This window comes from Candidatus Hydrogenedentota bacterium, from assembly GCA_012730045.1.
Classification (GTDB): domain Bacteria; phylum Hydrogenedentota; class Hydrogenedentia; order Hydrogenedentales; family CAITNO01; genus JAAYBR01.
The window spans coordinates 1-45,760 of the sequence record JAAYBR010000069.1 but is presented as its reverse complement, the minus strand read 5'-3'; the positions used below and the strand labels follow the sequence as shown (position 1 = coordinate 45,760).

The 45,760-nt window shown below is 69.2% G+C and carries 38 protein-coding genes; 19 read left to right on the top strand and 19 right to left on the bottom strand.

Features of this window, described 5'->3' with window-relative positions; translation table 11 throughout:
- The 3 genes from GXY15_07150 to GXY15_07140 form a co-directional block, all read left to right on the top strand.
- The coding region (locus GXY15_07150; protein ID NLV40989.1) for a hypothetical protein at positions 1-524 on the top strand (524 nt) is incomplete at its 5' end.
- Complete coding sequence (locus GXY15_07145; protein ID NLV40988.1) at positions 517-831, top strand: helix-turn-helix domain-containing protein; 315 nt, start codon at positions 517-519, stop codon at positions 829-831. The genes GXY15_07150 and GXY15_07145, both read left to right, overlap by 8 nt.
- A gap of 33 nt (positions 832-864) precedes the next feature.
- Positions 865-1,875, top strand: coding sequence for a hypothetical protein (locus GXY15_07140; protein NLV40987.1), 1,011 nt, complete (start codon positions 865-867; stop codon positions 1,873-1,875).
- A 3-nt stretch (positions 1,876-1,878) separates the two neighbouring features.
- Here the strand turns inward: GXY15_07140 and GXY15_07135 are convergent, their stop codons facing one another.
- Positions 1,879-3,687, bottom strand: a complete 1,809-nt coding sequence (locus GXY15_07135; protein ID NLV40986.1) for an alpha-galactosidase — start codon at positions 3,685-3,687, stop codon at positions 1,879-1,881.
- Positions 3,688-3,931: 244 nt separating this feature from the next.
- Between GXY15_07135 and GXY15_07130 the strand changes: the two genes are divergently transcribed.
- A complete protein-coding gene (locus tag GXY15_07130; protein ID NLV40985.1) occupies positions 3,932-5,719 on the top strand; it encodes a hypothetical protein in 1,788 nt (595 codons plus the stop codon).
- A gap of 78 nt (positions 5,720-5,797) precedes the next feature.
- Here the strand turns inward: GXY15_07130 and GXY15_07125 are convergent, their stop codons facing one another.
- From GXY15_07125 to GXY15_07060, 14 genes are all read right to left on the bottom strand, one after another.
- On the bottom strand, positions 5,798-6,085 hold the full coding sequence (locus GXY15_07125) for a GIY-YIG nuclease family protein (protein ID NLV40984.1): 288 nt from the start codon (positions 6,083-6,085) through the stop codon (positions 5,798-5,800).
- Positions 6,086-6,730: 645 nt separating this feature from the next.
- Complete coding sequence (locus GXY15_07120; protein NLV40983.1) at positions 6,731-8,128, bottom strand: UDP-N-acetylmuramate:L-alanyl-gamma-D-glutamyl-meso-diaminopimelate ligase; 1,398 nt, start codon at positions 8,126-8,128, stop codon at positions 6,731-6,733.
- Positions 8,125-9,096 carry an RluA family pseudouridine synthase gene (locus tag GXY15_07115; protein ID NLV40982.1) on the bottom strand — a complete coding sequence of 324 codons (972 nt, stop codon included), beginning with the start codon at positions 9,094-9,096 and terminating at the stop codon, positions 8,125-8,127. Before GXY15_07115 ends, GXY15_07120 begins: the two co-directional genes overlap by 4 nt.
- Positions 9,097-9,117: 21 nt before the next feature.
- Positions 9,118-9,591, bottom strand: a complete 474-nt coding sequence (locus tag GXY15_07110; protein ID NLV40981.1) for a hypothetical protein — start codon at positions 9,589-9,591, stop codon at positions 9,118-9,120.
- A gap of 5 nt (positions 9,592-9,596) precedes the next feature.
- Positions 9,597-11,120 carry a xylulokinase gene (xylB, locus tag GXY15_07105; protein NLV40980.1) on the bottom strand — a complete coding sequence of 508 codons (1,524 nt, stop codon included), beginning with the start codon at positions 11,118-11,120 and terminating at the stop codon, positions 9,597-9,599.
- A gap of 20 nt (positions 11,121-11,140) precedes the next feature.
- Positions 11,141-13,348: a right-handed parallel beta-helix repeat-containing protein gene (locus GXY15_07100; protein ID NLV40979.1), complete on the bottom strand. Its 2,208-nt coding sequence runs from the start codon at positions 13,346-13,348 to the stop codon at positions 11,141-11,143.
- A gap of 46 nt (positions 13,349-13,394) precedes the next feature.
- Positions 13,395-14,411 (bottom strand): hypothetical protein, encoded by a 1,017-nt coding sequence (locus GXY15_07095; protein NLV40978.1) that lies wholly within the window; start codon positions 14,409-14,411, stop codon positions 13,395-13,397.
- Between the two features lie 446 nt (positions 14,412-14,857).
- Positions 14,858-15,115: a hypothetical protein gene (locus tag GXY15_07090; GenBank protein ID NLV40977.1), complete on the bottom strand. Its 258-nt coding sequence runs from the start codon at positions 15,113-15,115 to the stop codon at positions 14,858-14,860.
- The gene (gene waaF, locus GXY15_07085) at positions 15,112-16,173 is read right to left on the bottom strand and encodes a lipopolysaccharide heptosyltransferase II (GenBank protein NLV40976.1); all 1,062 of its coding nucleotides are present in this window, start codon (positions 16,171-16,173) and stop codon (positions 15,112-15,114) included. Before waaF ends, GXY15_07090 begins: the two co-directional genes overlap by 4 nt.
- 9 nt (positions 16,174-16,182) lie before the next feature.
- On the bottom strand, positions 16,183-16,665 hold the full coding sequence (locus tag GXY15_07080; protein ID NLV40975.1) for a hypothetical protein: 483 nt from the start codon (positions 16,663-16,665) through the stop codon (positions 16,183-16,185).
- 119 nt (positions 16,666-16,784) lie between these two features.
- Positions 16,785-17,813: a DUF1559 domain-containing protein gene (locus tag GXY15_07075; protein ID NLV40974.1), complete on the bottom strand. Its 1,029-nt coding sequence runs from the start codon at positions 17,811-17,813 to the stop codon at positions 16,785-16,787.
- Between the two features lie 203 nt (positions 17,814-18,016).
- A complete protein-coding gene (locus tag GXY15_07070) occupies positions 18,017-18,907 on the bottom strand; it encodes an SMP-30/gluconolactonase/LRE family protein (protein NLV40973.1) in 891 nt (296 codons plus the stop codon).
- 31 nt (positions 18,908-18,938) lie between these two features.
- Positions 18,939-19,655: a hypothetical protein gene (locus tag GXY15_07065; protein ID NLV40972.1), complete on the bottom strand. Its 717-nt coding sequence runs from the start codon at positions 19,653-19,655 to the stop codon at positions 18,939-18,941.
- A complete protein-coding gene (locus GXY15_07060; GenBank protein ID NLV40971.1) occupies positions 19,639-20,715 on the bottom strand; it encodes a DUF4838 domain-containing protein in 1,077 nt (358 codons plus the stop codon). The genes GXY15_07065 and GXY15_07060 overlap by 17 nt, the downstream gene beginning before the upstream one ends.
- A gap of 223 nt (positions 20,716-20,938) precedes the next feature.
- Between GXY15_07060 and GXY15_07055 the strand changes: the two genes are divergently transcribed.
- The 14 genes from GXY15_07055 (at position 20,939) to murG (ending at position 36,532) form a co-directional block, all read left to right on the top strand.
- The gene (locus tag GXY15_07055; protein ID NLV40970.1) at positions 20,939-21,601 is read left to right on the top strand and encodes an ABC transporter ATP-binding protein; all 663 of its coding nucleotides are present in this window, start codon (positions 20,939-20,941) and stop codon (positions 21,599-21,601) included.
- The gene (locus tag GXY15_07050; protein NLV40969.1) at positions 21,598-22,872 is read left to right on the top strand and encodes an ABC transporter permease; all 1,275 of its coding nucleotides are present in this window, start codon (positions 21,598-21,600) and stop codon (positions 22,870-22,872) included. Before GXY15_07055 ends, GXY15_07050 begins: the two co-directional genes overlap by 4 nt.
- A gap of 30 nt (positions 22,873-22,902) precedes the next feature.
- On the top strand, positions 22,903-23,586 hold the full coding sequence (locus GXY15_07045) for a DUF3299 domain-containing protein (GenBank protein ID NLV40968.1): 684 nt from the start codon (positions 22,903-22,905) through the stop codon (positions 23,584-23,586).
- A gap of 289 nt (positions 23,587-23,875) precedes the next feature.
- Entirely contained in the window at positions 23,876-24,361 is a 486-nt protein-coding gene (locus tag GXY15_07040; protein NLV40967.1) for a hypothetical protein, read from the top strand.
- On the top strand, positions 24,355-24,708 hold the full coding sequence (locus GXY15_07035; GenBank protein ID NLV40966.1) for an STAS domain-containing protein: 354 nt from the start codon (positions 24,355-24,357) through the stop codon (positions 24,706-24,708). The genes GXY15_07040 and GXY15_07035 overlap by 7 nt, the downstream gene beginning before the upstream one ends.
- A 20-nt stretch (positions 24,709-24,728) precedes the next feature.
- Entirely contained in the window at positions 24,729-25,694 is a 966-nt protein-coding gene (gene rsmH, locus GXY15_07030) for a 16S rRNA (cytosine(1402)-N(4))-methyltransferase RsmH (GenBank protein NLV40965.1), read from the top strand.
- Positions 25,695-25,698: 4 nt separating this feature from the next.
- Entirely contained in the window at positions 25,699-26,244 is a 546-nt protein-coding gene (locus GXY15_07025; protein ID NLV40964.1) for a hypothetical protein, read from the top strand.
- A gap of 28 nt (positions 26,245-26,272) precedes the next feature.
- A complete protein-coding gene (locus GXY15_07020) occupies positions 26,273-28,522 on the top strand; it encodes a transpeptidase family protein (GenBank protein NLV40963.1) in 2,250 nt (749 codons plus the stop codon).
- Entirely contained in the window at positions 28,500-29,987 is a 1,488-nt protein-coding gene (locus GXY15_07015; GenBank protein NLV40962.1) for a UDP-N-acetylmuramoyl-L-alanyl-D-glutamate--2,6-diaminopimelate ligase, read from the top strand. The genes GXY15_07020 and GXY15_07015 overlap by 23 nt, the downstream gene beginning before the upstream one ends.
- Entirely contained in the window at positions 29,980-31,335 is a 1,356-nt protein-coding gene (gene murF / locus GXY15_07010; protein NLV40961.1) for a UDP-N-acetylmuramoyl-tripeptide--D-alanyl-D-alanine ligase, read from the top strand. The genes GXY15_07015 and murF overlap by 8 nt, the downstream gene beginning before the upstream one ends.
- A 609-nt stretch (positions 31,336-31,944) precedes the next feature.
- Positions 31,945-32,850, top strand: coding sequence for a phospho-N-acetylmuramoyl-pentapeptide-transferase (gene mraY, locus GXY15_07005; GenBank protein ID NLV40960.1), 906 nt, complete (start codon positions 31,945-31,947; stop codon positions 32,848-32,850).
- A gap of 34 nt (positions 32,851-32,884) precedes the next feature.
- Positions 32,885-34,258 (top strand): UDP-N-acetylmuramoyl-L-alanine--D-glutamate ligase, encoded by a 1,374-nt coding sequence (gene murD, locus GXY15_07000; GenBank protein ID NLV40959.1) that lies wholly within the window; start codon positions 32,885-32,887, stop codon positions 34,256-34,258.
- Complete coding sequence (locus GXY15_06995; protein NLV40958.1) at positions 34,255-35,400, top strand: cell division protein FtsW; 1,146 nt, start codon at positions 34,255-34,257, stop codon at positions 35,398-35,400. The genes murD and GXY15_06995 overlap by 4 nt, the downstream gene beginning before the upstream one ends.
- Before the next feature lie 25 nt (positions 35,401-35,425).
- Positions 35,426-36,532 carry an undecaprenyldiphospho-muramoylpentapeptide beta-N-acetylglucosaminyltransferase gene (gene murG / locus GXY15_06990; protein NLV40957.1) on the top strand — a complete coding sequence of 369 codons (1,107 nt, stop codon included), beginning with the start codon at positions 35,426-35,428 and terminating at the stop codon, positions 36,530-36,532.
- Between the two features lie 184 nt (positions 36,533-36,716).
- Here the strand turns inward: murG and GXY15_06985 are convergent, their stop codons facing one another.
- Positions 36,717-39,230, bottom strand: coding sequence for a penicillin acylase family protein (locus GXY15_06985; GenBank protein NLV40956.1), 2,514 nt, complete (start codon positions 39,228-39,230; stop codon positions 36,717-36,719).
- Between the two features lie 472 nt (positions 39,231-39,702).
- Here GXY15_06985 and GXY15_06980 point away from each other — a divergent pair, with 472 nt between their 5' ends.
- The gene (locus GXY15_06980) at positions 39,703-40,707 is read left to right on the top strand and encodes a twin-arginine translocation signal domain-containing protein (protein NLV40955.1); all 1,005 of its coding nucleotides are present in this window, start codon (positions 39,703-39,705) and stop codon (positions 40,705-40,707) included.
- A 140-nt stretch (positions 40,708-40,847) separates the two neighbouring features.
- On the opposite strand, the gene GXY15_06975 is transcribed toward GXY15_06980, so the two are convergent.
- The 3 genes from GXY15_06975 to GXY15_06965 all read right to left on the bottom strand — a co-directional run bounded on the left by GXY15_06975 (position 40,848) and on the right by GXY15_06965 (position 45,520).
- Positions 40,848-42,917 carry a hypothetical protein gene (locus tag GXY15_06975; protein NLV40954.1) on the bottom strand — a complete coding sequence of 690 codons (2,070 nt, stop codon included), beginning with the start codon at positions 42,915-42,917 and terminating at the stop codon, positions 40,848-40,850.
- A 70-nt stretch (positions 42,918-42,987) separates the two neighbouring features.
- A complete protein-coding gene (thyX, locus tag GXY15_06970) occupies positions 42,988-43,770 on the bottom strand; it encodes an FAD-dependent thymidylate synthase (protein NLV40953.1) in 783 nt (260 codons plus the stop codon).
- Positions 43,771-44,440: 670 nt separating this feature from the next.
- Positions 44,441-45,520, bottom strand: coding sequence for a hypothetical protein (locus GXY15_06965; GenBank protein NLV40952.1), 1,080 nt, complete (start codon positions 45,518-45,520; stop codon positions 44,441-44,443).
- Between the last annotated feature and the right edge of the window lie 240 nt (positions 45,521-45,760).

Here is a 45,760-nt window from a genome sequence, read left to right as displayed (position 1 = left end):
TGTCCCGGTGGGGGGGCGAGTTCATCTGGAACGTGACCCAGTGGCTTTACGGCGGCGAGGGCTACGCCTCCTTTGACCCCGGGGCGGGGCGCGGCCTGCCGCGCTGGCTCACGGCGGCGGGCGGCGGGCTCGTGGTCTACCACCTCGTCATCGCCGTGCTCGTCAGTTTCGGGTATGTCTCCCTGCGCAACATGCAGCCCTTCTCGGCCCTGTACATGGCCCCCTACCTCTGCGCGCTGATCCTGTACCAGGGGCTGGGTGTCTGGGCCTGGGTCTGGCCGGGCCTCTACGCGGCCCACGCCGCGCTGCTGCTGTGCGGCGCGCCCATCCGGTTTCCCGGCCATTTTCCGCTGCTGGACATGATTGTGCCCGTCTTCGGCTACGGCCTCATCGCCATTCTCCTCGGCCACGCCTACAGCCGCTACGCCCTGTGGAACCTGAAAAAGCTCACGCGCTCCATTGCGTCGGACGTGCCCGAGGGGCAGGACGACCCGGACACGGAAGGGGGCGGCGCGAATGAGTGAACTGGACCGGCTCATCCACGAACCGGCGCGCCTGCGCATCCTGACCCTGCTTTCCGGGCTGGATGTGGCGGACTTCACTTTCCTGCTCAACACCGTGGGGCTGACCAAGGGCAACCTGTCCAGCCACATGGACAAGCTGGAGAAGGCCGGGTACGTGGAGGTGCTCAAGTCCTTCAACGGGCGCGTGCCCCACACGGACTTCCGCATCACGGCGGACGGCGCGCGGGCCCTGAAGGAGTACTGGGACGCCCTCGACACCATCCGCTCGCTGCGGGAGGCCCCGGAAACGGACCCGGACCGGAAATAGCGCGGCGCGCCGCCGCCAGGGAGGGTACGGCCAATGCGAAATGGAGGCTTCACCGGATGGGCCGCGGCGCTGCTGCTGGCCCTGCTGTCCGGGTTCCTGCTGATCCGGCTTCAGGAGCGGACCGGGGAATTGGCCAACCTGCGCGCCGAAATGGGCCGTCTCCAGGCCACCGCCCAGGAGACCGCCCAGTCCCTCGAATCCCTCCGCGCCGCCGTGGACCAGATCCAGAAACAGGCCGTCCCGCCGACGGGAGCCGCAGCCCCGGCTCCGGCCCCCGCGGAAGCCGCCACGGGCCCGGCAGACGCACCCGACCCGGATGACAAGCCGAGCATCGCCAAGCTCTTCTCCATGCTGGGGCAGGAGAAGGACGAAGGGGAAAAGAAAGAGGAGGGCTTCTCGCCCCTGTCCTTCATGAAGATGTTCGAGGGGGAAGGCGGCGAGGCGATGATTGCGGAAGTCGCCGAGATGACCATGGCGCAGATGTATGAGCCCTGGATGGATGAGATGGCATTTCCCCCGGAGGTGGAAGCGCAGGTGCGCGCGGTGTTCCTTGAGCACCAGAAGACCCTAATGCGGTCCGGGCAGCACTTTCTCGGCGGTGACTTCTCCGGCGTGACGGAGCTGCCGACGGACGACACCCTGCGGAACCAGCTTGCGGGAATGCTGACTCCGGAGGCGATGGCCGCCTATGACACGTACATGGCGGACCTTCCGGAACGCATGGCCGAGGAGGCCGTGGACATGCAACTGCTCACCCAGGCCCGCGGCCTGTCCCCCGAGGGGCGCGAGCTGTTCAAGGCCGTGTTGGTCGAGGAGCAGCTTGCATTCCAGCCGGGCAATCCGGCCGCCGCCCTCCAGGGGGGCGGGGATGCCGATGCGTTTATGGGGGACTACGCCGGGACCTACGGCCGCGCCCTGGAAAGGCTGCGGGAAGACTTGTCGGAAAGCGACCTGCGGATTCTCGAACGTTTCGTTGAGCGCAACCGCCGCATGCACGAAGTCTTCCAGGATGTTGCCATGCCTGACGCGCCCAAGCCGGAATAGGCGTCAGTTGCGCCCGTCGTTGCCGGGCGGGCACACGAGGACGCGCGCGGAGTGGGGGGGCATGTCGGGCAGCGTCACGGCGGCGTCCTTTACCTCCACTTCCTTTCCGGTCCAGAAGTCGGTGACCGGCCCCGGCGCCTCCAGGGTGACCTGCGCGGTCTTTGCCTCATCGGACCAGTTAAACACGCAGACCAGCGTCTTGTCGGGCAGCGCGATCCGGCCCGTGTCGAAGGCGCTTCCATCGAAGCGGGCGGCGACGCCCGACGGCGGCAGCAGTTTCTTGAGCATGGCGAGCCGTTCCGCCGAGAGGGCGGGCAGGTTGTCGCCCGAGAGCAGCATCCCGCCGGAGGCCAGGGCGACGGACGCATGGAAGAAGTACTCGTTCTCGGGCAGCTTTCCCGACAGGAGCACGCAGTCCGGGTCGTTCCACCAGAGCCGCCCGTTCTGCCAGTTCCGGTGGAAGTTCTCCCGCGCGATGCCCCGGTAGACGTCCCACGACCGCGTGATGTCGCCGGACGACCGCGCGCCGTGGACCACGCCGAGGGACGGCCACAGCGGGTGGTTGCACCCGAGGATGAAGGCGTCGCCCGCGCCGCGCAGCACGGCCTCCATGCCGCGCCGGTAGGCCTCCACTCGGGTGGCGGCGGGGTCGTGCAGTTTCCCGCCGTGCATGGCCCCCCAGAAGTTCGCGTCGAGCTTGAAGTAGGTGCAGCCCCACTCCTCGCGCAGGATGCGGAAAACGGACTCCAGATGCTCCCGCGCGCCGGGGTGCGTGCCGTCCAGGGCGTACCACGGGCCGTTGCGCCAGCCGCCGAAGGTGACCTTGTCCGAGCGCAGGGGCTGTCCCGTCTCGTCCTTCATGAACCATTCGGGATGCTCGCGGAAGACGCGGGAGTTCTCCTCGGCGATGAACGGGGCGACCCAGATGGCCGGCTCAAAGCCCGCCTTCCGGATTTCCGCCAGCAGGTCCTTGATCCCGCCCTTGAACGCCTTGCCCGTCTCCAGCCAGTCGCCCATGGCGGCCTGGTAGCCGTCGTCAATCTGGACGTAGCGGAGCTGGGGCAGCTCCGTCTTGATGAACTCCAGGTTGCGCATGACCTGCCGCGAGGTCACGCCCGGGCCGAAGCAGTACCACGAGCACCAGCCCGTGGGCGGCGCGGGGAAGGGAAGGCGCGGGTGGCTCTCCGACAGCTTTTCCGCGAAGGCCGCCAGCAGCGCCTCGCGGTCGGGGCCCGCGGCGAACCAGAAGCCCTCCAGGTCCAGCGCCGCGCCGGGGGCCAGCGGCAGCCCCTCCAAATCCAGCACCACCTCGAGCGAGTCAGGACGCAGCCGGAAACACCCCGCGAAGCGCCGGCACGAGGTGAAGCCCATCAGCAGATGCCCGCCCTCCGGCGGAGACAGCAGCAGCAGGTTGTACACCGTGGTCGCGTCGGCCGCCTGGGGGATGCGGTAATGGTCGCGGTCCGTGTAGCCGCCGATGTTCTCCGGCTTCCCCAGCGTGCCGCCGGTCTGGGAGAGCATGGAGAAGCCCTCGCCGTAGAGGCCCGTCTCCGGCGGCAGCGCGTGCGGCAGGCGGAACAGCACCGCCTCGCGCGGCGAGACCGGGGCATTGGAGACATTCTTCAGGCGGAGGGTGCAGGCGTTCCCCTGCCATTCGCGGGACAGCGCGATCTGCGCGGCGTCCACCCCCGGCACCTCCCACGCGGCGGACGAAAAGGCTTCCGCCGTGACGCCGAACCCGGCCTCCGCCCCGGCGGCGGAACAAACCAGGAACACGCACACAGCCAGGGACAACGTCGTCAAGCGGGTCATTCCTGAAATCTCCTCATGCAGGTTCAGCCGTCCGGCCCGTGCTCCCCGCATTGTACAGAATCGCCCGGGGGGAGGGCAGGACAACAGAATGGACGGAATGGACTGTATGGACGACATGGACAAGAAGGCCCGGACAAGCGTTTTGCCGGTGGGCTGGCTGTTTGCCCGTCCGTGTCGTCCATAAAGTCCATATCGTCCATCCCCCTGTATAATGCCCCCGCCCCCCCACGCAGGAGACCGTGCTATGAACCGAGCTCTTCTTGGCGCCTTCGCGCTGGCCGCTGCCGCCGCGTTTGCCGCCCCCCCCGACCTGCGAACGGGCGCGGCGTTCCATGCCTTTGACCATCTGAACGGTTTCGCGGAGCAGGCGGAGACCGCGGCGGCCTGCGGCGCGACGATTATCTACGCCACGGGCCTCGGCATGGACGGCTACACGGGCATTCCGGCGGCGGAGACGTGGGAGGCCCACCGGGCGCAGTGCCGCAATTACAACAAGAAGGCCCATGTCGCGGGCATCCAGGGGATTCTCGGCTACCTCTGCGCCACGTCCATCGTCGGCCTCGACACCTTCGACGCAAACTGGACCGACGACATGCGCGCGGAGTTCGGCTCGGCCCCCGCCGACTGGCTCCAGCAGGACGCGGAGGGGAAACCGCTGCCCTCGTGGTACGGCGGTGACTACCGCCCCGCCTGCATGAACCACCCCGGCTGGCGCGCCTACCAGCGCTTCATGGTCCGCAGCCAGATCGAGACGGGCCACGACGGCATCTTCTTCGACAATCCGACGGTCCACAACAAGGGCTGCTACTGCCCGCACTGCATGGAGAAGTTCGCGGCGTATCTGGAAGGGAAGCGGCAGCCCGGGGAGGACGGCAGCCTTGCCGGACTTCGCCGCGCCGCCCTCGCGCAAAAGGAGGACTTTCTCCGCTTTCGCTGCACCACGGCCCGCGACTTCCTCCTCGAGATGCGCATGGCGGCCCAGCTAATCCACCCCGACGCCCTCGTCACGGCGAACAACAGCCTCAACCAGCCCGACGCCCTCTTCGCCCAGTGCCACCTCTTCGCGTACAATATTTTCGAGATGAGCCCGGCGGAGGACTTCGTCGTCATCGAGGACATGGGCACCCAGCCCCGGCGGCTGGCCGACGGCACCACCCTGGAGGGCGGCCCGACCTACGCCCAGCTCCAAGCCGTCGCCCGCGGCAGGCCCGTCGTCGCCTCCACCATCGCCGAGACGGACTACCACACGCCGCCGTCCCTCGTCCGCCTCGCCATGACCGAGGCCGCCGCCCACAACACGGGCTACCTCCTCTGGGCCGCCTGGCCCGAAGACCAGCGCGCCCGCATGGCCGCCGCCGTGCGCCCCTGCGCCGACTGGCTGCGCGGCCACGCCGACCGGCTCGCCGTCTCGCAGCCGCGCCGCGACGTTGTGCTTTTTCTCCCCTTCCAGAACTGGGTGAACACGAAGGAGTGCCGCGCCACCTTTCTCGCGCGGGAACTGCGCAAACGCAACCTCCAGTTTGAGGTTGCGGAGGAGAGGGGAATCGGCTCGGTCCTGGCCGGCGCGCGCGTCCTCGTGGTGGAAGACGCGGAAGCCGTCCCGTCGCGCATGAAAGACACCCTTCGCATGTTAGCCCACCGCGGCGGCACCCTCATCCTCGGCGACAAAAGCGACTGGGCCGACCGCGTCCGCGCCGCCCTGAACCCGCCCGCCGTTGTCCTGGAGGCCCCCGACACCGTCCGCATCGTCCTCCGCGACACGCCCGCCGAAACCCTCGTCTTCCTCTACAACCTCCACATCGAGCGTCTCTCCTCCTTCGAGGACCGCGTCACCCCCGCCGAAAACCTCCGCGTGACCGTCACCGTTCCCTTCAACGCCGTTGGTGCCGTCACGGCATCCTCCCCCGACCCCGGCGCGTTCAACGGCACCCTCCCCCACACCGCAGAGCCCACCCCCGAAGGCGGAATGCGCGTGTCCTTCACCCTCCCCCGACTAGACACCGGCGCGCTGGTGGTCGTGGCGAAGGGGTGACAAGAAGAAGCAGTTGACCAAGCAGTGGAAGCGCGGAAGTGCCTCGAGATATCGTCGCCGTCCTTCCCAAGTCGGAAGCTACAACGGCCCCTCCGACAAGTCCTTCCAGTCTGGGTTGAGCGACTCAATAAGTTGGATTTTCCATACACGGCGCCATTTCTTGATTTGTTTCTCCCGCCGGATCGCGGCATACATGTCGTCATGCCATTCGTAATAGACGAGCATGTGCACTCCATACCGGCGGGTAAACCCCTCGACGAGGTCATTCCTGTGTTCCCACACCCGGCGCGGGAGGTTGCTTGTAACCCCCGTGTAAAGCGTTCCGTTCCTTCGGCTGGCCAGTATGTAGACGGCAGGTTGTCGCATTTCCACAGTCCCCACATTTTTTGAAAACGGGAGAGCAGCCCCCAGAAGGGGCGATACCCGCGCATGGCAGTGCTTATCATATTCATGGGGATGGATGCGTGCAATAATGGGGCTCCAGCCCAAGGAAAGAAGGGTGGGCAGTGCTATGGCCGCGTCGGCCGGGGGGCTTGGGGGAGCCCGCGTTTTGGGAAGAACACGGTGTCAAACAAAGACATCCAGCACCCCCGTCATTCCCGCGCACGCGGGAATCCATCTTGGGTCAGCGGGTTGCCCCGCGCGCCAGGGCATGGGCCCCCGCTTTCGCGGGGGTGACGGAGGGGGATCGGGATGACAGCGGGGGAGCTTGGGCGATGTGAGGGGCGCAGGGGAGAGGGATGGGGCGCAGCGTTAGCGAAGACACGCACCCTTGCCGTCATTCCCGCGCATGCGGGAATCCATCTTGGGTCAGCGGGTTGTCCCGCGCGCCTGGGCATGGGCCCCCGCTTTCGCGGGGGTGACGGAGGGGGATCGGGGTGACAGCGGGGGCGGCTGCGATGCGAACGGGGCGGAGGGATGCTCCACGGGATGCACTGCATGGAGAGTGACAAACAGGAAAGAGTCGGCATTGACGATCGAAGTGTCACCCTAAACGGGCAATTTCAATCCCTACCCCGCCATTTCCCCGAACATCCGGTAGATGCCGCCGAAGGCGCCGTTGCTCATGATGAGGACGACGTCGCCGTCGCGGGATTCTTCCCAGACGGCGCGGGCGAGGGCGGGGACGTCGTCGCAGGCGTCGGCGGGGACGCCTCGGGCGGCGAGGTCGGCGGTCATTTGGGCGCGGTCGAGGCGCTCGTTTTCGGGGAGACTTTCGGCGCGGTGGACGGGGCCGAGCCAGAGGCGGTCGGCGCCGGCGAAGGCGTCGGTGAGCTCGCCCTGGAAGCGGTTGGTGACGGTGGTGTTGGAGCGGGGCTCGAAGAGGGCGAGGATGCGGGCGCCGGGCCATTTCTCGCGGGTGGCGGCGATGGTCTCGCGGATGGCCGTGGGGTGGTGGGCGAAGTCGTTGACGAAGACCGCGCCGTGGTGCCGCAGGAAGACCTCCATGCGGCGCTTGACGCCGGGGAAGTCGGCGATCGCGGCGGCGATGCGCGCCGGGTCCGCGCCGAGGAGGGCGGCGGCGGCGACGGCGGCGAGGGCGTTCTGCCCGTTGTGGCGCCCGGCGAGGGCGGGCTCGGTTTCGAGGAAGGGCTCGCCGTTCCGCAGCACGGCGAGGAGGCGGCGCCCGCCGCGCTCGACGGGGACGCCCCGCCAGTCCGCGCCCTCGCTGAAGCCGTAGGTGGCGGTTTGGCAGTAGGCGTGGGGGACGAGGGACGCGGCACGGTTGTCCGCGCAGGCGATGAGCCAGCCCTCCTTCGGAATCTGGCGCAGCATGCGCTGGAAGGCCGTCTCGATCTCGGCGAGGTCGGCGTAGATGTCGCCATGGTCAAACTCGAGGGAGGTGACGACGGCGATCTCGGGGAGGTAGTGCAGGAACTTGGCGCGCTTGTCGAAGAAGGCGGTGTCGTACTCGTCGCCCTCGATGACAAAGGGCGCGCCGGGGGCGCCGAGTCGCGCGGGATGCTCGAAGCCGAGGGGCTGGCCGCCGATGAGGTAGCCGGGGGCGAGGCCGCAGCGTTCGAGGACGTGGGCCGCGAGCGCCGTGGTGGTGGTCTTGCCGTGGGTGCCCGCGATGACCACGGGCCGCCGGGGCCGCAGCACCTCCTCCTTGAGCCATTCGGGCAGGCTGAGGAAGCGCATGCGCCGCGAGAGGACGGCCTCCACCTCGGGGTTGCCCCGGCTCAGGGCGTTGCCGGGCAGCACGAGGTCGGGGTTCCAGTCGAGGTTGGCGGCGTCGTAGCCGGTGTAGACGGGCACGCCGAGGGCGGCGACCATGTCGGAGGTGGGCGGGTAGAGCGGGTTGTCGCTGCCGCGCACCTCCCAGCCCGCCTCGAGGGCGAGGCGCGCCCCGCCGACCATGGCGGTGCCGCCGATGCCGCTGAAGTGGATCTTGCCGCGGGGGGTCATTTTGTTCCTGCCAGGGCGCGCAGGGCGTTCAGCGCGCGGGTGAAGTCCTCCGGCGGGCCGGCCTCGAACTGGAGACGCTCGCCGGTGGCGGGGTGGGTGAAGCCGAGGAGTCCCGCGTGGAGGGCCTGGCCGCGCAGGCCGTTGAGGGCGGCCGTGGTGTCCTCCGGCAGGTCCATGCCCCGGAAGTCGGACACGCCATAGACGGGGTCGCCGAGGATGGGGCGGCCGGCGAAGCGCATGTGGACGCGGATCTGGTGGGTGCGGCCCGTCTCAAGCCGCAGCCGCACGAGGGAGGCCGCGCCGAAGCGCTCCAGCACCTCGACATGGGTGACCGCCTCGCGGGCGTAAAGCCCCGTGACGGCCATCTTCGACGGGTCGGCCAGGCTGCGGCCGAGGGGCGCGTCTATGCGCGCGCGGTCCTCGGGGAACTCGCCCCGCACAAGGGCGAGATAGCGCCGGTCGAAGGTGTGGGAGGCGGCCTGCTCCGCGAGGGAGGCGAAGGCCCGCCGTGTCTTCGCGGCGATCATGACGCCGGAGGTGTCGCGGTCGAGGCGGTGGACGATGCCGGGGCGGTTCTGGTCGGCCCCGGCGCGCTGGAACCCGGGGCAGTGGAAGAGCAGGGCGTTCACCAGCGTGCCGTGGTCGTGGCCGGGCGCGGGATGCACCACCAGCCCGGCGGGCTTGTTCACCACGACCACATCGTCGTCCTGGAACAGGATGTCGAGGGGGATGTCCTCGGGCTGGGGCTCCGCCGGGGGCGGGTCGGGCAGGTCCACGACCACCGTCTCGCCGGCGGCCATCATCCGCGAGGGCTTCTTGCAGACGTGGCTGTTGACCGTGACCCGCCCGTCCTGGACCACCTTCTTCAGGAAGGAGCGCGTGGCGTCCTCCACCATTCCCGCGAGGAAGACGTCCATGCGCAGGCCGGCCTGCGCCTCGTCCACCGTCATTTCAAAGGATTCCGACATGTTTTTCTCCGGGGTGCGGGGTTATTCGCGGAACATGCCGCGAAAATGCAGCACCGCGCCCATGAAGTCGTCTCCGAGCAGCGCCGGGAGCCAGCACTCCCCGGCATCTTCCTCCTGCATTTTCTCCGCGCGCGCGGTGATCTCGCCCAGCGCGCGCTCCAGCACCCCCGCCATGGCCGTCCACAGCTCGTGGCGCTCCAGCCAGAACCGGGAGTCCAGCTCCAGCACGGCGGTGAGCAGGTCGCCGGGATGCTCCGCCGCCTCCAGCAGGGGGTCGGCGTCGAGCAGCGCGACGGCGGGCGGCACGGTGTGCGCCGGGGCCACGCCCAGCCGCACGACGGCCAGCAGGTCCGCCGGGCTGTACTTGCGCAGGGGCCGATGCCCGACGCGCCGCGCGACGGCGGCGACGTCGTCGCTGGCGTCCGCGCCGTCGAAGCAGGCGGGGTCCAGTTCCGGCAGCGTGCGGCGCAGGTCCACGTCATGCTCGAAGGGCATGGCGGTCACCCGAGGATTTCGGCGGCGCGCCGGAAGCCGGGGGCGAGGGCGCGGTAGGCCGCCTGGTACTCGCGGAACCACCGGCCGTAGCCGGCCGCCGCCGCCGGGTCGGGGGACACGCGGTCCACCTCGCGGATGATGGCGTCGCAGGCCGCGTCCACGCGGGCGTGCATGCCCGTGGCGACGGAGGCGAGGATCGCCGCGCCGTAGGCCGGGCCCTCGTCCACGTTGATGGTGACCATGGGGGCGCTGTTGACGTCCGCCATGATCTGGCGCCACAGGGCGCTGCGCGCGCCGCCGCCGGAGCAGCGCACCTCGTCCACCGCGACGCCCATGCCGCGCATGATCTCCGTGCTGTCGTTCATGGCGTAGGCCACGCCCTCGAGGACGGCGCGGGCCATGTGCGCCCGCGTGTGCCGCAGGGACAGGCCGATGAACGCCGCGCGGGCGAAGGGGTCCTTGTGGGGCGTGCGCTCGCCCGTGAGATAGGGCAGGAAGAGGAGCCCCTCGCTGCCCGCCGGGGCCGTGCCCGCCGCCGCGGTGATGTCCTCGTAGACCTCGCGGCCCTCGGCCTTCGCGCGCACCCACTCCCCGGTCCAGAGCTGGTTGCGGAACCACTGGAGCGACCCCGCCGCGCTGAGGACAACGCCCATGGTGTGCCAGCAGCCCGGCACGGAGTGGCAGAAGGTGTGCACGCGGCCCTCCGGGTCCGTGCTGACGGTGTCCGCGAAGGCGAACAGGACGCCGCTCGTGCCGAGGGATGCGGAGACCACGCCCCGGCGCACGATGCCGCAGCCGACGCCGTTGGCGGCCTGGTCGCCGCCGCCCGCCACGACGGGGATGCCCGCGGGCAGGCCGGTCTGCGCGGCCGCACCGGCGGTGAGGGTGCCGGTGACCTCCGGCCCCTCGAAGGAGGCGGGCAGCAGCGCGGGGTCAATGTCCAGCAGGGACAGCAGCTCGCGGTGCCAGCACCGGTTTTTCACGTCGAAGAGCAGGGTGCCCGAGGCGTCGGCCACGTCGGTGGCGTACTCGCCCGTGAGAACCCAGCGGATGTAGTCCTTGGGCAGGAGCACCCGGCGCACCTTCTCGTACAGGTGCGGCTCGTTGTCCCGCAGCCAGAGAATCTTCGGGGCCGTGAAGCCCGTGAGCGCGGGGTTCGACACCATCTCGATGAGCCGCGCCGCGCCGACCTTCTCCGTGATGGCGTCGCACTGGGCGGCCGTGCGCTGGTCGCACCACAGCAGGGCGTTGCGCAGCACGTTGTTCTCCGCGTCGAGGAACACGGACCCGTGCATCTGGCCCGTGAGGCCGATGCCCTTCACGTCGGCGGGGTTCACCTGCGCGGCGAGCTGCGACAGCGCCGACAGCGCGGCGGCGCGCCAGTCCGCGGGGTCCTGCTCCGCCCAGCCCGGCTTGGGGCTGTGCAGGGGGTATTCCACGAGCGCGGACGCCATCAGGCGCCCGGTTTCATCCATGGCGACGGCCTTGGTCCCGCTGGTGCCGACGTCGAGTCCGATGACGATGCCCATTTTCCGCTCTCCCTCTTTGGTTACGGCTCCACAACCCACTCGCGGTGGTCGCCGCCGTCGCGCCGCTCCTGGGCGGGCGGCGGCCACGACGCGCGGAACTCGTCCTTGTACAGGCCGATCCGGTAGTCCGGAATGTCCTTGATCCCCATCTCGAAGGCCGGGGAATCGTGGCGCATCATGTAGTTGTCCTCCTCCGGCCGGAAGAACTTCGGGTCCGCGAGGCGGCTGTTCTTGTCATGCCCGCGCGCCTGCCACTCCGTCCACGGAACGTCCGCCGCGTCGTCCTTCTTGTAGGACCGCGCGGCCACCTGCGGGGTTGCGGTGTGGAAGATGAGGTTGTTGTCGAAGGTCGTGGTTTCGGGGTCGTAGGGGCTGAGAGTGTAGGCGACCGCCGTGGACGAGCCCGGCTTCGCCGTGCTGAGTCCGCGGTAGTCGTCTCGGGTGTAGGCCACCACATTGTTCGTGAAGGTGTTGTTCGCCGGTTTGCGCGGGTCGTCGCCCATCTTCAGCAGCTCGGGGTAGCGCGTGCTGAACGGCGGGTTCTTGTAGTCCATGGCCTCCAGCCGCTCCTGCATGATGTCCCAGCAGTAGGCGTCCCACCGGTCGTCAATGTGGAGCGCGGGCACGCAGTCCACGAAGACGTTGTTGTCCACGAGGTTGTCGCGCCCGCCGCCGATCATGACGCCGCACAGGGGCACGCGGTAGAAGATGTTCGCCTGCACCGTCACGCCGCTGGAGCAGTCGTCGAGGTACACGCCCCAGGCCTGGTGCGGGGCGTCGTAGTGGTACTTGCCGTCGGTGCCCGCAGCGAGCCCGGCCAGGCCGAAACCGTAAATGTCGTGGAACTTGTTGAACCGGAGCACGTTTCCGCGCTGGGTCCAGTCGCGGCCCATGTAGAACCCGCCGTTGTCGCTGCCCTCCAGGCACACGTGGTGGATGTCGTTGTACTCGATGATGTGGTCGTTGCCGTTGAGCAGGATGCCGATGTGCGGCGCGTCGTGGATGAGGTTGTTGGCGACGCGGCTGCCCACGCCCGCGACGGTCACGCCGGTCTGGTAGGTCTGGAAGATCGCGCCGAAATGGTGGATGTGGTTGTTCACCGCCTCGTGCGACGCCGGGGTGAGGGTCTTGCGGTCGCCGCCGTCGAGGGAGACGCCGCCGCGGCCCGTGGCGTAAATGTCGCAGCCCGCGACCTTGCACTGTTTGCCGCCGCTGACCACGGCGCCGTAGCCGCCCGTGTTGCGGATCACGCAGCGCGCGGCGAGCACGGACACGCAGTCCTCGATGCGGACCGCCTCGGCGGTGCAGGCCTCCATCGTGAAGCCCATCCACGCGACATGGGCGGCGCCCTTCATGCGCACGAGGGTCTCCACGGCGGGCACGATCACCTCGGCGGCCTCCATGGACGCCGGGGGCAGGAAGTACAGCGTGTTCGACGCGTCGTTCAGGCAGAACTCGCCGGGGGCGTCCAGCTCTTCCAGCACGTTTTGGAAGAAGAAGCGGCGGCCCGGCTCGATGGTGTAGGGCAGCTTCTCGCCCAGCTCCACCGTGCGCGTCGCCGCGTCGAAGGCCTTCAGCGGGGTGATGGTCTGCCACCAGTTGTAGTTCGGCCAGATCGAGACTTCGACGCCCGCGAGGCTCTTCCAGCCCGCGGGCCGGTCCGAAGCGGTCACGAAGGAGGTCTCGGGGGCGGCGTCCACCCGGGTCTGGACGAAAGCCCACTTGCCGCCGGGCATGTCGTCCTCCCCCTTGTTCGGCCAGCGCGCGGGGATCTGGCGCTCGCCGTTGAAGAAGAGCTGGCGCGGCGCGCCCTTGGGCAGGGCGAAGGGCGTCATGTCCGCCTTGAGGATTTCGCCCGCGTGCGGGGTGAACTCTGTGACGGGCCGGCCGCCGACAATGCGCACCGTCTCCCCCGGCACGGCCTGCCACACCACGGGGAAGGTTTCGGAGCCCGAATCCTCCTTCTCCAGCACGAGGGGCTCCGTCAGGTAATACGCGCCCGCGTGGACGTAAACCATGCCGCCCTCCGACGTGCCCGCCGCGCGCAGGGCTTCCCGCGCCCGGCCCAGGGTCAGGAAGGGGCCGTCGGTCCCCTCCGCGTTCGGTTCGGGCAGGGTGCCGGACCATGCGTCGTTGCCGTGCACGGCGACATGGAACACGGGCATCGGCGCGGCGGCGCAGAGGCCCGCGCACAGCAGAACGGCTGCAAAGAGAAGTCTGGCGCTCATCCGGGTTTCCTTCCAACAGCGCGCCCTGGGGGCGGGGATTTGAGGGTCATTTCAGCATGAGTTGGCGCAGATTGTCAACGTAGTCGCGCGGAAGCGCGGTGTTTTTCACCTGGCGCGGCGCGCCCCCGCCGGCCGGCGGCGCAAGGGCGCCGGCGACCAGCGCGCGCCCCTCCTCCCCGCAGGCGTCCGTGACGGCCTCCAGGAACAGGGCCGGGTCTGAAGGCGCCAGGGAAAAGGACCCCGACGGCGTGTCCCACGCGGCGGCAAGCACCCGCCGAACAAACTTCTCGGCCGGCAGCGACATCAGCCGGGCGCGCGTGCCCAGCAGGACGGGCCGCAGCCCCGAGTTCCCCTCCCGCGCCACCAGGAAATCCTGCGGCCGCAGGGCGGAGAAATTCAGCGACCGCCCCGCCTGCGCCCGCCACACGCGGAACAGCAGGGTGACGATTCCCGCGCGGAGCTTGTCCGTGTCCCGCCGCGTGAGGAGGCGGACGCCGCCCGCGCCGCCCGCCGCGAGCTGGGCCGGGTTGCCGACAGCCATGGGCGCGGCGTCGGCCGGCCACGCGGCCAGCCATGCGGGCAGTTCGCGCCCCATCTCCGCCCGCTTGTACCGGTCGGGCAGATAGACAAAGCCCGCCCCGAGAAAGGGGGCCACGTGCCTCGGGTCCGCCTCGTACAGCGCCCGCGCGTTCTCGCACTCCGCGCGCAGGGCGACCCCGTACTCCTGGTGGTTGCGCGCCAGCATCAGGACCGCCGTCCCCTTGTCCCGGTTCCGGTTCGACGCCGTCACAAGGTAGCAGAAGCGGTGCGCCTCCTCCCAGGCCAGGTCGAAGGTGAGCGAGAACAGCGGCGCGTCCCCCAGCAGTTTCCGCAGGGCGGGCTGCAGGAGCGGGTCGCGGCTGACCAGCAGCTTTTCCACGGCGTGCTCCAGCGTCTCGTGGCGGAAAAACTCCTTCGCCTCGGCGATGCCGGGAAGCTGGAGACCCCGGGTCTTCGTCCATTTCACATGGACGATGTTCGCCGCGGGGCCGCGGTCCGCCGCCGCGGCGCGCGCGGCCTTCACCGCCGGACGCGGGGGGCGTCCCGGACGCAGCGGACGCGGGGCGTGCGCGGGACGGGGGGGACGCGGGACGGCATCACCGCCTTCGGCGCGCGGGCTGGGCCGGTCCGGTGCGCCGGGCCGGGAGGGCCTGCCCGCGCGGAAGGGCTTGGAGGCGGAGGCTTTCGGGCGGGGGGAAGGCCGGTCCGGTGCGCCGGACCGGGCGGGTTTGTCAGCGCGGAAGGGCTTGGCGTCCGCGGTTTTCGGGCGGGGGGCGGCGGACCGGCCCGGCCTGCGGGGGGCCGCCGGTTTGCCCTGCCTCGGGGATTTCTCCGATCGAACATTTCTGGCCATGCGCACGCCTTCCGTCCGGCACCGCCGGATCATGATACGGTTTCAGTTTTGGTGCGCGTAGTGTACCATCCGGGCCGCCCCCACTTCCCTACCCTGCCCGGTCACCGGCTGCCGCGTCAGTAGAGCCGCTCCGATTCCGCGCCGGGGCCGGGGCCGGGGGCGTCCCCGTTTCGCAGCGCCATTTCCAGTTCGGCGCGGCCGGACTCGTATTCCTCCACGGAGATGCTCCCGATGACCTCCACGCGGAGTTTGGTGTCCAGGCTCACGAAACTCACGCCGGTGCCCGTGGGCAGTCTCTCCGGGGTGCCCTCGCTCTGCCACTTCTTGGCGGGCTTGCCGCCGGACCACATGGTGATGACATAGATGCCTTTCATGCGGGCTCCTCATCGCGCGGGGCCGGGCCGCGCGGGGGTTGAAGGTCCAGGGCCGCCAGCGCGGCCTCCGCCACCGCGTCCACGGAGATGCCCGTCATGCAGCGGTGGTCCGTGGCGCAGACGGGCTGCTGGCAGGGGCCGCAGTCCACATCAATCCGCAGCACGCGGCCCCGCTCCCAGGGGCCGTCCGTGTAGGCGGGGGAGGTGGGGCCCATGACGCACACCACGGGCTTCCCGAAGGCCACGGCGACATGGCGCGGCCCACTGTCGTTGCCGGCCAGCAGGTCCGCGAGCGACACGGCGGCCTTGAGCATGTCGAGGCCCTGCCGGGGGCATTCGAGCAGGGGATGCCGCGCGGCGGCCAGCACCGCCCGGCGCGTGTCCTCCTCGCCGGGCCCGGTCAGGAGGACGCAGCGCGCGCCGCGGCGCTCATGCAGATGGTCCGCCAGGGCGGCGAACCGCTCAGCGGGCCACTGCTTGCTCGGGCCGAAGGCCGCGCCGGGCGCGAGCGCCACCAGGGGGCCCTCTCCGGCGAACCGTTCCGCGAGCTCCGCGCGCAGGGCCTCCGGGGCCGCAAGCTCCGGGCCGAGGCCGTCGCGTTTCCCTCCGGCCGCCTCCGCCACGTCCAGATACTCGAAGGCCATGTAGACCGGGGTGATGCGTCCGTCCACCCGGTGCGGGGCCACGCGCTCTGTGAGCAGGAATCCCCGCCCGTTGCGGTCGTGTCCGATACGGTGGCGGGCCCCGGCCAGCCGCGCCAGCAGGGCGGCGCGGAAGGAATGGGGGAAGACCACGGCCAGGTCGCACGCGGCGGGGGCCAGCGCGCGGGCGTGGCGGAACAGCTCCGCCGTCCCGGGCCGGGCGGGCAGGGGATGCAGGGCGTCCACCCAGGGGAGCCCCTCCAGCAGAGCGCAGACGGCGGCGCGCCCCGCGACGGTGAGCCGGGCCTGGGGAAAGGCGTTCTTGAGCGCGCGCAGCGCGGGGGTGCACATGACGGCGTCGCCCACCCAGTTGGGGGCGAGGGCAAGGAGGTGTTCCGGGACGTCGGCGCACCGCATGGCGGCGGGTCAGGCCTGTCCCGGCGCGGGGTCAGGCAAGCCCGGAGGGGGCGCGGGAGCGGGGGAGGGGGGGGCGGCCTCAACCGCCTCCCCGGAAGGCGGAAGCTGCGCCGGTTCAGCGGCATCTCCGGTCACGGGAGGGGGTGTGTCCTGCGGGGCCTGCGGTGCGGCGGCCTCTGCGGCCATCCGGGCCTCCAGCGCGGCGCGGCGCGCGGCGCGCTCCGTGCGGGCGGCGGCGGCGGGCTCCTCCCACTGCTCCCGGGTCTCCTCGAGCCAGGCGGTGAGTCCTGCGGCGACCTCGGCACGATTGAACTGGCGCTCCGCTCGGAAGGTTTCCCGCCAACTCGTGCGGCGAACGATGCCGAAGAAGGCCGGGCGCTGGCGCACATACACGGCCACGCAGTGCTCCGGTTCCGGGTCGTCAAAGGCGGCCATGAACTCCGCGGGCGTCATGGCCCCGAGATAGATGTCCCAAAACTCCTGTGCTTTCATGGAGGCCATTGTAGCAGAAGCCGGCGGAGAAACAAGCCTGTCCCCCCGGCCGGGGAGACAGAAAGGGCGGCGGCACGGGATGTGCCGCCGCCCTGGCATCCACTGAAACGGGGCGGGGGTTACTCCGTGAATATGCCGGACATCATGGCCAGGGAGTTCGCCACGAGCTCGTTGGGCAGCCCGTCGCCGAGCCGCTCATACCGCTGGAACTCCACATGGCCGTCCATGAACAGGATGTTGGAGCCGCCGGGCACGTGGTTGTACGCCTCGGCGACGCGGGCCACCTGGTCGAACATGACCGGCAGGCCGCTCTGGGCCAGCGCGGATGCGCCGGGGTTGTTGATGTCTGTGATCAGGAAGCGCTCGATGCCCTCGCGCAGGCGGTAGATGGTGGTTCCCATGCCGTTGCCCACGCCCGGGAGCAGGCCCTCAATGTCGCTGTCAAATACCGCCGCCAGCTGGGCCGCCTGGGCGGGGGACACATTGTTCGCCCCGGCCATCATCGCCTGGAGCACCTCGGTGCTGAAGAGTTTGGTCACTGCGGCCACCAGCTGGGCGGGGCCGGGTGAGTCGGTGGGGATGGGGGGCGGGGTGCTCAGCAGGGCAAGGATGGGCTGCACCGCTGTGAACTGCTCCGTGCCGCACCGGTCCGTGTAGCAGTCCAGCGTCCAGCCGATGTAGGAGTAACTGATGTCCGTGGCGCTCGCGCAGCGCTGCTTGCCCGCGCCCGTCCCCGTGGCCGGCCACAGGTAGCTGCCCACGCACAACTCGCCGTTGTTCGGGTTCGTGAACAGGTCCGCCGCCTCGCCCGCCTCGGGGTCGGACGGGCACACCAGCACGTTCGCGTCTGCCAGGTACTCCGGGTAGATTGCGAAGATGTTCGGCGAAAGGTCAACGGAAGCCGCGCGGCCCGTCGCGCTGCGCCAGGGGAAATAGCCGCCCTGAATGGTCGGGAAGCTGCCCTTCGCCTCGTTGGCATACATCTTCAACACCACGCCCATCTGCTTCAGGTTGTTCTGGCAGGAGGAGCGGCGGGCCGCCTCGCGCGCCCGCGCCAGCGCCGGCAGCAGAATCGCCGCCAGAATGCCGATGATGGCAATGACTACCAACAGCTCAATCAGGGTAAATCCTTTGCGTCTCATAGGAATGATCTCCTTAGGCCCGAGGGGCCCTTTTTTCCGGCCGAAATCCGGCCGGGGCGCACTTTACCCTCACCTTCCCCTCACAAAATCAAGGAAGGCTGGGAAAGCCCGCATTCCCAAGAAAAGTCCCGCGCGAACAAGTCCTGTCCGCCCACCCCTATTTTGGTGAAAAACGTGAAGAATGTCAAGCGGTTTTTCGCGCATGGGGTTTATGGGCGCGGCTTCGCCTCGAAAACATGCAGGGTGGAGCGGTCGTCGCCGCTGATGAAGAGGAAGCGGACCCCGCCTTCCATCGCCTCCGCCAGAAAGGGGTTCTGGGTCCACGCGGGGGCGCCGGCGTTTCTCACGGGCACGGGGATCTGGTGGACGGCGACGGGACCTGCGGTGTCCACAAGATCAATGCCCCCCAGCCGCAGCGCGGGCAGACGGCTCCCCGGCAGCGTGTACTGCTGGAGTCCCGCGCAGAGCAGCAGCCGGGTGCCGGGAACACGCTGCATGTCCTGATAGTCTATGTAATGGTTGCCGTTGGGGCGCGATTCGGGATGGTCCGGGTCCGGCACCGTGACGGCGCCGTCCCGGGTCTCGGTCTTCCACGAATACCAGCGGCGCGCCCCCCAGCTCACCCCCACCAGCACCCCCTCCTCCGGCAGGTGGGCCACCGCTCCCAGGTGGTCGGCAAAGCGGAACTGCTCCCGCGCCTCCAGCGTCTCCGGGTCCACCGTGTAGACAATGGAGTGGCTGTCAGGGCGGTACTCCCCCACGGACACCCAGAGGCGCGCGCCGTCGTGGTCAATGCCGCCGGGGTGGTACAGGGCCCCCTCGCCCAGGGTGATTTCCCGGAGCTTTTTTCCGTCCCGGTCCATTTCGAACAGGTGGCCGGTTCCCTTGCCCGCCTCCCGGTCGAGCACCTCGACCGAGGACAGAAACAGGCGGTCGCCCACTGCGGTCATCCCCTGCGGATGGAAGGAGGGGAAGTCCAGCGCGCAAGACGAAAGCTCCGTCCAGACGGCGTCCTTCCCCAGGGTCTGAATGGCTTCCGCCAGATTCTGGCCCGCGGAGAGATGGGCGGTGAGCAGGAGCGGGGCGACCCAGATGAGCATGACGGGAACCTCCGGCGGGAATGCCCGCGGGTCATTCGGCCAGCACGACCTCCCCAAAGGAGTCGGGGGTGTGGAAGTCGGGCTTGCCGGGGTGGTTTTTCCAGGTGATCCAGCGGGGCTCGCCGTTCAGCCGGTCAAAATCGGCGCGGAAAAGCCCCGCGCGGAAACGCCCGCCCGGCGCGAGGCGCAGGCCCATGGCCTCGACCGCGCGGCGCGAAAGCACCATCTCCACGGCATACGCGCCCCGGCAGGACCGGGCGGCCACCACCCCCTCCGCGCCGGGCGTCCAGGCGTCGTCGAACTTCCGGTAGAACTGGCCCGAGTAGTCGTGCACCGCGCCCAGCGGGGCCGCCTCGATGCAGTGGTAGACCGCCCGGGGGTCCCCGTTCCAGAGGAACAGCTCGCAGCGGTCCTGGCCGTCCACGTCCAGTTCGCGCGCCGTCGGGGGCGCGGCCGCCGGGGTGTCGTCGGCGCAGGCAAAGGCGCAGACCAGCCGGTCGCCGCTCCAGAAGAGCCATGCCCGGGTGCCGGTTTCCGCAAGGCCGCCGTCCCCCGCGCGCACGAAGACGTTCAGGGGGGCGTGGGCGCGGTAGCAGGGCTCGTCCAGACTGCCGTCGGCCGTCACGGGCTCCGTCATTCGGGGCACGGCAAGCGGCGCCGCGCCTGGGGGCGCGGTGGTGGCGCACCCGGCCGGCACGAGGAGGGCGGCCGCAGCCGCCAGAAACAAGAGGTTACTTTTCCACGGCATGAGGCTGTCCTCCTAGGGCCGCGGCGTACTCCGCGAGGGGCGGGTCGCCGAAACGGCCCACATAGTCCGCGTCTATCCAGGTGGCGAAGGTGGTGACGTGGCGGATGCCCCGCTTCGCGTAGGCCGCCGCGTCGGCGCGCATCACTTCCGGGTTCCAGGGGATTTTCACGGAGGGGCGCTTCCAGCCGGAGAAGCGGGAAACGTCCAGCCAGTATTCCAGCACCTGCGCCGTGGCGCGGGGGAACACCGCCAGGTTGGCGTCCAAAATCTCCAAATACCCGGCGTGCGAGGAGGGTTCCGGCGGGGTCGCGGACAGGGGGGCGTCCGGGTCGTCTATGGGGTGGTCGTAGGCGCGGGCGATGGGCGCGAACTCAAGAAAGAGCCCCTCATGCGGCCGCACCGTTTTCGGCGGCGGCAGGGTCATGTTGTAGGAAATGTGGCTCAGGGTGGCCGCGGGGTCCAGCTCCCGCCGCAGGGCCGCCGCGATCGCGTTCTCCACCGTCACCGCCTGGTCCGTGGCCGAAAGGCCGGCGCACTTCGGGCAGTGGCACCACTCCCGCCCGTCGTCGGGCCAGTAGTAGTACCGCCCCGTCGTGGGGTTCAGCACCCGGCCAAAGGCCACCGCCTTCTCCGCGATGATCTCCAGCGCCCGGGGCGAGGAGGGGCAGCAGTTGAAGTCCGGCGTGCGCGCCCCCGAGGCGTCCATGCGGAACATGTCCATGTCCGGTGAGGCGAACCATTCGCGGGACAGCAGGTCGCCGAAAGCGTGCACCTCGTACTCCACCCCCAGCCCGAGAGCGGCGCAACGGGACAGGAAGCGCTCCCCCCGGGCCGAACGCACGAACTCCGCGAGCACGTCCAACCGCCGTCCCGCGTGCAGACCGATGGTGGTAAGGCCCGCCGCGGCGGCGCGGTCGGGCCAGTCCTCCAGGGACAGGTCAAAGGGGTATAGCACCACCCCCCGCGTCTGAAACGCGGGGGCGTCCGCTGCGGCCCGCGCGCGCCCGCCCAGCGCCAGCGCGCCCCCCGCCATCACGCCAAGGGCCGTTCTTCTCGACATGTCCCGCATGCGTCCCGCGCTCCTGCCACGCCCGTCCGCCAACGCCCCTATCATATCCGGCCCGGGCGTCCAAAGGAAATGCGCCGCGGCCGGTTTTGCCTTTCTACATGATAATGGGTTATCATGTGGAGAGGCCCGCTGCCACCCGAAGAGGGCGCGGCGGGGAAATGACGTGGTAGCATGAAGGCGTTGTCTGGGGGGAGGCAACGCTGGAGATCAGCACATGGTGACAATGGAAGGCGTGCGGCGGACGCTGGGGCCGGGCGTTGCGTTCCAGTGCGACGCGTTCCACGCGGCGCCCGGCGACCGGGTGGCCCTGTGGGGCCCGAGCGGCTGCGGCAAATCCACGATGCTCAACCTGATTTCGGGGCTGTTGCGCCCGCACGGGGGGCAGATACGGGTGGACGGGGTGGACATCACGGGGCTGTCGGGCAGCCGGCTGGACGCGTTCCGCGGGGAGCGGTACGGGTTCATTTTTCAGACCTTCAACCTGCTGGCGCCGTTCACGACGCTGCAGAACGTGGTGCTGGGCATGCGTTTCGCCGATGTGGTGCCGGAGAAGGAGTGGAAGACGCGGGCGACGGCCATGCTGGAGCGCGTGCGCCTGGGGCACAGGCTTCACAGCCGCCCGGGCACGCTCAGCGTGGGCGAGCGGCAGCGGGTGGCCATCGCGCGGGCGCTGGTGAACCGGCCGAAGCTGATTGTTGCGGATGAGCCGACGGGCAGCCTGGACCCGAAGACGGCGGAGTCGGTCATGGCGCTGCTGCTTGAGCTGTGCGCAGAGGAGGGCGTGACCCTGCTGCTGGTGACGCACGACCGCGCCATCGCCGAGCGGCTCCCGCAGATGCACGACTGCACGGACCTCGTGAAGGAGACGGTGTCATGAGCCTGTGGCATGTCGCGTGGAACTACCTGTGGAACCGGAAACTGACCACGGCCATGACCATCATTTCGGTGGCCCTCGGCGTGGCCCTGATCTCCGCGGTGCTGACGCTGCGCGAGCAGACGCAGAAGCGCTTCGAGGAGGAGGGGCAGGCCTTCGACCTGGTCGTCGGGGCCAAGGGCAACCCCCTGCAGCTCGTGCTCAGCACGGTGTACTTTCTCGACGCGCCCACGGGCAACATGAGCCGCGCGGACTTCGAGGAGATCGCGAAGCTGGAGGACGTGGAGGCCGCGTTCCCCCTGGGCATGGGCGACACGTTCAAGGGATACCGGATCATCGGCACGGACCGCGCGCTGATGGACTTCACCTGGGGCGACCGGCGTCCCTACGAGCTGGAGGAGGGCGTGTATTTCGGCAAGGCCTACGAGGCGGTCATCGGCGCGGCGGTGGCGCAGGACACGGGGCTCCGGGTCGGGTCGTCGTTCATCAGCACCCACGGGTTTGTGGACATGCCGGGGGCGCACGCCCATGAGGACAAGCCCTACACCGTGGTCGGCGTGATGCGCCGCTCCGGTACCCCCAATGACCGGGCCATTTTCTGCAGCATGGAGTCCGTGTGGGACGCCCACGACCACGGCGACGCGGAGGCGGAGGAAGAGCACGGGCACGAGCACGACGGGGAGGGCGACCATGACCATGACCATGCCCATGATCATGGGGGGGCGGATGCGGAGATCACCGCGGGCCTGGTCAAGCTGGCGTCGCCCGCCCTGCGCTTCGAGTACAAGGACAGGATCAACAAGCAGTACAACGTTATGGCGGCGGTGCCGGTGAACGAGATTCAGAAGCTGTACGAGCAGCTTCTGGGCACGGCAAAGGCGGTGTTGCTGGCCATCGGCTACCTGGTGGTCGTCATCTCCTCCATGTCCATCCTCATTGGCCTGTACATGGCGATCCTGCAGCGCAGGCGCGACCTGGCCGTCATGCGCGCCCTGGGCGCCACGCGCGGCGAGATCTTCGGCGCCGTCCTCATCGAGGCCTTCTGGGTCACCGTGCTGGGCATCGGGGTGGGATGGCTCCTCGGCGCCGTGGTATGCTACGGGCTGGGCATGTACCTGGTGGCGAAGCTCGGGTTCCACGTCTCCGCCGTGGCCCTGGGGCCGGATATCATCACCGCCTACTCCGCCGTCCTGCTCATGGGCCTGGTGGCGGGCATCCTCCCCGCGTGGCAGGCCTACCGGACCGACATCGCGCGCGACCTCGCGGAACTCTAGGCCGCGCGCCCCGCACAAGAAAGGAAGCGCATGAGACGCAAAGCCAAACGCGACCTCCTGACCCTGGTCGGCGTGATCGCCGTGCTCGCGGGCATCGTCCTGGTCAACGGCTACACCCGCCGCGACGCCCTGCGCGAGCGCTACGAGCAGATGCGCGCGGCCTTCGAGGAGAAGCACCGCAGCGACGGCGTGGAGGTTGTGGACTGGGAGGAGCTGCGCAGCGTCACGGGAAAGCGCAGCACCGGCGCGGGTTTCCCCGAGACCCTCAAGAAAAAGGACGGCCGCCTCGTCAACATCTGCGGGTTCATGAGCCCCATTGACCAGTTCAAGAACGTCACCGAGTTCATGCTCCTGCCCGTGCCCATGACCTGCTATTTCTGCGAGGCGCCCCCCATGCGCGACATCATCGAGGTCAAGCTCGCCAAGCCGGCCGACATGGTCAACGAGCCCGTGCTCATCGGCGGCCGCCTCCGCCTGCACGAGGGGCCCAAGCAGATGTTCTTCTACACCATCGAGGAAGCCCGCTGGAACGAGGCCGTCAAGGACGAGGAGCAGACGGACAAGGTGGTCGGCGAAGACCACCGGGTGCACCTCCAGGAGGGTTTCCGCAAGCTCCGCGACGGCGATGAGGAGGAACTCCTGCCCGGCTACACGCCGCCGGAGACTCCCGGCGCGGAGGCCCCCGCGCCAACGGACACACCGCCCGCACAGTAACCGTCACCCCTTCATGCCCTGAGTGCCGACCTCGTCGGACCAGTCAGACCCGTCTGACCGGTCCGGCTTTTTTTGTTCCCCCGTCCTTATGCGCGCAAAACACAATATGTGCTATGCTCTCTGAAAGAACCACAACATATCGCGCTTTTGCGGGTTTGGATTCTTTCCTATCCTCTTCATACAATGCTGGTTACGCAAGAATAAGAGTTGACATTTGGGCGTGAACGTGATAGATTGGGGGTGTTCCGTGGCTTATTTGGGAGTTTTTGCGGAACCAACGGGTTGAGTCATGAGCACCTACTTCGGCGAATATCACGTGTCTTTGGACGAGCGCGGAAGGTTTCCCGTGCCCATGGACATCCGCAAGCTCATGCAGGACCGGGGGGATTTGTCCTGGGCGGTCACCCGCGGATTTGACGATGCGCTCTTTGTCTATCCCGAGCCAAAGTACCGCGAGGTGATGGGCCGCCTGAAGGACGGGGGCATGGACCCCGAGGTGCTGGCGTTCCTGCGCCACTTTGGGGCCGCGTCGTTCACGCAGCTTGACGCCCAGGGCCGGTTGCTGGTCGGCGCGCCGCTGAAGGACTACGCGGGCTTCCTGCGCGAGGCGATCCTGATCGGAGTCGGCGAGACGCTCGAACTGTGGAGCGTGGCGGGATGGAAGGCATACCAGCAGGGCCAGAAAGACACCTACAAGGCTGTGGCGGCCGGGCTGTTCGGCCGCCGGATGAGGGACTGCGGGCTGACAACGGATGAAGGGAGCACGGGATGCTGAACGTGGAGCGGCTGGAGAACGGGGCTGTGACGGTGCTGCGTCTTCGCGGCGTGATTGACGAGGAGGGCGTTGCCGTGCTGCGGCTGGCGCTTTCCGGGTGCCTGCGCGACGGGCGCCACAAGGTGGTGCTGAATCTGGCGGGGGTGGGGTTTGTGAGTTATCTGAGCATGGCGGTGATTCTGGAGCGGCTTGGCCAGTTCCGGGCGGCGAAGGGCGACCTTAAGCTGGCCTGCCTGAGCCTGTACATGCGCATGCTGCTCCGGCAGATGGCGCTGACGCACCAGTTTGACTGCCACGAGACCGAGGTGCAGGCGGTCACCGGGTTTTCCGCCCCCGTGGCGGCCTGAGCACCCGTTCCGGAGGGACCATGGCCGACACGAACGGCGGCGCCGCGCTTCATGTCCCCGTGATGCTGCGGGAGGCGCTGGAGTGGCTGGCGGTGCGGCCGGACGGCCGGTATGTGGACTGCACGGCGGGGGCCGGGGGGCATTCCGCGGCCATTGCGGAGCGGCTCACCACGGGCCGTCTGCTGGCGCTGGACCGCGACCCGGCCGCAGTGGAGACGGCGCGTCGGCGGCTGGCGCCCCATGGGTCCGCCGGGGTGGTGCGCGCCAACTACGGAGAGTTGAAAGAGGTGCTGTCCGGCCTGGGCTGGGGTCCTGTGGACGGTGTGCTCATTGATGCGGGGGTTTCCAGCATGCAGATAGACACGCCGGGGCGCGGATTCTCCTTTCAGGCGCCGGGGCCGCTGGACATGCGCATGGACACGACCGCCCCGGTCACCGCGGCGTCCTGGCTGGCGGGGACCACGGAGGCGGAACTGGCCCGGGTGCTCCGCGAATACGGCGACATCGGGCCCGCCGGCCGGATCGCGCGGGCCGTGCTGGCGCGCGCGCGCGCGGGGCGCATGGAGACGACGGAGGACCTGGCGGCGGCGGTGCGCGAGGCGCTGCCCTTTGTGAAGGGCGAGCCCGCCGAGACGCGCACGGTGTTTCAGGCGGTGCGCATCGCGGTGAACGACGAGCTTTCGGCCCTGCGCGCGGGCGTGGGGCAGGCGCTGGAGGCGGTGGCGCCCGGAGGGCGGGTGGTGGCCATCACCTTCCACTCGGGCGAGGACCGGATTGTGAAGACCCTGTTTCGGGAGGCCTCGAGGCCGGTGGTGGAGCTGCTGCGCGACGGGCGCCGGGGGGCGTCGTTTCCGGCGCGGTTCCGTTTGCCGGTTGCGCGGCCCGTGGTTCCGGGGCCCGAAGAGGCGCGGGAAAATCCCCGCGCGAAGAGTGCGCGGCTGCGCGTGGCGGAGCGGCTCGCCGGCGGCGACGGAAAGGAGGCGTGAGCGGATGTACAAGGGATGCAGCAGAATGCTGGTGCGGCAGGCGCGCTACGGGTGGATTGTCTGGGCGCCTCTGGTGGCCGTCCTGTTCGGCGCGCTCACCTGGGACGCGGCCCTGAACATCCAGCTGCGCCAGACGGACTACCAGTTCCACAAGGCCGACACGGAGCGAAGAAACACCGTGCGCCGGCTGGACGAGACCCTCGCGCTCGAGGCGCAGATGAAAAGCATGGAATGGCTGACCGCCCAGGCCGAGGCGCTCGGGCTCCGCATGCCCGCGCTGGAGCAGGTCGAGGTGGTCCGGATGGACACCCTGTTCGAGCTTCCCCTGCTGCTGGACGCCCCGGAGGTTCTCCCGCCCCTCGCCGTGCCGCCCGCCCCGGCCGCCCCGCGGGACGCCGGGGGGATCCGCGGGGCCCTGTTGGCCGCGGCGCCCAGTCCGGCCGGGTCGGCGCCGCAGGCCGGCCCCGCGCCGGCGGCCGCCGTCCCGGCGCTGGCGGCGGATGACTCTTCGCTGGACAAGTCTCTGGAGGCGCTCATGGCGCCGCTGTAACCGGCAACCACCCGGGGGAGGCCTGAAAATGGGCTACCGCAAATTCTCCTTCAAAACGCCGATGCTGCTGAGGCTGGACGGTGAGCGCCCGGGAGCCCCCCAGCGGCATGCCGCCTGGACGGTGTTCGTCATCTTCGCCGCCGTGGCCTTTGTGCTGGTGCTTCGGCTTCACCTGCTTCACTTCACCCCCGGGGAGAAGCTGATGGAGGAGCAGGAGTTTCATGTGGTGGAAATTCCGATCACGGAGCCGCGCGGGGAGATATTCGACCGGAACGGCGTGATCCTCGCCACCAACCGGGAGGCCTCCTCGCTGTGGGTGGACCCGCGAAAGGTTCCGGACGACCGGCGGGACGCGGTGGCCGCCCTGATTTCCGAGCGGGTCGGCCTGTCCCCCGAGGATGCCCGGGCCGCGCTGGTCAGGACCGGTAAAGACGGCAAGGACCGGAAGTTCGCCATGCTTAAACGCTGGATGACGGACCTGCCCGACGAGGAGGCAAAACGCCTGCAGGACGAGACCGGCGGCGCGGTGCAGGTGGTGAAGGAGACTGTCCGGCACTACCCCCACAAGGACGCTGCGGCGCACCTGCTGGGCTACGTCAACCGGTCGGGGGAGCTGTGCGAGGGGGTGGAAAAGGCCTACAACGCCCACCTGAAAAGCCGCGCCGGCATGCTGCGCGCGCGGGCGGACACGCGCCGCCGGCCGCTGTCCTCGGAGACCCTGGACTACCGGGAGGCCGAGGGGGGGGAACTGCTTCAGCTCACCATAGACCTGAACATCCAGCACAATCTGGAGTCGGCCCTCGACGCGCGCATGGCGGAGACGGAGGCGAAGGAGGCGATGGGCGTCGTGATGAACCCGAAGACGGGCGAAATCTACGCGCTGGCCAGCCGCCCCGCGTTCAACCCGAACGACTACGACAAATTTCCCGCCGAACTGCGCAAGAACCGCGCGCTGGTGGACGTGTTCGAGCCCGGCTCCGCCTTCAAGATCGTGGCGGCCGCCGCGGCGCTTGAGCACGGCCTGATCACACCCAACACCATGATCAACTGCGAGGGGGGGCGCTTCAACCCCTACGGGCACTCCATCGGCGACTTTCACAAGCTCGGGGTGGAGCCCTTCTGGAAGTGCTTCGAGGAGTCGAGCAACATCGCCATCATCAAGGTGGCCGCCATGCTCGGCGAGGCGCGCATGGAGGAGTGGATCCGGCGCTTCGGGTTCGCCGCCCCCACGTCCCGCGACTTCCCCGGGGAGAGCGTCGGCCTCTTCCGTCCCCGGAGCAAATGGTCCAAACTGAGCATGGGCGCCCTGCCCATGGGGCAGGAGATCTCCGTCACCACGCTGCAGCTTGCCCGCGCCTTTGCGGTGCTGGCCAACGACGGGCGCGTGGTGGAGCCCTACTTCGTGGAGCGCGCCGTGGCGCGGGACGGCCGGGTCACCTACCAGCACGAGTCGGCGGTTTCCGAGCGCATCCTCTCCCCGCGCACCGTGGAGACCATGCGCATGCTGTGCCACCAGGCGGTGCTGCACGGCACCGGCCAGCCGGCGAACATGATGGAGTACCGCGCCGGCGGCAAGACCGGCACGGCGCAGATGGCCAGGGCCGGCGGCGGCGGCTACGACGCCAGCCGCTACACGGCGGTCTTCGCGGGCTTCGCCCCGGTCAAGGATCCCCAAATTGTGGCCGCCATCGTCATCCAGGAACCCAAAATCCGCCTGAGGTATGGAGGGTATGTGTGCGGGCCGGTCTTCAAGAAGGTGGTCGGCGAGGCGCTGGCCTCCATGAACGTTCCCGGCGACCCGGTCACGGACCCGGAACTCGTCGCCAAGCACATGAAGGAGAAGGCGAAGGCGGAAAAGGAGAAGCTGGCGAAGAATCCGAAGGAGAAGCCCGCGCCCGCCAAGGCCGCCGCGGAGCCGGAGCCGGTGGAGGACGCGGATCCCGACACGGCCGCCTTTGTCCCGATTGACGAGTCCCTCTCCGCCATGATCACCCCGCTGGACGGGCTGGAACTGGTCGCCCGGAACATGGGCGACCGGCTGGAAACCTCGCTGCCCGACCTGGAAGGCATGACCAAGCGGCAGGCGCGCGAGCGGCTGCAGCGGCTGGGCGTGCCCATGGACGCCCAGGGCGAGGGGTGGGTGGTGGCCCAGAACCCCCCGCCGGGCACCGCGCTCGGCGAGGACCTGGTGTGCAGGCTTGAATTCGCACGGAGGGGCGCCCCCCTTCCGGCGGAGGACACGGTAAAGCAGGAAAATGAACCGCAGCCAGCTATGTGAGGCGGCCGGCATTCCCTTTCAGGAAGGGCCGGACTTCATCGCCACGGGCGTCACGGAGGACTCCCGCAGGGTGGGGCCCGGCTTTGTCTTCGCCGCCCTCGCGGGCGTCCATGCGGACGGCCATGAGTATGCCGCGCGCGCGGCGGAGGCCGGGGCGGTCGCCGTCCTCGGCGGGCGCGAGGGCATTCGGGAGTTCCACGGGATCCCCTACCTGCGCGCGCCGGAGCCGCGCCGCGCGGCCGCGCTGCTGGCCCAGGCCCTCGCGGGCAACCCGACCCGGCGCCAGTGCGTGCTCGGCGTCACGGGCACCAACGGAAAGACCAGCACGGCGCACCTGGTGCGGGCCGTGCTGGCCCGCGCCGGCCGCCCCTGCGCAAACTTCGGCACCATCGCCTATCATGTCGGCGGGGAGACCCTGAACGCCCCGCACACCACGCCCTTTCCCGAGGATCTGGCGGCCATGTTTGCCCGCGCGCTGGACGCCGGCGACCGCCACGTGGTCATGGAGGTCAGCTCCCACGCCCTCGACCAGGACCGGGTCGCCGGAGTGAGCTTTACGGCGGCGGCCTTCACCAACCTTACCCAGGACCACCTCGACTACCACGGCGACATGGACCGCTACCGGGCGGCGAAGGGCCGCCTTTTCTCCGCGATCACGCCGGACCCGGCCGCCGAATGGCCCCGCTTCACCGTGGTGAATGCGGAGGACCCGGCGGCCCCGTATTTCCGCGGGCTCAGCGCCGTCCCCTGCCACGGCTACGGCGCGGGCGGCGAGGTGCGCGCCGAGGGGGTGCGCATGCTGTTCTCCGGCACCGCGTTCCGGCTGGTTTCCCCCTGGGGGGCGGCGGACCTGTCCATCCGCCTCGCGGGCATGCACAACGTGTCCAACGCCCTGTGCGCCGCCGCGCTGTGCCTGGGACTGGGGCTGGACGTGGCGGAGGTGGCGGCGGGGCTGGAGTCTCTGGACAAGGTGGACGGGCGCTTTGAGGCCGTCCACGCGGGGCAGCCGTTTCATGTGATTGTGGACTACGCGCACACCGACGACGGCCTGGCCAACGTGCTGCGGGCCGCGCGGGCGCTGTGCGGGAAGCGCGTCCTCACCGTGTTCGGATGCGGCGGCGACCGCGACCGGGGCAAACGCCCGAAGATGGGCGCCGTGGCCGCGCAGATGTCCGACTTCTGTGTGCTCACCTCGGACAACCCGCGCACCGAGGACCCGCACCGCATTCTCCTCGACGTGGAGGTGGGGCTTCAGCGCGCGGGAAAAACCAAGGGCGGTGATTATCTGGTCATCGAGTCCCGCGAGGAGGCCATCCGCACGGCCGTCTCGATGGCCGGCCCCGGCGACCTCGTCATGATCGCGGGAAAGGGCCACGAGAACTACCAGATCATCGGAACCGAACGGCGTCACTTCGACGACCGCGAATGCGCCCTGGCGGCGCTGAAGGCGCTCGGCCATGGATGACCGGAGGACACTGGCGGACCTGGCGGGCGCGCTGGGAGTTCCCGCGCCCGAAGGCGCGGGAGCCGTCGCCCTGTCCGGCGTGTCCACCGACACACGGGCCCTCGCGCCGGGCCAGGTCTTCTTCGCCCTGAGCGGGGAGAACTTCGACGGCAACCGCTTCGTGCCCGCGGCCTTCGCCGCCGGGGCCGCCGCCGCCGTGTGCTCCGTCCCCTCGGAGGGCGGCCCCTGCCTGACCGTCGCGTCGCCGCTGGCGGCGCTCCAGCAGTACGCCTCGTGGCACCGGGGCCGGGCCCGCGCGCGGGTGTTCGCCCTCACGGGCTCCTGCGGCAAGACAACGACCAAGGAGCTCATCGCGGGGCTGCTGGAGACGCGCCTCCGCGTGACGCGCACGCGGGGCAACCTGAACAACGACATCGGCTGCCCCCTCTCGCTGCTGGAAATCGGGCCGGACACGGACTTCGCCGTCATCGAGATGGGGGCGAACCACCCGGGAGAAATCGCGCAGCTCTGCCGGATCGCACGGCCCGAAGAGGCCGCCGTGACCCTGGTGGCCCCGGCGCATCTGGAGGGATTCGGGACCATTGAGAACGTGGCCCGCGCGAAGGCGGAGATCATGGAGGAGCTGCCGCCGGACGGCGTCTTCTACGTGAACGCGGACGACCCGCACTGCACGGCCATGGGCGACCGGCACCGGGGGCCCAAGGTGGTTTATGGCCGCCGCGGCGACGTGCGGCTCCTTTCGGCGGCTTTCGACGCCTCCGGCGAGCTGGTGCTTGAAGTGGACCCCGTGGGCCGGCTGGTCCTGCCGCTGCGCGTGCGCGCCTACGCGACCAACGTGCTGCTGGCGGTGGCGGTCGCCCTGCGCCACGGTGTGACGGACATCGAGACGCCCCTGCGCGCGGCCTGCGCGCGGCTGGGCCGGTTTCAGGAGCTTCAGATGGGGCCGTTGACAGTGCTCAGCGACGTGTACAACGCGAACCCCGCCAGCATGGCCGCCGCGCTGGAGGCATTGCGCGACCATCCCGGCGGCGGCGCGCGGATTGCGGTGCTGGGAGAAATGCGGGAACTGGGGAAGGCCTCCGCGGCATTACACCAGGAACTCGGCGCGGCGGCGGCGGCGCGGGGCGCGGACCGGGTGCTGGCCCTGGGCGAGCACGCGGCGGACATTGTGGACGGCGCGCGCGCGGCGGGGATCCCCCTGGCGGAGACGTTCGCGGACCATGCGGCGGCGGCGGCGGCGGTGTTCGGCGCCGCGGCCCCCGGCGACGTGGTGCTGGTGAAGGGATCGCGCGGCATCCGCATGGAGCTGTTCACGGAGGCGTTGAAAAGGCTTTACGGCGTGGAGTGACGCCCGCCCCGGCGGGCTGGAAAGGACGGCGCGGTGTTCTATTATCTGGCGGACATGCTGATGTCCCGCTTCAGCGTGCTGAACGTGCTCACCTACCACACGGTGCGCGCGGGCGGGGCCGCGTTCACCGCGTTCGCCCTCACGCTGCTGTTTGGCCCGGCGATCATCCGCCGCCTGCGCGAGATGAAGATCGGCCAGATCATCAAGAAGGACCACGTGGCCGACCTGCACGCCCTCCACAAGGGCAAGGGCGGCACCCCCACCATGGGCGGCATCATGGTCATTCTGGCGACCGTGTTTGCCCTGGTGCTCTGGGGGCGGCTGACCAACCGGCTGCTGCTCGCCGCCACGCTGGTGTTTCTCGCGCTGGGCGTGGTCGGGTTCCTGGACGACTTCATCAAGCTGAAACGGAAGCACAACGACGGACTGAGCGCGCGCGCGAAGTTCGCGGGCCAGATTCTTGTCGGCCTGCTGCTGGGAACGTACCTGTACTTCAACCCCCTCACCGTGAGCGCCTCCGCCGTGTACCCGCGCGACATCATCGGCTGGGAGCGGCTGGAGACGGCCTTGACCGGCGCCGCCGACGGGGGCGACGGCCTGGCCGCCCGGATGTGGGGGCGCTTCCCCGAAAAGGTGCGGGAGCGGCTGCTCGCCGCCTGCGGGCACGCCGCGCTTGACGAGGAGGACCGCCGCGCGGTGCTGCTCGGGCTGAACGGCGTGCTGCGCGACCGGGGCCTTTATGACGCGGCGGCGTGGACGCCCGGGACCCCCGCGCGGGAGCTGGAAGACCTGCTGGCGCGGGGATTCCCCGCGCTGTCGGAGAAGGAGGTGGTGCGGGCGAACCGGCTCCTGCTGGAGGCGGCGTTCCCCGACGCCGTGGCCCAGAGCAGCCCCGATCTGCACACCAAACTGGGCGTGCCGGGGTTCAAAGACCTGTTCATTCCCCTGGGTTTCCTCTACGTCCTCTTCGTGGTGCTGGTCGTGGTCAGCATGTCCAACGGGGTCAACCTGACGGACGGGCTGGACGGCCTGGCGGCGGGGGTCTCGGTGATCTCCATCATCACCTACGCCGCCATCGCGTACATCGTCAGCCGGGCCGACTGGTCGCACTACCTGTTCCTGACCTATGTGCCCGAGGCGAGCGAGCTGTTTGTGTTCGGCGGCGCGCTGCTGGGCGCGGGGCTGGGGTTCCTCTGGTTCAACAGCCACCCCGCCGAGGTGTTCATGGGCGACACGGGCTCGCTGTCCCTGGGCGGGGCCATCGCCGCCCTGGCGCTGCTGACCAAGCAGGAGCTGCTGCTGCCCATCGTGGCCGGCATGTTCACGCTGGAGGCCCTGAGCGTGGTGATCCAGGTGGCCTCCTTCAAGACGACGGGGAGGCGGGTGTTCCGGATGGCCCCGCTGCACCACCATTTCGAGCTGCTGGGCTGGGTGGAGACGAAGGTGACCATGCGCTTTTGGATCATCGCGCTGCTGTTCGCGCTGATGAGCCTCGGAACCCTGAAACTTCGGTGAAAGGCGGCGACACGTGGACTGGCTGGAGAAAGGATTGAAGGGCAAACGCGCCGTGCTGGTGGGCCTGGGGCGCTCCTCGGCCGCCGCGGCGCGCCTGCTGCTGCGCGAGGGCGCGGCGCCCTTCATCACCGAGAGCGCCGACGGCGGCCGCTTCGCGCCGTTCAAACAGGCCTGTGACGCGCTCGGCGTGCCCTATGAGACGGGCGGCCACGGCGACGGCGTCTTCGAGTCCGCCGACCTGATCGTGCCGAGTCCCGGCGTGCCCGCGGCCCTGCCCCCGCTGGAGGCGGCGCGCCGCCGCGGCGTGCCCGTGGCGGGAGAACTGGAGCTGGCGTCGCGCTTCTGCGCCGCGCCGATGCTCGCCGTCACCGGCACCAACGGCAAGACGACGGTGACGGAACTGCTCCGGTCCATGGTGGAGGCCTGCGGGAAGACGGCGGCCCTCGCGGGCAACAACGACACGCCCCTCTCGGAGGCTGTGCTGCTGCCCGAAACGCCCGACTGGGCGGTGGTCGAGGTCAGCAGCTACCAGATGGAGACGGCGGACCGCTTTCGCCCGTGCGTCGCGGCGGTGCTTAATGTCACGCCGGACCATCTCAGGCGCCACGGCACCCTGGAGGCCTACGCGGCCATGAAGGCGCGCGTCTTCGCGCGCCAGTGCGCGGGCGACGCGGCGGTGCTCAACGCCGCCGACCCGCGCGTGGCAGTCCTGCCCGTGCCGGAGGGGGTGCGGCGGGTGCCCTTCAGCGCGGCGGGCCGGCTTGCGGACGGCGTGTGGACGGAGGGCGGCGCGGTGTTCCTGGGGGCGGACAAGATCATGGACCCCGGCGACAACCCCCTGCCCGGGGCGCACAACCTGGAGAATGTGATGGCGGCGCTGGCGGTGATGGCGGGGGCGGGCCTGCCGCTGGACCGCGCCGTGGCGGCCCTGCGCGCGTTCCGGGGGGTGGAGCACCGGATCGAGTTCGTGCTGCGCGACCCCGTGCGCGGCTGCGACTACTACAACGACTCTAAGTCCACCAATGTGGACAGCCTGCGCGTGGCCCTGGAGAGTTTCGACCGGCCCGTGGTGCTGATCGCGGGCGGACGGGGCAAGGGCGACGACTACCGGCCCCTGCGGGAAGCCGTGCGCCGCCATGCGGTCCGGCTGGTGACGATGGGCGAGGACGCCCCGCTCCTCGAGGCGGCCTTTGGCGACGTGGTCCCCGCGGAGCGCGCGGACGGCATGGACGACGCGGTGGCGCGCGCCCGCGCGCTGGCCGAGCCGGGGTGGGCGGTGCTGCTTTCGCCCGCCTGCGCCAGTTTTGACCTGTACAACAACTTTGAGGAGCGGGGCCGGGACTTCAAGCGCGCGGTGCGCGCGGTGTGCGGCCTTCCCCCGGAAGAGACTCTGGAGAACATTCCATGAAGCGCGACACGACCATCCTGATCCTGACCGTCCTCAGCCTGTGCGCCCTGGGGATGCTCATGGTGTTCAGCGTGAGCGTTGTGCAGACAGGGGGGCTGCGGACTTTCAGCAAGCACCTGGTCGCCCTGGCAATCGGACTCATGCTTTTCCTGTTCACCCTGCACCTGGACTATCACAAGCTCGGCGAGGAGCGGGTGTTTCGCAGCATGATCTGGGTCTCCGTGGTGCTGCTGGTGCTTGTGCTGCTCGTGGGCCGGGTCACCGGGGGGGCCACGCGCTGGATTAAGGTCGCCGGCTTCAGCCTTCAGCCCTCCGAACTCGCCCGGTTTGCCCTGATTGTCCTGCTCGCCGTGAAACTCACCCAGCACCAGGCGAAGATCAAGCGCTTCTGGGTCGGCTGCGCCTTTCCCATGCTCACCGCCATTGTCTATTCCCTGCCCGTGGTGGCCCAGCGGGACGCGGGCATCCCGTTCATGATGGTTTTGGCGGCGGGCGTCATGGTTTTTGTGGCGGGGGCGCACCGGGGGTACCTGGCGGGGGCGGGGGCGTTCGTGGCGGGGCTTGGCTTTGCGCTGGTCAAATTTGCCCCCCACCGTCTGGAGCGGGTGCTGGTTTTCCTGGACCCCTGGTCCTACCGGGAGGACGGGGGGTGGCAGCTCATCCAGTCCATGTCCGCCTTCGCGCAGGGGGGCCTTTTTGGGAAGGGACCCGGGGCGGGCGAGCAGAAGCTCGGCTACCTGCCCGCGGCGCACACGGACTTCATCTTTGCCATGGTCGGGGAGGAACTCGGGTTTGTGGGCACCCTGCTGACCGTGCTGGCCTTTCTCCTGCTCGCCTGGGTGATGCTGCGGATTGCGATGAACGCCCCCGACATGTTCGGCACCCTGCTGGCGACGGGCTTCTGCGCCATGATCTGCGCGCAGGCCTTCTTCATCATCGCGGTCAACCTCTGCCTGCTGCCGACCAAGGGCCTTCCGCTTCCCTTTGTCAGCTACGGCGGCACCTCGATCATGGTGTGCCTCGCCGCCGCGGGGGTGGTGGCGAACATCGGGTCCCAGGCCGCCGCGGAACAGCGCGCCCCGGTCCAGCACCGGCACCCCGCGCACGTGGCCGGGGGCGGGCCGGTGCAGGCGGGCGCGTGAGCGCGCCCGGAAAGGAGGCGCGCCCATGCGCGTGATGATCACCGGCGGGGGCACGGGGGGCCACACCTCGCCCGCCGTGGCCATTGTGGAGGAGCTGCGCCGCCGCGACCCCCGGCTGCTCATCCGGTGGGTGGGCCGTTCCGGGGGCATGGAGGAGACCGTCAGCCGCAACGCCGACGTGCCGTTCCGCGGCGTGCCCGTGGAGGGGTGGTCCCGGCGGAAAACGCCGCGCATGGCGTGGACGCTGGCGAAGCTCGCCTGGTGCGTGTTCCGCTGCGCCCTCCTGCTGCGCGCCTTCCGGCCCCGGGCCGTCGTCGGCGTGGGGGGCTATGTCTCCCTGCCCCTCGTGTGGGCGGCCCAGCGCATGGGCATCCCCACCTTTCTCCACGAGCAGAACAAGCGGCTCGGCATGGCCAACCGGCTCTGCGCCGCCCGCGCCACGCGCCTGTTCCTGAGCTACCCCGACACCATCGGGAACTTCCCCGCCGACCGCGCGCGGGTCGTGGGCAACCCCGTCCGCTCGGGGTTCATCAACGTGCCGCCGCGCGGCGAGGCGCTGGCGCGTTTCGGCCTCGCGCCGGGGGTGCCCGTGGTGCTTTCCTGCGGCGGGAGCCAGGGCGCGCGCACGCTCAACCGCGCCCTGTCGGAGGTGGCCGGGCGCTTCGCGCCGGACGAGCTGCAGTTCCTGTGGATGACCGGCAAGTCGGACGCGCCGGCGGCGCGGGAGACGGCGGCCAAGGCGGGGCCGCACGTCCACGTGTTTCCGTTTATCGAGGACATGCCGGCGGCCTGCGCCGCTTCGGACCTCATCGTGAGCAGGGCCGGCGCGTCGAGCACCGCGGAGATCGCCGTCTTGGGCAAGCCGTCCATCCTCGTGCCCTACCCCTTCGCCACGGACAACCACCAGGAGCACAACGCCCGGGCCTTCGAGGAGGCCGGGGCTGCGGTGCTGGTGAGGGACGCCGACTGCACGCCTGACCGGCTGGAGGCGCTGCTTCGGGAGCTGCTGGCCGACCCGGCCCGCCGCGCAACCATGGGCGCGGCCGCCGTTTCCCTGGCGCACCCCCTCGCGGCGGAGACCATCGTCGAGCAGATCATCGCCGACGTCTACGGCGGCGGCGCGGAGGAATAGTGCATCTTATGGCTGTGATGCCGCATTTTCAAGGGGGTTTTGCGCGCGGGCATTGAGGTGGCACGGGCTTCCAGCCCGTGTTCTTGGGCTCCACTCATGATCCAAAACACGGGCTGGAAGCCCGTGCCACCTCGGCAGGTACTCCCGGCATCTTGGCTTTGAAAAACTCCCGCTCCGCCCGCGCCTATTCCGGCAGCAGGCGCAGAATGTGCCGACGTCCCGCGTCCACCTCCTCGCGCGCAAAGCGCGCCCGCCGGGTCTCCCCCGCCATGAACAGCGGGGCCTGGTCGCCGTAGTGGGGGCTCTTCCAGTGGCCGGAGTTGCCCGTGGGCAGCACAAGGTCCACCACGGGCGCGCCGTCCCCCGCGAAATCCACCACGCGCCGGGTGGAGGGGCCGCCGATCACCTCATAGTTGCCGCCGGAGCCGAGGCTGGCCATGTTGTTGATCGTGTTGCGCGCGCCGGAGGCGGGGAAGGGGCCGATGTTGAAGGGTGCTCCCAGGACGGGCACATACCCGAAGGGGTGGCGGAAGGTCATGGTGTGGATGTCGCCCCATTTCCAGTCCCGGGGATTCGCGCCGAGCCGCCGTTCCAGGGCGGACACGGCGGCGCGGAAAGCCCGGTGCATCATGTCCCCCCGCGTCTCCCCCGCCGCCGTCCGGCGGTCGTCCCAGAAGGGCGCGTCCTCCCGGGTGACCAGATACCGCAGGAACATCCAGCACTCGGGCAGGGCGATGTAGTAGTCCAGCGCCTTCCCGTCGCCAAACTCGTCCGCCAGCGCCTCCCGGACGATGTGCTCGCAGAGATACGCGAAGACCGCCGCGCCCGGCGACGCGGTGCCGTGCCGCAGGTCCCACGCCTCCAGCAGTGCCAGCGCCTCCGCCTCCACGCGTCCCAGGGTTTCCCGCCGCTCCCGCAGCACCGGCAGCACGGCGGCCAGCACCCGCGGCGCGGTGTGACTCCGGTCGTCCATCTGGAGGGCGAGCGCGCCCGCGGCGTCCCACTTCTCCCGCTTCTGGAGTTCCTCCCGGATGAGGGCGGCGCGGTCCGGCGGCTCCCAGTTGCCCTGGAGGTGCGGCAGCGGACCGACGGGCCTGACAGTGCCCAGGTTGTTCGCCGTGACGATGAAGCCGCAGGCGGGGTTCTTGAGCTGGGGGTTCTGCGCAAAGGGCAGGAAGCCCTGCGGCTCGTCGCGGCCCGACGCGCCGTCGAGCAGGGACTTGTGGTTCACATGTTCCGGCCGGACCACGATCTTCCCCGCCGCCCACCAGGCGATGTTCCCCTCCGTGTCGGCGTAGGAGATGTTCAGGCCGGGCGAGGTGACCAGGGCCACGCCCCGCTCGAACTCGTCCAGGGTTTTCGCGCGGTTCAGCGCGTACAGCGCCTCCATGTCCGTGTAGGGCACCCGCTGCCAGACCCAGCTCATGCTGATGTCCGGGCCGGTGTATCCGTTTGCCAGGCGGAAGAGATCCGTCACCACCGGGCCGTGCGGCGTGACGCGCACGTCGAAATGGACGTCGGGGCCGAGACGCACAGGGATAGTCTGCGGGACCGTTTTCGCCTCCGTCCATTCGCCCTGATGCATGACGCGGCCGGGGTCCGCCGGGTCGAACCGCTCGCGGAAGAGGTCTATGTCGTCGTTGCAGAACATGGTCAGGCCCCAGGCGAGGCGGGGGGTGTGTCCGATCAGGGCCAGCGGGATCGGGGGGAGGTACAGCCCGTAGTTGTCCACGTCCCCGAAGGTGAGGTGCGCCTCGTACCAGATGCTGGGGTTGGTGAAGCCGATGTGCGGGTCGTTCGCCAGCAGCGGTTTCCCCGTCGTGGTGCGCGACGGGCCGAGGACCCACGAGTTGCTTCCCAGCGCGCCGCCCCACAGGGCGTTCACGGCGAACAGCGCGTTCAACATCGCCCGGGCCGTGTCCTGCGGCGCGGGGGATGCCGTTGCCCCGGCGCGCTCCCGCTCCGGCAGGGGCAGGGGATGCTCCCGCACCCAGGCGGCGGCCTCCTCCGGCGTCTCCATGATCGTCTCCGGCGCCTCCTCCAGGGCGTAGCCCGGGAAGAGCAGCTCCACCGGCAGGCCCGGATGGCGCTCGCGCAGGATCGAGGAGAACACGTCCACGCGCAGGGCGTCCGCGAAGGTGATGGGCAGGATGGCGGCGACGGTCAGGCTGTCCGCGAGGGTGAAGGGGCGCGGCGCAATGCCGAGGACGGAAAACTCGAAGGGGAGGGGCCCGTCCTCCTGGAAGGCGTTGACCCCCGCGCAGAAGGCGTCGGCCACGGCCGCGACTTCGGGACTTTCGTCATGGATGCGGCGGGCGGTCTCCTCCGCACGGTCGCGCAGGAGGAACATGCGCGCCAGCCTGTCTATCTTCACGAGCGGGGGGCCCAGCAGCGCCGCAAGCTCGCCCGAGGCCGCCCGGCGCATCAGTTCCATCTGGAAGAGGCGGTCCTGCGCCATGGCGTAGCCCAGGGCGAAATGGGCGTCTGCCTCGCTCTCCGCGCGGATGTGCGGCACCCCCCACTCGTCGCGGACGATCTCCACCGGCGCGGCCACCGCCGCGCGCACTTCCCCGTCCACCGGGGGAAGGTCCCGCTCCGCCGCGCGGTTCACCCACAGGGCCGCGCCCCCGCCCAGCGCGGCCAGCAGCACGGCCGCGCACACCCCAAGCACAAGAAGACGCTTTGCCCACCGTTTCATGGCGCCGGACCCTCTCTGGCCTGCGGCATGGTACCCCAAGCCGCGGGGTGGTTGCCATGAAGGCGCGGCCGCCCAAGTTGACCGCCGCGCGGGGATTGCCGCGTCACCCAGAGATTTGGCGGGCACTATATGGCTTCGCTTCGCTCGCCATGACGGGGTGGGCAAAGGTGCGGCGGGAACGAGATGGCTTCGCTTCGCTCGCCATGACGGGGTGGGGTGAAGGTGTGGCGGGCGCGAGATGGCTTCGCGTTGCTCGTCATGACGTGGGGGACGGCGTCTCACTACAAGGCTGCCGCCTCCCCGGTCATTGCGAAGGAGCGCCAGCGACTGAAGCAACCTCGTGCCACCAATGCTCCGGTCCGCACCTGTGCGATCAAGCAGCGCGGGGCAGTGCCCCGCCCAAGTTGACCGCCGCGCGGGGATTGCCGCACAATGCCGTCGGCCGGACACGGCCCAAGGAAAGGCGCGCTGCATGGAATCATCACGTCGGGACTTTCTGAAAATCGCGGCGGCGGGGCCGGTGGCGGCGGCTGCGGGGGCGTACGGGGAGGAGGCGAAGGTGGACGGGGTGTCGGGGGCGACCCAGAAGTACCGGGAGGCGGCGGGGCTGGACAAATTGAAGGGGGAGCTGCCGAAGGGGAAGATCGGCTCCATGACCCTGAGCCGGATCATCATCGGGAACAACCTGATCGGCGGGTGGGCGCATTCGCGCGACCTGATCTACGTGCCCGACCTGCTGAAGGCCTACCACACGGACCCGAAGGTGTTCGAGACGCTGCACATGGCCGAGGCCGCGGGCATTGACACCATGTGCGTCATCAACGCGCAGGCGGACCTCTACCGGAAGTACCGCGAGAACGGCGGGAAGATCCAGACCATCTGCCAGACCTATCCGAAGCCCGACGACGTCACGGGGGACATTGACCTCGCCATAGACAACGGGTTCACCACCATGTACATCAACGGCGCCGTGGGCGACCGGCTGACCCGGACGAACCGGCTGGACGTGATCGCGGCGGCCATTGAGCACATCCGAAAGCAGGGGTACCCGGCGGGGATTGGCGCGCACTCCGTGCAGGTGCCCATGGCCTGCGAGGCGGCGGGCATCGTGCCGGACTACTACGTCAAGACCTTCCACCACGAGAACTACTGGTCCGCCACCCCGCGCGAGAACCGGCGCGAGTTCACCGTGGACGGGCACCCCCAGCCGGGGCACAACGACTGGCACGACAACATGTTTGACCTTTTCCCCGACCAGACGCAGGAGGTCATGGGAAAGGTGAAGGCGCCGTGGATCGCCTTCAAGGTGCTGGCCGCCGGGGCGATCCATCCGCGCGACGGCTTCAACTTCGCCTTCCAGAACGGCGCCGATTTCCTGTGCGTCGGCATCTTCGACTTCCAGATCGTGGAGGACGTCAACATTGCCATTGACGCGCTGGCCGCCGCCAGGGAGCGCCAGCGCCCGTGGTACGGGTAGGGCGTGCCACCGTTGAAGTTCCCCAGCGAAGCCCCTGCGGGCCGTTGACGCGCCTTCCTTCCCGCCTCCCCTGAAAAATGTGGGCCCCCGGAGAGAGGAACTCCGGAGACCCGTGGTATGGATGTGGGCGTATGAGCGGTTTAGTTTGCGGGCGCGCCGACCTCGTCGCCCTGAGCGGCGGGCGACTCCTCCGGCTGCTCCTCGGGGAACGGCACCTCCTGCTGCTCCGGCAGGCGCGGCTGGAGGTCCACCATGCATTTGTCGCCGTCGCAGTAGAGGTCCTGCGCCTCGTCCGTGTTGACCATCTCGAAGTTGAGGGGGCCGAGCTTCGCCTTGGCCTGCTCGTAGACCTCCTTCGAGATCTCCTGGTAGGGCGCCTGCACGTAGTTGTGCTCCACGAGGGGGAGGAAGCTGATGGACTTCAGGCGCGTCTCGTTCAGCTCCAGGATCTCCGGGATGTCCTCCGCCTCGTCGGGCGTGAAGGTGATGGTGGCGCTCACCTGGTTGTCCGCCCAGTAGAACTGCATCTGCGCCACGTTCTCCACCTGCTCCCACACGGAGACGCCCGTCTTGCTCCGGTCGAAGAACTTCTCGTGGACGGGGAAGTAGACGACGTGGGTGTTGTCCCCGTAGGCCGAGTCCTCGATGCGGTATCCCGCGCGCTTCAGGGGCTCGACGAGCGGGCTGGTCTTGTCAATGCGGATGGTCCGGTAGTAGTACTCCGAGTGGGCGTAGTGGATGCCCGGCGTGACGCCCGGCAGGAGCGACACGGTGCCGCTGGGCTTGATGCTGGTCTTCTTGATGCTTTCGGGCACGCACAGCCACTGGGAGTAGATGCGGTCCAGCTTGCCGATGTACTGGTAGCCCTCGTCGCACCAGCGGAAGTGCTCGCGGCGGCCGTGGCGCTGGAAGCTCTCCACGATGCCGGACTGCGACAGGCCGATGCGCCGGTTGCGCAGCATGATGGCGTTCGTGCGCTCGTTGTGCGTGGGGATCAGGGTGACGGTCTTCGCGTAGAGATAGGCGAACTTCAGCGTGCGCTTGTACTCGTCCAGGGTCGCGTGGCGCGACGGGAAGGTCTCCACAAGGTTGCAGATCTCGTAGGACTCCAGGCTCTGCTCGGCGCAGGGGTTGGTCCCCGCCACCTTCGCGTCCACATAGTTCGCCCCGTCCTTCAGGCGGCCGTAGGCCCGCGCGTTCTCCAGCCAGAAATAGCCCGGCTCGCCGTTCTTCGCCGTCTGCGTGCCCGTGGCGCAGTAGTTCATGCCGACTTTGGCGATGACGCTGTTGTTGGACGCCCACCGCCAGGCCATCATCGCGTCCTTGTGCAGGGTGGGGTCCTTGAGCTGGAGGTACTCCGTGTCGTCCGGGTCGCCCAGCGCGAGCTCCGCCGTGCGCCGCACGCCGCCGGAGACCACGCACTTCCCGATCACGTTCATCAGGTCCGTGATGTCCGTGGAGGAGATGATGTTCCCCGCCCGGGGCGCCAGGATCAGGTCTATGTTCTTCACGCACTCCATCAGCGGGCCCGGCCCCGGCGCGATGCCGCCGAAGGTGGTGATGGGCGCGCCCAGGGGGCGGATCTTGCCGTAGTCTATGTGCGCGGGACGGCGCGCCTTGCCCACGTAGGCGTTGAGCACCACGCGCACGAGGTCCGTCCACCCCTCCTTGGAGTCCTCGACCACATGCGTGTACTCGCCCTGCTGGGGCGCCTGGATCGTGACCAGCCCCGCGCCCTTCGTGTCGAAGGCCACGCCCGTGCCCAGCATGGACAGGTCCATGAGGAAGCAGAAGGGCTCGGCGAAGTCCGTGTCGATCTCGTCGGTGGAGACGAAGGCGCAGTTGTTCAGGGCGGCGGAGCCGCGCTGGTAGATGTAGTCCGACCCCATCATCCACAGGCCGCGGCCCGGCGGGAGGAAGCGGAAGTCCCACATCAGGCGGAACATCTCCTGGGCGGAGCGCTGGGCCTTCTCCGGTTTCCACGGCAGCTTGAGGCTCGCGCAGTGGTTCAGCTGGATCGTGTAGCACCCCTCGATCACCCGGCGCAGGGTCTCCCAGAACTCCTCCGTCCGCCCGGTGCCGTCGTTGACCGTGCGCGCGTAGGTGCGCTTGAAGGTGATGTACCCCAGGGGACCCCAGTCCGGCTGCCGCCCCTTGAACTGGTCCAGAAAACTCTCCGACAACCGGAACCGCTCCCTCACTGTGAACATGGCCGTCTCTCCTTTACTGCCAGCGAAACATTCCCGCAACCCGGGTGCCCCTTCCGCAGGGCGCCCGCCGTCATACTTTCCGGCACCCTGTGTGAACCCAGGGCAGCCCGTCCACCTCCTCCGCCACATAGTCGGAAAACAGGTTCGGGTACCGCTCCCGGACCAGCCCGAAAACCCTGCCAAACAGCAGCCGGATCTCCTCCTCCGCGTGGGGGTCCGTCCGGCTCTCGATCACATGGCGCAGCGCCCGGAAATTGCACGACCAGCCGATGGTCGTGGCCACGCCGATGGGCGCGACCCGCCGGAACGCCGACGTCAGCTTCTTCTTCTCCGAGAAGCGCTCCTCGTCGCCGATGGCGAAAAGGTTCGCCAGGCTCCGCTGCACCTCCTCCAGCTGCTCCACCGTCCGCACGAAAACCTCCATGCCCTCCTCGCTCTCGCGGATGTGCATGGGCACATAGGCCGAAAGCGTGTCCAGCCGCACGAAGCGCAGCGACTCCTGGGACACCGCCGTGCCCGCCCGGTGGCGCACCAGCTCGTGCGTGACCACCCGGCTCACGTCCGCAAAGATGAAGTTCAGCGAGGCGTGCTCCAGCACGCTGCCGTGCCCCACCTTCAAAATGTTCTCCAGATACGGCGCGTTGCCCTGGCGCACCCGGGTCACGTTCGGGTTCATCCCCGGCTCGAAGGACCGGTAGCACAGGCGCCCCATCACCTCCGACAGCCGCTCGGAGTCGCTGGGCGCGTCCGTCTGCCAGCCCGCCGCCCCGACATGCTCCAGGTAGGCCTGCAACCCGGGTTCATGCACCCGGGTCTCCCCCACCAAAAATACGCTCGGCTCGACAATCTTCATGAAGAACCCCAAGAACTGGTCGAAAATCTGTTCTCTCTCCGTGCAGACGGCGGGGAACCCCGCCGCAGGGGACCGAATTATACCTATCTTTTCCCCGGCTGTAAACCCCCCTCTCCGCGCCCCAGCCACCGGCCAGAATTCTTCCTTTTCTTACCACAAGACAGGGAGGGATGATTCAATATATTGTGTCTGCATTGGCAAACGATTCAATATATTGCGCTTAATTGGGCGAAGCGCTGGACTGAGACCGCAGGAGGGAAAAGGGCAGTCTGCCAGCCGGAACACTCCCCGGGAACCGGCTTCTTGTTGCGGGAATCTGCGGAGAAGGCTCCCCGGAGAACAGGGGAGGATGCCCCCCGCTTTCCCTACAGGCAATGCCCTCCGGCGCGGGCTGTGCCCTTGGATACCCCAGGGAAATGAGACGGATTCTTGACACCTAAACCACAATATATTGTGCTCGGTATTTCTGCAAACACATTATGTTTGGTCTTTCATGATCTTGATGCGAAACGGGGAAGAGTTCTAGCGCGGGCCTGTCAGAGGGCAATTCTCATCCGTTCCCGCAGTCGGATCGCAGGCCCGAGCAACTTTCTGGACTTTGAGAGACAGCGGGGGGCTTTTTCATAATTGTCAGTCGCGGAGTGAATCCGGAGCCGCCTCGCACTCCTTCCTACCCGTTGTCTTCGGGAAAGGTCCCCGTCGCCGGCTTTCCGTGGGCGGCGTTCCAGAGCAGGGTGGACACGAGCCAGGTGCGGTGGGCGAAGGCCGGACCGGGGAGGGGCATGTGCCGGGGGGTACCGTTCATCCGGTCGAGGTGGCACCGCCAGGCCCCGCGCAGGGCCTCCAGATGCGGGGAGTCCTCCCGGGGAAGAGGCACGGACTCCCCGTTGATCTTCAGCCAGGCCGCGCCGGGGAGGTACTCGGTCTCGAGGACAAAGCGGCGGCCGTCGCCCTCGCCCACCACGCGCCGGTACTGGCTGCGCGGCGTGCCCCGCCGGAAATCGGTGAGGAAGGTGACCCGCGTTTCCCCGAGGGCGATTCCCCCCTCGAAGAACCCGTCCACCGGTTCGGGATAGCGCTCCGGGTTGGGCGGGGAGTGGGGGGCGGATGTTCCCCACGCCTCCACGGCGCCGTTCTCCGGAAGCCCCGCGGAGACATGCTCCAGGCAGGCCAGCGCCCAGGCGGCGCAGTGCACGGTCTCCTGGTACTGGACGGGCAGGGTGACGATGTGGTTGCGGGGGACGGCGGGGTCCTCGCGGTCCTTGGTCCGTGTCAGGGCGATTTCATGGATGCGGCAGTGCTGGAAGGAGGAGAGATATTCAAAGACAGTGCGCGTCAGGGGCCGGTAGAGTTCAATGAAGTCGAAGAGGACGGTGCCCGGCAGGCTGGCGGCCGTGTCGCGGGCACGAAGCGCGCGTTCCCTGTCAAAGGGCGGGGCGAGGGGCTTCTCCACCAGCACCAGCGGATTTCCGGCCTCTTCCGGACGGGCGGCGAGCAGGGAAAACGCCGTGTCCCGGTGCGCGGGCTGGAGGGCCAGATGATAGAAGGGGACAGGCAGGGCGTAGAACTCCTCTGCCGCACGCACCTCCACGGCGTCCGCAAGGGCTTCGTCCTGCGGACGCGGCCCGGGGTCGTGGACGAAGACCCGCACCCCCGCGCCGAGTGCGGCGCGGGCAAAGCAGCCGCCGATGTGTCCCCATCCCCCCGCAACGGCGAGGGCCGGGGGGAGGGCGGTGTTGGAGGGTACCATGGTGGAGGCAGTATGGCACGGCACGGGGGATAGGGTCTAGGGTCTGGGGTTTAGGGTCTAGGGGGGACGGGATGTTCTGTCCGTGCGGGTTCGTGCGGGTCCGTGCGAATTCACCGGGCGGATTCAAGCGCGAAACGCAACACGGGCAGAAAAGGAGAGGAGACATTGCGGTTCCGTTCGGTAGAATGAGTTGTTCCGCAACCATCACCGAAGGAGTCCGCAATGTCCCCGTGCCATTTT

Bases quoted from the DNA above. Each gene is read 5' to 3' on its own strand.
- GXY15_07145 (NLV40988.1), top strand. From the start codon at position 517: ATGAGTGAACTGGACCGGCTCATCCACGAACCGGCGCGCCTGCGCATC.
- GXY15_07140 (NLV40987.1), top strand. From the start codon at position 865: ATGCGAAATGGAGGCTTCACCGGATGGGCCGCGGCGCTGCTGCTGGCC.
- GXY15_07135 (NLV40986.1), bottom strand. From the start codon at position 3,687: ATGACCCGCTTGACGACGTTGTCCCTGGCTGTGTGCGTGTTCCTGGTT.
- GXY15_07130 (NLV40985.1), top strand. From the start codon at position 3,932: ATGAACCGAGCTCTTCTTGGCGCCTTCGCGCTGGCCGCTGCCGCCGCG.
- GXY15_07125 (NLV40984.1), bottom strand. From the start codon at position 6,085: ATGCGACAACCTGCCGTCTACATACTGGCCAGCCGAAGGAACGGAACG.
- GXY15_07120 (NLV40983.1), bottom strand. From the start codon at position 8,128: ATGACCCCCCGCGGCAAGATCCACTTCAGCGGCATCGGCGGCACCGCC.
- GXY15_07115 (NLV40982.1), bottom strand. From the start codon at position 9,096: ATGTCGGAATCCTTTGAAATGACGGTGGACGAGGCGCAGGCCGGCCTG.
- GXY15_07110 (NLV40981.1), bottom strand. From the start codon at position 9,591: ATGCCCTTCGAGCATGACGTGGACCTGCGCCGCACGCTGCCGGAACTG.
- xylB (NLV40980.1), bottom strand. From the start codon at position 11,120: ATGGGCATCGTCATCGGACTCGACGTCGGCACCAGCGGGACCAAGGCC.
- GXY15_07100 (NLV40979.1), bottom strand. From the start codon at position 13,348: ATGAGCGCCAGACTTCTCTTTGCAGCCGTTCTGCTGTGCGCGGGCCTC.
- GXY15_07090 (NLV40977.1), bottom strand. From the start codon at position 15,115: ATGAAAGGCATCTATGTCATCACCATGTGGTCCGGCGGCAAGCCCGCC.
- waaF (NLV40976.1), bottom strand. From the start codon at position 16,173: ATGCGGTGCGCCGACGTCCCGGAACACCTCCTTGCCCTCGCCCCCAAC.
- GXY15_07080 (NLV40975.1), bottom strand. From the start codon at position 16,665: ATGAAAGCACAGGAGTTTTGGGACATCTATCTCGGGGCCATGACGCCC.
- GXY15_07070 (NLV40973.1), bottom strand. From the start codon at position 18,907: ATGCTCATCTGGGTCGCCCCGCTCCTGCTCACCGCCCATCTCTCCGCG.
- GXY15_07065 (NLV40972.1), bottom strand. From the start codon at position 19,655: ATGCCGTGGAAAAGTAACCTCTTGTTTCTGGCGGCTGCGGCCGCCCTC.
- GXY15_07060 (NLV40971.1), bottom strand. From the start codon at position 20,715: ATGTCGAGAAGAACGGCCCTTGGCGTGATGGCGGGGGGCGCGCTGGCG.
- GXY15_07055 (NLV40970.1), top strand. From the start codon at position 20,939: ATGGTGACAATGGAAGGCGTGCGGCGGACGCTGGGGCCGGGCGTTGCG.
- GXY15_07050 (NLV40969.1), top strand. From the start codon at position 21,598: ATGAGCCTGTGGCATGTCGCGTGGAACTACCTGTGGAACCGGAAACTG.
- GXY15_07045 (NLV40968.1), top strand. From the start codon at position 22,903: ATGAGACGCAAAGCCAAACGCGACCTCCTGACCCTGGTCGGCGTGATC.
- GXY15_07040 (NLV40967.1), top strand. From the start codon at position 23,876: ATGAGCACCTACTTCGGCGAATATCACGTGTCTTTGGACGAGCGCGGA.
- GXY15_07035 (NLV40966.1), top strand. From the start codon at position 24,355: ATGCTGAACGTGGAGCGGCTGGAGAACGGGGCTGTGACGGTGCTGCGT.
- rsmH (NLV40965.1), top strand. From the start codon at position 24,729: ATGGCCGACACGAACGGCGGCGCCGCGCTTCATGTCCCCGTGATGCTG.
- GXY15_07025 (NLV40964.1), top strand. From the start codon at position 25,699: ATGTACAAGGGATGCAGCAGAATGCTGGTGCGGCAGGCGCGCTACGGG.
- GXY15_07020 (NLV40963.1), top strand. From the start codon at position 26,273: ATGGGCTACCGCAAATTCTCCTTCAAAACGCCGATGCTGCTGAGGCTG.
- GXY15_07015 (NLV40962.1), top strand. From the start codon at position 28,500: ATGAACCGCAGCCAGCTATGTGAGGCGGCCGGCATTCCCTTTCAGGAA.
- murF (NLV40961.1), top strand. From the start codon at position 29,980: ATGGATGACCGGAGGACACTGGCGGACCTGGCGGGCGCGCTGGGAGTT.
- mraY (NLV40960.1), top strand. From the start codon at position 31,945: ATGTGGGGGCGCTTCCCCGAAAAGGTGCGGGAGCGGCTGCTCGCCGCC.
- GXY15_06995 (NLV40958.1), top strand. From the start codon at position 34,255: ATGAAGCGCGACACGACCATCCTGATCCTGACCGTCCTCAGCCTGTGC.
- murG (NLV40957.1), top strand. From the start codon at position 35,426: ATGCGCGTGATGATCACCGGCGGGGGCACGGGGGGCCACACCTCGCCC.
- GXY15_06985 (NLV40956.1), bottom strand. From the start codon at position 39,230: ATGAAACGGTGGGCAAAGCGTCTTCTTGTGCTTGGGGTGTGCGCGGCC.
- GXY15_06980 (NLV40955.1), top strand. From the start codon at position 39,703: ATGGAATCATCACGTCGGGACTTTCTGAAAATCGCGGCGGCGGGGCCG.
- GXY15_06975 (NLV40954.1), bottom strand. From the start codon at position 42,917: ATGTTCACAGTGAGGGAGCGGTTCCGGTTGTCGGAGAGTTTTCTGGAC.
- thyX (NLV40953.1), bottom strand. From the start codon at position 43,770: ATGAAGATTGTCGAGCCGAGCGTATTTTTGGTGGGGGAGACCCGGGTG.
- GXY15_06965 (NLV40952.1), bottom strand. From the start codon at position 45,520: ATGGTACCCTCCAACACCGCCCTCCCCCCGGCCCTCGCCGTTGCGGGG.